Here is a 56884-nt window from a genome sequence, read left to right as displayed (position 1 = left end):
TCGCAACTCCTGCGTGAATCATCGGGTCGATAATTTGAACCCTTGGTCGATTGTGGGCCAGAAGCACGTCCGCGTCAAGTGCAATATGACCGGGTGGGCAATTTATTGACTTTGTAGTCAAACATGGTCATGATGATGGCCATGACTATCAGAGAAGCAGCAATCGTGTCAGTTGCACGAACGCCGATCGGCAAGGCCTATCGGGGCGCGTTCAACAACACCTCCGGGCAAGAACTAGCAGCACACGCGGTCTCGCACGCCATCGAGCGCGCAGGAATCGACGGCGCAGAAGTCGAAGATGTGCTGTTCGGCTGTGCCATGCAGCAGGGCAGCACCGGTTCCAACCTGGCCCGGCAAGCCGCCCTTCGCGCAGGCCTGCCGGTGACGGTGCCCGGGTCGACCATCGACCGACAGTGCGCATCTGGCCTGATGGCCATCGCGACCGCCGGCCGCCAGATCGTTCAGGAGAATATGACGATCGCGATCGGCGGTGGCGCGGAGTCGATCTCGCTGGTTCAGAACGACCACTGGAACGCGTACCGCAACACCGACGCCTGGCTCGAGCAGAATCGCCCTGGCGTCTACTGGCCGATGCTGCGCACGGCTGAGAGGGTCGCAGAGAAGTTCGGCGTCTCCCGTGAACTGCAAGACCTGATGGGCCTGCAGTCGCAACAGCGAGCAAAGGCCGCTCGCGATGCGGGGCGTTTCGACGAAGAAATCGCACCCATCACGGTGACGAAGCTCGTCACAGATCGGCAGACAGGGGAGACGTCAGAGCAGACGGTCACCCTCATCCACGACGAGGGCATCCGCGACACGACGGCCGAAGCGCTGGCCGGTCTCACTCCGGTGATGGCCCCGGGAGATGCCAGTGCCGTGCCTTCGGTGACCGCAGGAAACGCCTCGCAGCTCTCTGACGGTGCCGCGGCGGCTGTACTGATGGAGGCGGGTGAGGCGAACCGCCGCGGGATCATGCCCCTCGGCTTCTACCGGGGAATGGCGGTAACCGGATGCGCGCCCGAAGAAATGGGCATCGGACCAATCACCGCGATCCCGAAGCTGCTCGCCAACCATGGGCTCACGATCGATGACATCGGACTCTGGGAGCTCAACGAAGCCTTCGCCTCACAGGCCGCATACTCGCGCGACTTTCTCGGCATCGACCCCGAGAAGATGAACGTCGACGGTGGGGCGATCGCGGTCGGCCATCCCTACGGAATGACCGGTGCTCGGCTGACCGGCCACGCTCTGATCGAAGGGCGCCGACGGGGCGTGCGCTGGGTCGTGGTCTCGATGTGCGTCGGAGGCGGCATGGGAGCCGCCGGCCTGTTCGAGGTCGCTTTATGAGGAACGGTGCCGTATGCACCGTCTACGGCGGATCGGTTATGTGAGATGAGAATGTTCAGCAGCGTCGCTGAGCTCGAAGGGGCTATCGGTACTCATCTGGGGTTCTCGCCGTGGCGAGTCATCACTCAGCAGCAGATCGACACTTTCGCCGACGCTACCGATGACCATCAGTGGATTCATGTCGAACCTATTAAGGCTGCCGAAGGTCCCTATGGCTCGACAATCGCCCACGGCTACCTGACTCTCAGTCTCGTGTCAGCGATGCTCTGGGAGGTCTACGGCGTCGAAGGGATTCGAACGGCCATCAACTATGGCGCAGACACCGTTCGATTCCCTGCACCTGTGCCTGTCGGTTCTCGCCTGCGGGCCGGCGCCGAACTTCGCTCGGTCACGCGTGCACGATCCGGATTTCGCGTGGTCGTTCACGTCACCGTCGAGATCGAGGGCGCAAGCAAGCCCGCCTGCGTCGTCGACTCCATCGGCCTGCTCTCGCCCTGAGCGTTTCACCGCTGCACAGTCTCACTACTGCACAGTTTCACCACCGCACCAAGGAGTTCAACAATGAGAATCGTCGTGTTGGTCAAAGAGGTTCCCGACACCTACGGTGATCGCACACTCGACCGCGAAACCGGCCTTGCCGATCGGTCGGCGAGCGAACGCGTGCTCGACGAGATCGGCGAACGGGCGACAGAGGTAGCAGTCTCGTACGCAGAGAAGAACCCAGGCACGGAGGTCGTAGTCATGTCGATGGGGCCCGAAACGGTGACGACGACTTTGCGTAAGGGTCTGGCCATGGGCGCGACCAGCGCCGTGCACATTTTCGACGATCGGCTGAAGGGTGCAGATCTCACTCTCACAGCCGAAGTGCTGGCGCGGGCGATCGACACCACAGGCTTCGACCTGGTCATTTCGGGAAACCTGTCGACCGACGGAACCGCCGGCATGTTGCCGGCGATGGTGGCAGAACTGTTGGGTGTTGGGCACGCAACCAACCTGGAACGCGTCGAGATCTCAGAGCACGGCGTGTCGGGCGATCGCGTGAGCGACACGGGAACGATGCACGTGTCGGGTGCGCTTCCCGCGGTGATTTCTATCACCGAACAACTGCCCGACGCGCGATTCCCCAACTTCAAAGGCATCATGGCGGCGAAGAAGAAGCCATTCTCGACCCTGTCTCTGGCTGAACTCGGAGTCGACGCAGAGGCCGACCTTCCGCGCTCCATTGTGGTCGCCGTAGCAGAGAAGACTCCGCGACTCGCCGGAGTGAAGATCGTCGACGAAGGAGACGGCGGTCAGCAGATCGCCGACTTCCTGCGTCAAAGAAACCTGGCGTGAGATGACCGAAGTGCCCACTGAAAACGTCACCGCAAGCCGAAGGCATGCCGCTGACGAGCGTGTGCAGATCACCAATCTGTCGAAGTCTTTTCCCGGAACAAGAGCGCTCGACTCAGTCAATCTGACCATCGGAGCGGGGGAGATCCATGCTCTCGTAGGAGGCAACGGTTCCGGCAAATCGACACTCATCAAGATTCTGTGCGGCGTCTATCAAGGCGATCCTGACGGATCGATCAGGATTGATGCACATGTCACTGCGTCTGATGAGACCAGCCCGGCGGGCGCTCGGGAGTCGGGTGTGCACGCCGTTCATCAAGACCTCGGCGTATTCCTTGACATGTCTGTCGCGGAGAATCTTGCTCTCGGTTCCGGCTACGAACGCACCTGGCTCGGCGGCATCGATTGGCGGTCGCTCAACAAGAGGACGCGGAGCCTCATCGAGCGTTTCGAGATTGCTGCCGACCCGAACACACAATTGAGAGCTGTGGGCCCCTCCGTTCGTACGCAGGTGGCTATCGCCAGGGCCCTGCAGGGGCAGTCGGATTCCTCGAGCGGCCTTCTGATTCTGGATGAGCCTACCGCTTCGTTGCCCGCCCACGAGGTAGCCCTTCTGCTGAGCCAGCTCAAGAAATACGCCGCTGCAGGCCAGGCGATTCTCTACGTCAGTCATCGCCTTGATGAGATCCTGGCAATCGCCGATCGCGTCACGGCTCTGCGAGACGGACGAGTGGTCGGAACCTACACTGCCGCAGAGATCAGTGAAGATTTTCTGATCGAACTGATCGTTGGATCTGTTGTCGAGAAAGCGCCTCGCGTCAGCGCGACGTCTCGCGTTGACGTGCCGCTCTTTTCGGCCACTGATATCGCCGCCGCGCCGCTGCGCAACGTCACTCTCGACGTGCGGCCGGGTGAGGTGGTCGGACTGGCCGGCCTGCTCGGTTCAGGCCGATCGGAGCTTCTGCGTACGATCTTCGGCGATCTCCGACCATCGGCCGGTCACATGCGGCTGAATGGGCGACCGTTCGCTCCCCGATCGACGGCGGAGGCGATCAAATCGGGCGTTGCCTATGTGCCCGAGAATCGCCTTCACGACGGGGTATTTCTCGACGAGACCATTGCCAGCAACATCGCCATGCCCGCCCTCGCGTCGTACTTCAGGCGCGGCCGGCTCTCGAACCGCGCGATTCGCGCGGACGCCACCAGCGACATCCAGAAGTTCCTGGTCAAAGCCACGGGCGCCGATGCTCTTCTCTCTACTCTGTCTGGCGGCAACCAACAGAAGGTCGTGGTCGCTCGTTGGCTGCGCCTGCGACCGACCCTGCTGCTGTTGGACGAGCCCACTCAGGGTGTCGATGTCGGTGCCAGAGCCGAGATCTACGACCTCGTCAGAGCGGCTACCGACAATGGCGCCGCTGCACTCGTGGCCGCCTCTGACTTCGAAGAGCTGATCTCGTTCTGCGATCGCATACTCGTCATTCGAGAAGGTCGCATAGTCGCCCAACTCACCGGCGACGAGATGACTCCGCAACGGCTGACCCACATCGTCCTCGAAACAAGCGAGACCTCAAAATGACTCCCTCACGCACCACCTCTGCGGCTGCTGCAGACAATCCGAGCACGACGACACGTCGCACGAGCACATCGGTGCCAGGCGCAGTTCGGCGTCTCGAGCAATTCGGGCTGCCTCTCTTGCTGGTCATCCTTTTTATTGTGTTCACCGCCAACCCGGTGAGCGGGCCGACCTTTCGAAGCTCGGCGAACATCAACCTGCTCTTAGGCAATCAGGCCGTGACAGCGCTCGTTGCGCTCGCCATGGTCGTGCCACTCATCTGTGGATACTTCGACCTCTCCGTGAGCGCGATCGCGGGAGTCTCCAACATCACCGTCGCTGCCGCCATGAGCACCTACCATCTACCGGTCTGGGCAGCCCTGTTGGCAGGACTGATCGTCGGTGCGCTCATCGGATTCATCAATGGTCTTCTGGTCGCCAAGGTGAGACTGAACGGCTTCGTCGTGACCCTCGGCACCTACACCGCCCTGATCGGCGCCATTACGTGGTACACGAAGGGGCAATTGATCACGTCAGGTATCCCGCCGTCATTCGGGCACTGGAGCGCCCAGTCTCTTCTCGGAGTGCCGCGACCGTTTCTGATTCTCATCGCGATCGCCGTGATCGTCTGGTACATCGTCACCCAGACACCATTCGGCAGAAGACTGGAAGCCATCGGCTCGAACGAGAGCGCCGCCCGCCTTGTGGGCATCGGCACCACTCGCGCCGTCTGGACAAGCTTCGTCATCTCAGGTGTCTTGGCCGGCGCGGCCGGCGCACTGCAGACGTCTAGGGGTGGAGCAGGCGACCCTTCCGTTGCAACGGCGTACCTCTTTCCGGCATTCACTGCCGTCTTTCTGGGCGCAACGATGCTCAAACCCGGCAAATACAACGTCTGGGGCACGGTGATCGGCGTGTTCTTCGTCGCAATCAGCGTCAGCGGGCTCACCTTGCTCGGGGCAGATGTCTGGGTGCAGCCCGTCTTCAACGGTCTCGCCCTCATCGCCGCCGTGGCCCTCTCGACCCTGATAGCGCGAAGTCGTCAGGCGGGCGCGGCCAAGAAGCAACACGCCCGTGTAGATGCCGAACGGTCATCGCCACAGACCTCGCGGTCGGCACAGACCTAGCTCTCACCCCCTGACCAAACCACGAACCTCCCGTTCACAAACGGGACACCAGGCCGGGACCAACCGGCGCAATCACATCAACTGCACGGAGGAAACAATGACGTTTTTCAGCAGAAGCAAACACAAACCGCTGATGGCAATGGGGGTGATGCTCGCCACTGGATTGCTTCTCGTCGGCTGCTCCGACGACACGGGCAGCGGCACGAGCTCAACCGCAGCGAGCGCGGCCGACCCGAACCACGTGTATGCCCAAGGCATTCCGACATTGACAGAGCTGTACAACTCGAACGAGACCGCGCCGCCCGCCACGGGCCCGAAACTCCCGGCCAATAAGAACGTGATCTTCTTGTCGTGCGGGCAGGCCGCTCCTGGCTGCTCCGGCATCCCCAATGCGATGGCAACGGTCGCTCAGAAAGTGGGCTGGAAATTTCAGATCATCGACGGCGCCTTCAACGCGAACGGCGCATACGGTACCGGAATGCGACAGGCGATCGCAGCGAAGCCCGACGCAATCGTCGTCAGCGGCATCGGGTGCGCCGAGATCGCTCAGCCCCTGGCCGAGGCCAAAGCGGCAGGCATCCCGGTTTTCAACATTCAGGGCGCAGACTGCGATGACCCGAAGAACGATGGGGGAGCATCCGCGCCGCTCTTCGTAGACATGCAGTTCAACAGCGCGTTTGCGACATCGGGACAGTATTTCTACGAGTGGGGATTCTTGCAGGCCTCTTATGCGATCGACGCCACCGAGGGCAACGCCAAGATTCTGCGCACCGGATACACGGGAAGCATATACGGCGAGTACCAGAAAGAAGGACAGGATGCCGCACTTGCCAAATGCTCCGGCTGCAACGTTCTTTCGACCGTCGACTGGGTCGCCACCGATCTGGGCGCAGGTGGCCCGCTTCAGCAGAAGTTCACCACAGTGCTGAACCAATACCCCGACGCGAACGCTGCGCTGCTCAACTTCGACAGCGTCGCCACGACGGGCGGAGTCGCCAAAGCCATCAGCGACGCCGACCGGCAAGGCGGCATGACCGTTGTCGCCGGCGAGGGCTTTGCGCCTGCGTTGCAACTGATTCGAGATGGAGGCGGCCTGAACGCCGACCCCGCCCAGAGCGCCTCGTGGACAGCCTGGGGCGGAATCGACGCGATGAACCGCTACTTCAATAACGTGCCCCAGGTGCCGGAGGGAATCGGATTCCGCTTCGTCGATGTCGACCACAACATGATGCCCGATGGTCAAGACTTCGAGTCGCCCATCGACTATCAGACGACCTATCTGACCAGCTGGGGACTCCAGTAGGTCATCGATCGGCGTACGCGACAACCAGCAGCATCCAGATCATCTGCGAAAGAAGATAACGTGTCAGACTCATTTTCAGCCGACTCCATCCTCGTCGTGGCCGAGGTGACTCCGCTTGGCGTGCTCGCGAATACAGTGCCCGCGCTGCTCGGCGCTGCGGCGAGCATCGGTACTCCCATCGCGTTGATCGTCGCGTCGCCAGAACATGCGGCCGATGCGGCACGTGCCGCTGCGAGCTTCGGAGCCGCGCAGGTTCTGGTCGTCGAGACCACGGCGGTTTCGACGATGCTCAGTGCGCCGATCGTCGATGCCCTGGTCTCTGCTGCGCAGCTGGTGAAACCCGAAGCGATTCTCATCGCGAAGTCGATCGAGGGCCGCGATGTAGCCGCACGATTCGCAGTGCGAGTGCATGCCGCGGTCTCGGTCGATGCGGTGGGAGTCAGCCGAGACGACGACGGAATCGTCACCCATCATTCGGTTTACGGCGGCGCGTACACCGTAGAGGCTGCAGCCACCTTCGGGGCGCTGGTCGTCACCATTCGACAGGGCGCAATCGACGCTCGCGCGGACGCGCAGCCACCGCAGAGCATCCCGCTGCCCGTTGCCGATTCTGCGACGCCGGCGTTCGAAGTGAGCGCCTTCACCCCCGCGTCGCAATCATCGACCCGCCCCGAGCTGAGCGGTGCCGCGAAAGTGGTTTCGGGTGGTCGCGGGCTCGGTTCGCAGCAAGGATTCGTTCTGGTCGAACAGCTCGCAGACGCATTGGGTGCGGGCGTCGGCGCATCGCGGGCGGCGGTCGACGCAGGATACATTCCGCACAGCCACCAGGTGGGGCAAACCGGTGTCTCGGTCTCACCGCAGCTCTACGTCGCGCTCGGAATCTCAGGAGCAATACAACACCGAGCCGGGATGCAGACCGCAAAGACCATCGTCGCAATCAACCAAGACGCGGACGCCCCGATATTCGAGATAGCCGACTTCGGTGTCGTCGGCGACATCTTCACCGTGGTGCCGCAACTGATTGCAGCGCTCAACGACAGTCAGAGTCAGCCATGACAGACGAGCAACGCCCACGGGTGGTGCGCCGCGGCCTGCCGCGCGAATCGGAAGAAGGGCAACGGCCCGCCGCTGCGCCCGCCCTGCCCGGTGCTGCCGCGCCAGTGATGTCGGTCGAACCGAGCGGAAAGCCACGCGAAGTTCGATTCGGCGTGGCAGCGATGCCGCGAGTCGTGCTCGGCATCCTCGGCGCCGTCGTCGCGGCCGGCATTCTGGTGCTCGCAGCACGGGGGCTGGCCGGTCTCGACGTCATGCGCGACTTCATGACGACGTATCCGGGCGAAACGCCGCTGCCCGATTCGGCACCCGTGGGAATACCGGCCTGGTTGGGGTGGCAACACTTCTTGACAGTCTTCTTCATGGTGCTGATCATCCGCAGCGGCTGGCAGGTTCGCACCCAGAAGCGACCCGATGTGTTCTTCACCTCGCGGCGACCGATCAGCCGAAAAATCAGTTTGAGCCTATGGTTTCACCAATCTGTCGACCTTCTGTGGCTGATCAACGGCGTGATCTTCATCGTGCTGCTCTTCGCCACAGGTCAATGGATGCGCGTGATACCCACCAGCTGGGCTGTCATTCCCAACGCCCTCTCTGCCGCCCTGCAATATGCATCGCTGATGTGGCCGACAGAAGACGGCTGGGTCAACTACAACAGCCTGCAGGTGCTCGCCTATTTCGTCACGATTTTCGTGGCTGCGCCCCTGGCGATCGTCACGGGTTTTCGCATGTCGGCGCTGTGGCCTGCGCGTGCGGCGCGCCTCGTCCGACTCTATCCGGTGGAGTGGGCGCGGGCCCTGCATTTTCCGGTGATGCTGTACTTCGTGTTCTTCATCATCGTTCACGTCACACTTGTCCTCGCGACGGGCGCGCTTCGTAATCTCAACCATATGTACGGCGGGCAGGACGCCGTCAATTGGGTCGGCTTCACGATCTTCAGTGCCTCGATCGCCATCATCGGAGGCGTGTGGTTCGCCGCGCGGCCCATCGTTCTCGCACCTCTTGCGGGTCTTTTCGGCAAGGTCGGTCGGTGAACCTAGTCTGAGCAATCATCGGAACTGTTTCACCATTTCACATACGCTTCACCACATCAAATAAGGAGAAAATTCATGTCAACGGAACGAATTGCAATCGTGACGGGCGCGGCGCGGGGGATAGGTGCCGCCGTTGCCCAACGCCTTGCCGACGATGGTCACGCGGTCGCGGTACTCGACCTCACGGCAGAGAGCTGCGACGCAACGGTCGATTCGATCAGGGCGGCGGGCGGCCGAGCGATCGCTGTGGGCGCAGATGTGAGCAACGAAGAGGCGGTCAGCGCGGCGTTCTCGTCAATCGAGGCCGAGCTGGGGCATCCGACCATCCTCATCAACAATGCCGGAATTATTCGAGACAATTTCTTGTTCAAGATGACGACCAACGACTGGGATGCGGTCATCGGCGTGCACCTTCGAGGAGCGTTCTTGATGAGCAAGGCCGCCCAGAAATATATGACCAAGCAAGGTTTCGGGCGCATCGTCAACATGTCGAGCAGCTCTGCGCTGGGAAACAGAGGCCAAGCCAACTATGCCGCAGCGAAAGCAGGCATTCAGGGCTTCACGAAAACGCTCGCGCTCGAGCTCGGAAAGTTCGGCATCACCGTCAACTCGATCGCGCCCGGCTACATCCAGACCGACATGACGGCGGCTACCGCCGAACGACTCGGCACGCCCTTCGAGCAATTGCTCGACCAATGGGCCAGCCAGATTCCAGTCGCTCGAGTAGGCCAGCCCGACGACATCTCGAACGCAGTGTCGTTCTTCGTCGATGATCGCTCGGGATTCGTCTCCGGTCAGATTCTGTATGTGGCTGGCGGTCCGCTGGACTAGTCGGCGTCAGGAATAGTTGAGAGCGGCAGCGATGCCCGTCCAAACGTGATCGCAAGATCGAGGCCAGTGCGTACGGATCTGTTAGTCCGATGGACGATGTTCAGCTGGCATTGCGCGCCATGCAGATCCACAGTCGTGTCATGCGCCAAAACCGTTATCGGGGCGGGAGACTTCCGCCACAGTTCGGTCGCTCGGCGTATTAGCGGTTATGGCGCATGGCATTCGAGCTTTAGATATCTGGCTACATGCGCGGCTGTCGATCACGTGGTCAGGATTCTGCTTTCTGTATGTGTGCGGGAGTTCCTGTTCGAGTCAAATTCCCTCGATAATTGCGCCGATAATGGACGTTCTGTCAAGTAGTCACGGGACGCGAGTGACCGCGCTTCACGCTCGCCGCTCCTAGTACCGCTCCGACATGTTGCCCTTGCGCTCTTCCCGAGAGTTTCTGCATCTGCTTGACCAAACGAGGGTCGCTGACGGTCGACGCCGAGCTCGCCATGAGATGCCTGAACCTCTACCGGCCTGGCCTTCTACCCTCCGCGAGTGACCCGCTAGCCCAAGAATCGCTGCTACTTCGCCATGCGGGACTGACCGAGTTCTGCGCGAAGGATTTCAGCTCCTGCAGCGAGGGCGACCATCTTGTCTCGTGCAACCTGTCGAGGCAACGGTGCCATGCCGCAGTTCGTACTCGGGTACAGCTTGTCGGCATCGACGAACTCGAGCGCGCCCCGGAGCGTGGCAGCCACTTCTTCGGGGGTCTCGATCTCATTGCTGGCGACGTCGATGGCGCCGAGCATGACCTTCTTGCCCCGGATGATCTCAACCAACTCGAGCGGAACGTGCGAGTTCTGGCACTCCAACGAGACGATGTCAATGGTCGACTTCTGCAGTAGCGGGAACGATTCCTCGTACTGGCGCCACTCAGACCCGAGTGTCGCCTTCCAGTCCGTGTTGGCCTTGATGCCGTAGCCGTAGCAGATGTGCACGGCTGTTTCACTGCTGAGGCCCTCTGCCGCCCGCTCCAGGGCCGCCACACCCCAATCCTTCATCTCGTCGAAGAAGACGTTGAACGAGGGCTCGTCGAACTGGATGATGTCCACCCCCGCCGCTACGAGTTCTTTGGCTTCTTCGTTGAGGATCTTCGCGAACTCCCAGGCAAGTTTCTCGCGACTCTTGTAGTGACTGTCGTAGAGCGTGTCGATCATTGTCATGGGCCCGGGGAGAGCCCATTTGATGGGTTGAGCCGTCTGTTGGCGCAAGAACTTCGCGTCTTCCACGAAAACGGACCGTTCGCGGCTCACCGCACCGACGACGGTCGGCACGCTCGCGTCGTAGCGATCGCGGATGCGCACCGTTTCTCGTTTTTCGAAGTCGACACCGCTGAGGTGTTCGATGAACGTGGTGACGAAATGTTGACGGGTCTGTTCGCCGTCACTGATGATGTCGATGCCGCTGAGACGCTGTTCATGGGCCGATAGGCCCAGCGCATCCTTCTTGGCCTCGATCAATTCTTGGCCGTGCAATTTCCAGGGCGACCAGAGTTTCTCCGGCTGAGCGAGCCACGAGGGTTTGGGCAGACTGCCGACGATCGAGGTCGGTAACAGAGGGTTCATGCTGCCTGAGTCTCCGCGTGTCGTCGGGCTCGTGGAGGGTAGCTCGCGGCCCATCGCTCGAGCACAGTGTGGAACGGCTTCATGAAAAGCTCTTCGGCGAGCTTGCCTTGCCTGATCGCCAGCTGGCTGCGCTCTTCGCGATCGTAGGCAACGGGAACCGGCGAATAGTCTGGATTCTCCAGTCTCGGCCGATAGACCTGTCGGGCTGGTGAATGGGCGTTGTAGATCTCTGGGCGATAGATCTTCTGGAACGCTTCCATGGTGCTGATGGTGCTGATGAGTTCCAGATCTGAGTAGTCGCTGGTCAGATCACCGACGAAGTAGAACGCGAAGGGCGCGACGCTGCCGGGCGGCATGAAATACCGCACCTGCAGCCCCATCTGTGCAAAGTAGTGGTCGGTCAACGAGAACGCATCCTGGTGATACTCGATGCCCAGTACCGGATGGCGATTGCCAGTGCGACGATAGGTTTCTTTGCTCGACACGCTGATGCAGATCACGGGCGGCTTGTCGAAGCGCTCGGCATAGACATCGGAGACGAGGAAATGCCTGAACAGCTTGCCGTGCAGGTCTCCGAAGTCCCGTGGAACAGGGAGCACCGTTTCACGTGCACGGTGCTTCGGCAACACCACGCTGAAATCGTAATCACGAACATACGACGAGAAGTTGTTTCCGACTATGCCGTGAATACGCTCGCCGGTGTGATGGTCGACGATGTGGGCATCCAGAATCTCGATCAGCGGGAAGGCTTCATGAGCGCCGTCTGACGGGAGGTGCAGGTCGATAGACACGATCTCGAGCTCGACCGAATAGCGATCCCGGTTCGGGTTGTCACAGTTCGCGAGTTCGTTGAAGCGTTTGTCGATCATCCTCAAGGTGTAGCGAAGATTCTGTTGACGATCGTCGCCTCGCGCGAGGTTCGCGAAGTTCGTCGTGCTTCGGGAGCTGTTCGACGGGGAGTATTCGTCGTCGAAGCGCGTGGTGCTGATACCAAACGTGAGTTCGTTCGTCATGTGATCCGATGCCTTCTCTGAGGAAACCAAGGTTAGGCAACGTCGGTGCCCATAGCACCATCGAGACGAAGGATGGGTTGGCATAGGCGTTGCCTATACCAACAGCTCCACGCCGAAATCGGTGACGACGTCGCGCAGCTGGGCGACGAAACCCTGTGCTTGGTCGGTGAGCGGCACGGAGGTGTGGCCGATCCATCCGATCTCGATGCGCTCGTCGACGTCGAGCGGCACAGCGGTGATCGACGGATCGAGGTCGTCGGAGATGATGCCGGTGGAGATGGTGTAACCGCCGAGCCCGATCATGAGGTTGAAGATGGTGGCCCGGTCGCTCACCCGGATGTTCTGTTTCGACGAAAGGGTCGAGAGTATTTCTTCGGCGAAGTAGAACGAGTTGTTGGCCCCTTGGTCGAACGTGAGCCGGGGCAGGTTTTCAAGGTCGGCGAGGGTGGCCCGCTCGCGGTTGGCGAGGGGGTTCGTGCGGGCGACGAAGATGTGCGGGGCGGCGAGGAAGAGCGGATTGAAGGTGAGGCCCGACTCCCGGAGCAGCTTGTTGATGACTTTTCGGTTGAAGTCGTTGCGGTAGAGAACCCCGAGCTCGCTTCGGAGCGTGCGCACATCTTCGATGATGTCCCAGGTGCGCGTCTCGCGAAGCGTGAATTCGTACTCCGCCGCGTCAGAGGCGTTCACCATCCGCACGAAAGCATCGACGACGAAGGAGTAGTGCTGCGCCGAGACGGCGAGGAGCCGGCGTGAACGCGGGCGCCCCAGGTAGCGCTGCTCGAGGAGCTCTGCCTGCTCGACGACCTGGCGGGCGTAGCCGAGGAACTCTGCGCCGTCTTCGGTGAGGGTGACCCCGCGGGCGGAGCGGGTGAAGAGTGCGCGACCGACGCGTGTCTCGAGGTCTTTCATTGCGGCGGACATGGTCGGCTGCGCCACAAAACTCAGGTCGGCGGCCGCGCTGATGGAGCCTTCTACGGCAACCTCGACGAAGTACTTGAGCTGCAGCAGGGTGATGCCATTCGTCGCTCCGACGCCGCCACGTACCATGGCCACAGGCTATCGCAGTGGATGCCAAAGGCGAGTCGCTCGAGGGCGCTACACTTCGGGAGCATATGTACGGCCAGGGGGATGCCCGGCCTCTGCCCGAGCATCCGGACACCGTTTCGGGCATACTCCACGCCCGCGTGACCGAACAGGTTCACGCAGCCCAACTCGCTGATCGACCACAGAAAGAAGTGCGTTCCATGAATCACGTCGTCTCCTTCGCCGAAACCACCGAAATCCCGTACCCCGAGCTCACGGTTTTCGCCTACTCGAGCGACGACGACTTCGCCGGAGCCTCGATGATCACTGTCGAGGGCTCCCACCCGCGCATTCTCTCGACGCACTCAGGCCGGGTTTACCTTGTCGTCGAGGGAACGGGGTGGTTCGAGGTCGACGGAACCACGAAGGCGGTCAGCGCGAAGGATGTCGTGTTCTTGCCCAAGAACACGCCGTACTCGTATGGCGGCCAGATGGAACTCTTTCTGGTGCACGCTCCCGGCTACCTGGCTGAGGGCGACGTTCACCTCTAGGCGGCAGCGTGGCCCTGATGGCCGAGTCGGGACTCAAGGGCGGCCAGAGCTTTGTTTGTCGCGCTTCTCGGAAGTCGACCCCACGATGGGCACCTTGCCCGACAGTGCAGTGACTAGCCCCAGTCGGGCGGCGGAACGCACGCATAAGCTCGCCCGGAGAACGATGGGATCGGTGAATGCATTCACAAAGTTGATGGGGTCCAAGTGAGCGAACGCAGATTGCCTTCCGAGCACGTGTCCAAGTTGAGTTCTCAGCGAGACCTCGATTCTTTCGATACCGTCCAGAACTAGCATGCGTAGTTGACGATCGAAATTGATCAGGGCCTCGGCGTATTCGAGAGTTGTGCCGACCTGATAGTTGTTGTGAATCAAGGTCTTCTGGCGACCGGGCTCGTCGACATAGGGTTCCGATTCTCGGAACGGGAACAAGTAGCCGGTCACGCGGTAATAGCCGACAGTGCTCAGCAGTCTGGCTCCTGTCTGGCGGCCCGAATCGTCGACACTGCGAGATTCGAGCTTGTCGAGTTGCTCGCTGATCGAAAGCCAGGGTTTTGTGTATTCGGCCACGAAGATCCTCGTTAAAGAAAATCAGCCCCAGCTGTGAAGCGAGCGGGCTGATCGTGATGAGTCAAGATTAGCATGCGCTGCCGGTTGTCGACCAAATCTCATGGAAATTGCGCCCGTTGCTCGGCCCGACCGAGTCCAATTTGGTCAGCCCTCGACATCCAGCAAAGTGTCGCAACGAGTACTCTAAGACAACAATGACGAAAATTCAACACTTGCAGACGGCACGCGTGGCGACCGTGGCTTACCCCGCGCCGACCCACTCGAACGTGCCGTCGGTGAACCACTGTTCCTTCCAGATGGGTACCCGGTCCTTCACGGCGTCGACCAGTTCACTGCACGCGGCGAAGGCCTCCGAGCGGTGCGCCGCAGAGACCGCGCAGGCGAGCGCGATGTCGCCGATCGCGAGGTTGCCGACGCGGTGAGCGACGGCGATGCGCGTTCCGGGGTGCGCAGAGGCGACATCGTTCGCGACCTCGCGCATGACTTCGCCGGCGCTCGGGTGGGCAGAATAACTCAGGCGCGTCACGGGTTTGCCGTGGTCGTGGTTGCGCACCACGCCGCTGAACGTCACGACGGCCCCCGCTTCGTCGCTCGCGACGTTCTCGGCGCACCATTCGACGGTGATGCCGACATCGCTGACGTATGCGAACGCGACCTGGCCCGTGGCGCTGCGGTCGTCGAGGTCATAACCGCCGACACTCTCGGCCGATGCGCCAGACCCGGCCTCGGCACCGGTCTTCTCCGAACCGGTGGCACCCGCAATCGACTCACTCGGCACCGCTCCGGTTGGCCCCACGTCGTCGGGCCCGAAGACGTACGAATCAGAATCACTTGCGGGCATGGTCCCCACCTCTCAGCTGGTCGATCATGTGGTCGAGAACCTCGTCGAGCAGTGCCAGACCGTCAGCGACGCCGCCCCGCGAGCCCGGCAGGTTCACCACGATCGTTGACCCGGCGACCCCGGCGACCCCACGCGACAACAGAGCGCTCGCCACCTTCAGTGAGCCGCGACGGCGCAGCTCCTCGCTGAAACCAGGTATCTCGTAGTCCAGCAGTGCGCGGGTCTGGTCTGGCGTGCGATCGCCTGGGTGGATGCCCGTTCCGCCGCTCGTGACGAGCAGTGTCGGTGTGGCGGCGAGCAGCCGCTGCAGGGCCGGGGTCACCCCGGGGCCGTCGGCGACGACGAGCGGTGGTGCTGCCGAGCATCCACGAGCCGTCGCCCACTCGGCGATGACTGGACCGGTGAGGTCGTCGTAGACCCCCGACGCCGCCCGGGTCGACACGATGAGGATGGCGACGGTGTCAGTCATTGCGGGACCGGATTGTGCGTATCCGCCGGTTCTGTCTCACTCGCCGGTTCGCTGGGGGCAGCCGAGGGGTCACTGAACCCGTCTTCGCGCACCCAGTCGCCGCTCTTGCCGCCGCTCTTCGCGAGCACGGCGATGTCGGTGATGCTGGCGTGCTTGTCGACCGCCTTGATCATGTCGTAGAGCGTGAGGGCGGCGATCGAGGCGGCCGTCAGCGCCTCCATCTCGACGCCGGTCACGCCTGTTGTCTTGACCATCGACCGGATGATGACCCGATCGTGCTCGGGAGTGAAATCGATCGTCGCGCCAGACAGGGGCAGGGGGTGACAGAGGGGAATGAGGTTCGAGGTCTGCTTTGCGCCGAGGATGCCGGCCACGCGAGCGGTGGCCAGTGCCTCGCCCTTGGGGAGGTCGCCGGCGAGCAGGAGGGCGATCACGTCGGGACGGGTGATGAGCGTCGCCGTCGCGTGGGCGACGCGCTTGGTGACCGCCTTGTCGGTGACGTCGACCATGAGCACGGCGCCGTCGGGCCGCACATGCGTGAGCTGATCGGCGTCTGCTTCGGGCGCGATTTTGTCAGTCATCGATTCTCCAGACCATCACCGGGTCGCCGGCGTCGAGGTGGGCGACATCGGCGGGAATGTGCACGAGTACATTCGACGAGGCATACGAGTGCAGCAGGTGCGAGCTGGTGCCGCCCACGAGCGTCACGGTGCCCTCGTCGTCGACGAAGCCGCGCCGAATCTGGTGAACGCCGAGGGGTGAGTCGACGGCTTCGACGGTCATGGCGACCTCTCTGAGGCGCTCGGCCGGGTTCTGCCCGGCGAGGCGGCGAAGCGGCGCTCGCAGGAACATCTCGAACGTGACCAGCGCACTGACCGGGTTGCCCGGCATGCAGATGACCGGGCGCACGAAGGCCACGTCGGTCGCCGCGGCAGGAATCGCCGCGAGCCCGAAACCCTGGGGGCCGCCCGGCTGCATGGCGACCTTGCCGAACACCACGCCGAGGGGCGTCAGCGCGTCACGCACGACCTCGCGGGCGCCGGCGCTCACGCCTCCGACAGTCACAACAATGTCGGCCCAGGGCGCGTTCGCCGAGAGAATCGCCAGCAGCACCTCGGCGTCGTCAGACCGGCACGGTATGGCCCGCACTTCGCACCCGGTCTCGATGATCGCCAGGCTCAGGGCCACACTGTTCGAATCGAAGATCTGCCCAGGCTCCAGCGTGGTTCCCGCGTCGCGGATCTCGTGCCCCGTCGAGACGAGGAGCACCCGGATGCGCGGCAGCACCTGCACTTCACGAAGCCCCGTGCCGGCGATGACCCCGAGTTGCGCCGGCCCGAGTGAGGACCCGGCCCGCAGCAGCACGTCGCCCGCCGAAACGTCGCTTCCGGCCTTACGAATGAAAGCGCCTGGCGTCACGGGTTCGATGAATTCCACGTTCACGCTGGGCGGGGTTTCATCAGTCGCGTGTTTGCCGCCCTGAGGCAGGTGCTCGGGGAATCGTGGCGGCACGGCCTGCTCGATCGGCACAACCGCGTCTGCGCCCGGGGGCACGGGGGCGCCGGTCATGATGGGGGCCGCGGTGCCGGGGGTGAGCACGCCCGCCGGGTCGCCCGCGGCGATCTGCCCCGCGACCTCGAGCTTCACCGGGTTCTCGCCCGACGCGGTCACCAGGTCGAACCACGACACGGCGTAGCCGTCCATCTGCGAGTTGTCGAACCCGGGCAGGTCGGTGGGGGAGAGCACATCGGCGGCCAGGATGCGCCCCTGGTAGTCTCCCGGCCGGGCAGCGAGGGCGTCAGCAGAGACACGAAGCGGTTCGGATGCCCGGGCGGAGCGACCCGCGCCAAGGGGCCCGAGCAGCGCGTCGATGGCGTCACGGTGTTCATCAATCGTGCGGCGGATCACAGCACCATCCTGCCTCACTCTGCCGGGAGCTGTCTGCCCACTTGAGGCCCCGATGCATTCGGCGAGCTGCACTCGCCCCGGCCCGCCACAGTCCGAAGCGGCACGTCGGTCGAAATACCACTTAGGCTTGGTCAATGACCGTGATGCTGGGAGTACCGCAGGTTCGCGCTCGCGCGGGCGAGCCGCCAAGCGCCCGGCAGATCGCGCAATTCGGCGAGCGGCCGTCGTCGGTTGCGGTTCCCGGGCTGCTCGACAGCTACGGCCGGGTCGCCACCGACCTCCGCATCTCCCTCACAGACAAGTGCAACCTCCGCTGCACCTACTGCATGCCGGCTGAGGGCCTCCCCTTTCTCCCCACGCCCAAGCTCATGCAGCGCGACGAGATCGTGAGGCTAGCGCGGCTCGCGACAGAACGACTCGGCGTTCGGCAGGTGCGCTTCACGGGCGGTGAACCACTTCTGCGCGGCGACCTGGTCGACATCATCCGTGACGTTTCAGCACTGGATGCCCGCCCGGAGGTCTCGCTCACCACCAACGCGATCGGGCTGGCCGGGCGGGCGACCGCGCTCGCCGACGCGGGCCTCGACCGGGTGAACGTGTCACTCGACTCGATCTGCGCCGAGACCTTCGCCACGATCACCCGGCGCCCCTTCCTCACCAAGGTGCTCGCGGGCATCGACGCGCTGGGTGCGGCGGGCATCCATCACACCAAGATCAACGCGGTGCTCATCCCCGGCATCAACGACACCGAGGGCCCTGAGCTGCTCGAGTGGGCGCTCGCCGGCGGGCACCAGTTGCGGTTCATCGAGCAGATGCCGCTCGACGCCGACCACATCTGGGATCGCGACGTGATGATCACGGCCGAGGAGATGCGCCGCCGCCTGTCGGAGCGTTACGACCTGACGCCAGATGAAGCGCCGCGCGATGGTGCGCCGGCCGAGCTCTACCAGGTGCGGCTCCGCGGCGCGGCAGCCGATTCGCCCTCGCTCGGAACCGTGGGCATCATCGCCTCTGTCACCGAGGCGTTCTGCGAAGACTGCCGCCGCACCCGGCTCACCGCCGAGGGAGCCGTGCGCAGCTGCCTTTTCTCGCACGTCGAGACCGACCTTCTCGGCCCGATGCGCGCCGGCGCCGACGACGACACGGTCGCCGACCTCTGGCGTGCGGCGATGTGGGCGAAACCTTCCGGCCACGGAATGAACCAGGCTGGCTTCCAGCAGCCCGACCGACCGATGAGTGCGATCGGTGGCTGAGGTCGCGCAGGTCGCTGAGGCTTCGATGGTGCCGGTAGTCGCGCCGAGCGCTGGGCTGACGCCGGGCGCTGGGCTGACGCAGGGCGCTGAGGTCACACTGGGCGCTGAGGTCCCGGTGGACACGCGTGGAGGTGTTCCGGTCGTGACCGTTCGCTATTTCGCGGCGGCCAAAGCGGCGGCCGGTGCCGGCGAAGAGGTGCGCCCATTGCCCGGCTTGGGCTCCGGATGCTCGATCCAGGCCCTGCTCGACAGCACCCCGTTCGGCTCGGCTCCCGTCTTCGCGCGCAGCACCTTTCTGCTGAACGGCGTCACGACCACCGATCGCGCGGCCCTCGTCCACCCCGGCGACACCCTCGACGTTCTGCCCCCCTTCGCCGGCGGCTGAGCCCGGGCAGCTGTGCCCCAGCTGCGCGAGTTGCGTGGGTAGACCGGTTGTCGGACTGCGTCGCCTTCGATGAGATCATTGGCAGCATGATTCGACGAATGGGTTCTCGTGCGGGAGCCATCAGAATGGCCCTGTTGGCAGTGGTCGCCTCGGTGACGCTTGCGACACCCGCAATGGCAGCGCACCGGCCCGCTACAGTCGAGGCGAGCATCACAGGGAGTGTGACGGGTTCGTTCTACGACGGAATCGGGAACCTCTTGCCCGGCACAGTGAGCCTGTACCAGCTCGACGGAACGCTTGTCCAATCGGAGTACACCGACACTGGCTACTGGGCTTTCCAGAATGTGGAACAGGGTAGTTACACGCTTCGCGCATATCGGAATCTGCCGAGCGCAGACCCTGACGTGCCGAATTCGGTCTGGTTCGAACGGGAGAACACGATCCAGTCCGCGACTCCGATCGTCGTTTCGGCCGGCAGAAGTCCCTACCTGTTCATCAACTTGTCCAGCGCCGAGCGCAGTCACAATCAGGGGTATGTGACATCGCTTTATCAGGACTATCTCGGCAGATTTCCCTCGGCGGACGAGACCAACGGTTGGGTCGACAGGCTTACGCAGGGTGCGCCTCGGGGCGCGATCTCGGCCGGCTTCGTGAACAGCGATGAGTATCGACTCATCCGAATCGACAATGCCTACCAGAGCATCCTCGGGCGTGGGGCAGACGGTTCTGGCCGAGCCGACTGGCTGCATTGGATGCAGCAGGGTCGCTTGACACCAGACGATATCGAGACGTCCTTCTACGCATCACAGGAGTACTTCCTTCAGCACGGCGGCACCAATCCGTCGTTCACTAGGTCGCTCTACAGACACTGTTGCATCGTGAGGCAAACCAGGCCGATCAGGACTTCTGGTCGAAGCTCGCCGCGCAGAACGGTCGAGACTGGGTCATTTCGCGATTCTGGGATTCAACGGAGACCATCAGTGAGCGGGTGAGTCTGATGTACGAAAGTTACCTGGGGCGGACCCCAGACAGTGGTGGTCTGGCGAGCTGGGTTGGAGTGGCGCTTCAGATCGGTGGCTCGGGCCTGCGCGCTGGTCTCACCGGAAGCGAAGAATACTGGCTGCGAGCGTTCCACCGATACGGAGGGTGACGGCAGGCTCACCGGCGGCCGAGCAACCGTCATTCTCTTCAGTAGCGCGGCAGCTCGGGGTCGATAGTCGCTGCCCATGCGTCGATGCCGCCCTCGACGAAGGTCACATCGGTGTAGCCCGACTGCAGCATGACTTCGCGGGCGTAGCGAGACCGGGTGTCGTGGTGGCAGTGAACGAGAACCTGCTCGCCCATGAGGAGGTCACGCGCCTGGTCGGAGAGCAGGTTCGCCAGGGGGAGGAGCACTGCACCCTCGATGGAGACGAATTCGTACTCCCAGGGCTCCCGCACGTCGACGAGCACGAAGTCGTCTGTTCCCAGGTTGCGGGCCGCGAGGCGGTCGGCGAGCTGGGCGACGGTGATCGAGGGGGCGGCAGGAGCCGGGCTCGGCGCGGCAGCGCGATGCGGGCGCGTCGTCGGGGCCGGGCTCGACGCAGCCGCGGGTGCCGGGCCCAGGCCTGAGTTCGAGGCAGGGCGAGAGTCTGAAGCCGAGCCCGAGCCCGACGTGGCCTCAGGCGCCGAACCCGAGCCCGAGCCGGCCGGAGGTGCCGAACCCGAGGTCGCAGCAGGCGCCAAAGCCGACACAGAGTCCGAGTCCGGGTCTGCGTCTGGGGCTGAGGTGCCGGCCGTCGCTGACGCCGCGGCAGGGGCGGTGGCGTGGGGCTCGGCCGCACGGAACGGTACCTGCGTTTGCGAGCCGTCGAGGGCATCCACCACCAGAACGCGCCCGATCATCGGCTCCCCGAAACCGGCGATCAGCTTCAGGGCCTCGGTAGCCATGGCGGCCCCGATCGTGGCGCAGAGCGGCCCGAGCACGCCCGCGACCGAACACGACTCGAGTTCGTCGTCGGCCGGCGGCGAGGGGTAGAGGTCGCGAAGGGTGACTCCGCGGCCAGCGCCAACATCTCCTGCCCGCTGCCAGAACACCGACATCTGCCCGTCGAACCGCAACACCGACCCCCAGATGTACGGCATCCCCAGCAGGGCCGCCGTGTCATTCGCCAGGTATCGCGTGCTGAAATTGTCGGTCCCGTCGATCACCAGGTCGTATCCCGACAGAATGCGGGCCGCGTTCCCCCCGTCGAGCCGAACCTCATGCACCTCCACAACGACAAGCGGGTTGAGTCGCTGGATCGCCGCGCGCGCCGAGCGGGCCTTCGACGTGCCGACCGCCGAGGCCGAATGGATGATCTGCCGCTGCAGGTTCGAAACATCGACGGCATCATCATCCACAATGCCGATCGTGCCGACCCCTGCGCCGGCGAGATACAGCAGAACCGGCGACCCCAGGCCACCCGCGCCGAGCACGAGCACCCGCGCACCCTTGAGCCGGCGCTGGCCTTCGAGCCCGATCTGTGGCAGCCGGATCTGGCGGGAGTACCGCTCGAGTTCGTCGGGGGTGAGCTCGGGGCCGGGGGCGACGAGGGGTGTGCGTGCCATAACCCCCAACCCTAAACCCGCGGCGCGTGCCCGAGCCGGCTCGTGCCCGCGACCGAACCTGCTCGTGCCCGCGACCGAACCTGCTCGCGCGCGCCACCGAGCCTGCTCGCGCGCGCCACCGACTCGGCTCGTGTGCGCGACCGGACCGGCTCGGGTGCGCCACGGATTCGTCCACGGGCGACATCGCGTGCAGTCTGCACGTGGCACCGCGTGTGGACGAATCCGTGGTGGCACGGCGGCGGCTGGGCCCGGGCAGACGGCTCGACCCGCCGCGCCGCCGCGTCACAGGGCTGAAGAACCGGCAGGGTTGGGTACCGTAGACCCAGCAACTAGACGCGAGAATCACGAGAGCCACACGAGAGGGTCGCCGGTGTACCTGAAGAGCCTGACCCTCAAGGGGTTCAAGTCCTTCGCTCAGCCGACCACATTCGCGTTCGAAACCGGCGTCACCTGCGTCATCGGGCCGAACGGCTCTGGCAAGAGCAACGTAGTGGATGCCCTGGCCTGGGTCATGGGCGAACAGGGTGTCAAGACCCTCCGCGGCGGCAAGATGGAAGACGTCATCTTCGCCGGCACCTCCACCCGGGGCCCGCTCGGCCGCGCCGAGGTCATCCTCACCATCGACAACGCCGACGGCGCGCTGCCGATCGACTACTCCGAGGTGACGATCAGTCGCACCCTGTTCCGCAACGGCGGCAGCGAGTACGCCATCAACGGCGACTCCTGCCGGCTGCTCGACGTGCAGGAACTGCTGAGCGATTCCGGTCTGGGCAGAGAGATGCACGTCATCGTCGGGCAGGGGCAGCTCGACGCCGTGCTGCACGCCACGCCCGAGGGGCGGCGTGGTTTCATCGAGGAGGCCGCGGGCATCCTGAAGCATCGCCGCCGCAAGGAGAAGACGCAGCGCAAGCTCGAGGCCATGCAGGCGAACCTCACCCGGCTGAGCGACCTCGCTGGCGAGATCCGCAGGCAGCTCAAGCCGCTGGGGCGGCAAGCCGAGGTCGCCAAAGAGGCACAGGGCATCGCAGCGATCGTTCGGGATGCCCGCGCCCGCCTCCTGGCAGACGAAGTGGTCACGCTGCGAGCCGCCCTCGACGACCACTCCCGCAGCGAGAACGAACGGCGAACCGAACGGATTGTGCTGCAGGAGCGCCTCGAACAGAACCAGTTGCGCATCAACCGCATCGAGCAGGCGCAGGTGGGCGATGCGGTCGACTTCGCCCGGCGAACGGCCTTCGGGCTCGAGTCTGTGCAGGAGCGGCTGCGCGGCCTCTACACGCTGGCGAACCAGCGGCTCGCGCTGCTCGGCTCCGAGGCGGAGACGGCGTCGAACGGGCCCGGGGTGACCGCAAGCATGGTCGCCGACGCGCAGGAGGAGGCCAAGCGCCTCGCCGAACGGGTGGCTGCGGCCGAACAGGGCTGGCGCGATGCCGGTGCCGCGACGCTGGCCGTGCGGCAGTCGCTCGACGCCGTGGACGAGCAGATCGCCGTGCAGAGCGCGCTCGTGTCGAAACACGATCTCGAGATCTCGAAACTCACCGGCCAGCTCGAGTCGGCCAATTCGCGGCTCGCGGCCGTTCGTGGCGAAGACCTGCGCCAGCAGAACGCCCTCGATGCGGCCTTCGAGCGCCGCGGCCGGCTGCAGATGGAGTTCGCCGCCCTCGACGCCGAGGCCACGACGACCGACGCGGGCGCTACCGATCTCGACGAGGCGTACGAGTTCGCGCAGGCCGCCGTGTTCGAGGCCGAGGCCGAGATCGAACAGCTCCGGGATGCCCTGCACACGCTCGAACGTGAACGAGACGCTTTGGCGGGTAAGACGAGTGCACTGTCGATGGCGCTCGGGCAGAAAGACGGCTCGAGTGAGCTCGCCGGGTCGGGATTGCCGGGCATCCGGGGCCTCGTGGCGGAGCACGTGCAGGTGACGCCGGGGTTCGAGGCCGCGATCGCTGCTGCGCTGGGGTCGCTGGCCGACGGGGTGCTCGCCGACACGGCGGAGGCGGCGTTCGCTGCGCTCACCTCGGCCCGCGATGCCGACATGGGCCGCGTGGAGGTCATCATCGCCTCGGCAGCTGCTGCTGCCCCCTCCGGTGGCGAAAGTGAGGCCACTGCGCCGAAGAGCGACGCGCCGGCCGGACTCAACTCGGCGCAGCGGCCTCACGTGCCAGAGGCCGGCGCGCTGCAGGGCGCGCGGCCGGGCTCGGGGCTCGTGTGGGCGGTCGATGTGGTGCGTGCGCCCGATGGTGTGCGGGCGATCCTGGCGCAGACGCTCATCGCCGACGACCTCGAGTCTGCGCGGGCCGCGTGGCGTGGCGCCGTTGCCGCAGCCAACGCGTCCCTGCGTGGCGGCGACGGTAGGGATGCCGATGGTGAGGCCGCTGCGCCGGAAAGCGGCGCCTCCGCCGGACTCACTTCGGCGCAGACGACTCACGCGGGCGCGGGCCAGCGCGGGCACGGCGGCGACGGCTTCGGCCCGCTCACGATCATCACGAAGAGCGGAGACGTGCTCACCGAGTACGTGCTCCGCGGCGGATCCGGCGCGAAACGATCGCGACTCGAACTCGTGGCCGAGCGCGACTCGGCGGCGACCCGGCTCGAGACTGTGAAGACCGAGATCGACCGTGCCCGCGAAACGCTGGCCGAGCAGCGATCCATTCTCCAGAATGCCAAGCAGCAGTCAACGGATGCGCTCTCAGCACTGCGCGAGTTCGATTCGCGCCTCGCCGCCCAAGCGGAACGGCTCTCTCGCCTGAAGGCACAGGTCGACGCGAGCCACAGCGAGTTCGAGCGGCTCGAGCGTTCGCGTGCCGCCGCCAAGGAGACTGTGGCAACCGCGCTGGCCGCGGCCGAGAAGGCGCGCGCCGAACTCGAGGCGATGCGCTCGCGGCCTCGGCCCATTCTTGACGTGAGTTCGCGTGACGACCTGTTCGGCGCACTCGAGGCCGCCCGCGAAGGCGAGATCGAGGCGCGACTTTCGCTTGAAACGGCGCGCGAACGCGTGCGAGCCGAACTCGCCAGAGTGGCCGAGCTCGAACGCCAGAGGGTGGCTGAGCGCGTCGCGGCAGAGGAGGCCGCGCGGCGGGCCGTGATTCGTCGCCGGCAGGTCGAATCGGCGACGGCCGTGGTCACCGCGTTGCCCGAGGTGCTCGACTCCGTCGACCGCTCGGTCACCGTGGCGCGGCTCGAACTCGCCCAGCGCGAGGCCGAGCGCGCTGAACAGAACGCCGAACTCACCGAGTTGCGCCGCGAGGAATCGGGGCTTCGCGAGCGGCTCCAGGGCATCACCGAGAACGTGCACGGTCTCGAACTGCAGATCTACGAGAAGAAACTGCACCTGTCGAGCGTGCTCGAGCGCGTGGGCTCGGAGCTTGGCCTCGTCGAGGCAGACCTCGTGGCGGAGTACGGGCCTGACGAACCCATTCCGGTCGATGGTGTGGGGGTCGACCGGCGCCCCGCCGCTGCGTCCAACGCCAGCTCGCCCTCCCATGCCAGTGGTTCAACCGACAGCGCCACCGACGGGGCGCCGGCCGGGCAGGGAGAGAACAGCAGTGGTTCGGGCGATGAAGCGTCTGCCGGGCATCCGACCGTGCCGTTCAATCGCGACGAGCAGAAGCGCCGCCTCGCGAGGGCCGAACGGATGCTCGGCGAGCTCGGCCGCGTGAACCCCCTTGCCCTCGAGGAGTTCGACGCGTTGGAGCAGCGCCACAAGTTCCTCACCGAACAGCTCACCGACCTCACGAACACGCGCAAAGACCTGCTGACGATCATCGACGAGATCGACGACAAGATGAAGTACATCTTCGAGGCAGCCTTCAATGACACGAAGGCGGCGTTCGCCGAGGTGTTCCCCGTGCTGTTTCCCGGCGGCACCGGCAGCATCTCCCTCACAGACCCCGGCGACCTCCTGACCACGGGCGTCGAGGTCTCGGTGAAGCCCGCTGGCAAGAAGATCGAACGCCTGTCGCTGCTCTCTGGAGGGGAGCGGTCGCTCGCGGCGGTTGCACTGCTCATCGCCATCTTCAAGGCGCGCCCCAGTCCGTTCTACATCATGGACGAGGTCGAAGCAGCCCTCGACGATGCCAACCTCGGCCGCCTGCTGACCATCTTCCAGGACCTCCGCGAGACCTCCCAGCTCATCGTCATCACCCACCAGAAGCGCACGATGGAGATCGCCGACGCGCTCTACGGTGTCTCGATGCGGCATGACGGGGTGTCGGCCGTGATCGGCCAGCGGGTGAAAGACAGCGCCTGACGCCCGCTCACAGCCGGGGCAGCGTCGACCCCGCCCGCACCATAGGCTGGTCGCATGGCTGAACGCACTCCCTGGTCGCTTTCCGGAGCCCTTCGCGGCATGTTCGCGAAGCGCACGATCGACGCCGAGACCTGGGACGACCTCGAAACCGCGCTCATCACAGCCGACTTCGGCATCGACGTCACCGACCAGATCGTCGACGATCTGCGGGCCAAGGTCGCACGTTTCAGCACCACAGACCCCAAAGACCTGCAGCGGATGCTCCGCGAAACCCTCGAGGAACGCTTCTCCAAGCTCGACTCGACCCTGAATCTCACCGAACGCCCGGCGGTCGTGCTCGTCGTCGGCGTGAACGGGGTCGGCAAGACAACGACCATCGGCAAATTCGCAAAGTTCCTAGCGAACTACAACCGCAGCGTGGTCGTCGGTGCAGCCGACACCTTCCGCGCCGCGGCGGTCGAGCAGGTCGCGACCTGGGCCGAGCGGGCGGGCGCGCAGATCGTGAGGCCGCAGCAGGAGGGGCAGGACCCTGCGTCGGTCGCCTTTCAGACGGTCGATTTCGCGAAGCGCAACAACATCGAGATCGCCATCATCGACACTGCTGGCCGCCTGCAGACCAAGGGTGGCCTGATGGATGAGCTCACCAAGATCCGCCGGGTCATCGAGAAGCAGGCGCCGGTGTCTGAAGTGCTGCTCGTGCTCGATGCGACGACCGGCCAGAACGGCCTGCTGCAGGCCGAGGCATTCATCGAGCACGCCGGAGTGACCGGTCTCGTGCTGACCAAGCTTGACGGCTCGGCCAAGGCCGGCTTCGTGCTCGCGGTGCAGGAGCGCACGGGCATCCCGATCAAGCTCATCGGCCAGGGCGAAGGCATCAATGACCTCACCGGCTTCACGCCGCACGTCTTCGTACAGAACCTGATCGGCTGAAGCAAACTCAGCGGGCGCCCTGTACGGGAGTTGGGCTCTGTTCTCGCCGGTTGAGTAGCAGCGAAGCTGCGTATCGAAACCACGTCGTTGAGGCTGCGGGTTTCGATACGCTCCTGGCGGAGCTATTCAACCATCGGCTTCAGTTAACATTGAGGGATCATGGCAACTTTCGGAACCCTTTCTGACCGCTTAGCGGACACCTTTCGCAACCTCCGCACGAAGGGCAAGCTGAGCCCGGCCGATGTCGACGGTACCGTTCGTGAGATCCGCCGCGCCCTGCTCGATGCTGACGTGGCGCTCGACGTGGTCAAGGACTTCACCGGCAAGGTGCGCGAGCGCGCCCTCGGCGACGAGGTCAACAAGGCACTGAACCCGGCGCAGCAGGTCGTTCAGATCGTCAACGAGGAGCTCATCGCGATTCTGGGCGGTGAGGCCCGGCGCATCAACTTCGCCAAGAAGCCGCCGACCATCATCATGCTCGCCGGGCTTCAGGGTGCCGGTAAGACGACCCTCGCCGGCAAGCTGGCGAAGTGGCTCGCGAAAGACAACCACACGCCGCTGCTCGTCGCGGCCGACCTCCAGCGCCCCAACGCCGTGCAGCAGCTGCAGGTCGTTGCAGGGCAGGCCGGTGTTGCGGTCTACGCTCCCGAGCCCGGCAACGGCGTGGGCAACCCGGTCAAGGTCGCCAAAGACTCGATCAAGTGGGCCATCGACAAGCAGTACGACGTGGTCATCGTCGACACGGCCGGCCGCCTCGGCGTCGATGCCGACATGATGAAGCAGGCCGCAGACATCCGCAAGGCCGTCGACCCCGACGAGGTGCTCTTCGTCATCGACGCGATGATCGGGCAGGATGCTGTGGCCACCGCCAAGGCGTTCCAGGCTGGTGTCGACTTCACCGGTGTCGTGCTCACCAAACTCGACGGTGACGCCCGCGGTGGCGCGGCCCTGTCGGTCGCGTCGGTGACCGGTCGCCCGATCATCTTCGCCTCGACGGGCGAGTCGCTCGACGACTTCGAGCCGTTCTATCCCGACCGCATGGCGAGCCGTATTCTCGACCTCGGTGACATCCTGACGCTCATCGAGCAGGCCCAGGGCGCCTTCGACGAAGAAGAGGCGATGAAGGTTGCGGAGAAGTTCCGCACCGACACGTTCACCCTCGAGGACTTCCTCGGCCAGATGCAGCAGCTGCGCGGGGCAGGGTCGCTCAAGAAGATGATCGGCATGCTGCCCGGCGCCGGGGCGATGAAGGAGCAGCTCGCCAATTTCGATGAACGCGAGATCGTGCGCACTGAGGCGATCATCCAGTCGATGACGAAGGCGGAGCGGCAGAACCCGAAGCTGCTCAACGGCTCACGCCGGGTGCGCATCGCCCGCGGTTCAGGTATGACGGTCACCGACGTGAACCAGCTGGTGCAGCGTTTCGAGCAGGCCGCGAAGATGATGAAGACGGTTGCGCGCGGGGGAGTGCCACAGATTCCCGGAATGGGGCCGATCCCTGGAGCCGGCTTCGGTGGTGGTCGCGGCAAGGTGCAGCAGAAGAAGAAGGGCTCGAAGTCGGGCAACCCGGCCAAGCGCGCCGTGGAGAATGCCGCCTTGGCGTCGGGCGAGAAGCTGCCCAGCGCCGGTACGGCTGGTGCGCCGGCCGGCTCAGGTTTCGGACTGGGCAGCGGCGGTGCCGGCGCGGCCGCGGGCGGGCCGAGCGAGAAGGAGCTCGAGTCCCTGCAGAAGTTCCTGCGCCGCTGAGCCTGCCCGGGGCGCGTCGAGCGCGGCGTGCGCAAGTCCGCCGGTTGAGTAGGCCGAAGGCCGTATCGAAACCCCAACGCTGACCTCTCGCCCCCTGTCTCGATACGCAGCTCCGCTGCTACTCAACCAGCGTCAGAGCTGGTTCGTCGGGCAGTGGCGAGGCGGGCATCCATCACCTGTTCACACGGAGTGTCTGTGGAGAGGCTTAGGCTTTCTGTATGACCAACACGACGACGCGGCCGATTCGAATCGGCGTCCAGATCGCTCCCCAGCACTCCACCTACACGCAGATCCGCGACACCCTCACTTCCCTCGAAGAGCTCGGCGTCGACATCGCGTTCAACTGGGACCACTTCTACCCGCTCTCGGGTGACCCGGCCGGCCTGCACTTCGAAGGCTGGAGCATGCTCGCCGCCTGGGCAGAGCAGACCTCGACCATCGAGTTCGGCCCGCTCGTCACGTGCAACACCTATCGCAACCCCGACCTGCTCGCCGACATGGCACGCACGGTCGACCACATCTCGGCGAAGACCCCGGGTGCCGAGGGTCGTCTGATCTTCGGAATCGGCTCCGGCTGGTTCGAGCGCGACTACGACGAGTACGGCTACGAGTTCGGTACTGTCGGCCAGCGACTGGATGCCCTTGCCGAAAGCCTGCCGCGCATCGAAGCCCGCTGGGCCAAACTGACGCCGCCGCCCACGCGCGACATCCCGGTGCTCATCGGCGGTGGCGGAGAGAAGAAGACACTGCGCATCGTCGCCAAGCACGCCGACATCTGGCACAGCTTCGCCGACACCGAGACGCTCGAACGCAAGCTGGGCATCCTGCGTTCGCACTGCGACGAGATCGGCCGCGATTTCAGCGAGATCGAGATCTCGACCGGAACCCGCCCGCACACGCCGGGCAACTTCGATACGACCGACCTCGAAGCGCAGGTCGAGCTGGGTGCGAGCCTCTTCACGCTCGGCATCACGGGCCCCGACATCGACTTGTCGCCGATCGCCGATCTGCTCGCCTGGCGCGACGCGAAGAACGCGTAACCGGCCTCGCGCACGCGCCGGGACTGGCCGTCACCCAGACGCGGATGTGCGGCGGGTGAGTCACGTTCGCCGTGGTGAGTCACGTGTGCCAGTCTCACCAGGGCGCGGGTGGCTCACGAGTGGCGCGAGCGCGCTCGGCGGGAGCATGGTCGCGTCCGCAAGACGGGCGGGCGTCCAGCACTGCGACGCGGGTCGCTCACTTTCCCGTGCGGCCGCAGCGCCGTGATGAGGCACGTGTGCCAGACTCACGACGGCGTGCGTGGCGCACGCGAGAGTGAAACGGCTGGGCAGGCGCGCCCGACCGAGGCGCTCCCGCCGGCCAGGCGATCAGCCGCCGAGGCCGTGCCGCAGCTCGTGAGTCAGCGACGAGACCACCGCGTGCAGGCTGCCGCCGTTCTCGGCGGCGACCCGCAGCTGACGCTGGTAGCTGGCGCCGTGCTCGAGAATGAGGTTCACCTGGGCGAGCTCTGCCGAGCATCCGAGTCTCTCAGCCGTCGGGGCGAGAGTCACCAGCAGATCGCGGATCTCGTCTGTGACCAGTCGCTCGTCGCCGGCCGGGTTCAGGATGATCTCCGCATCGAGCCCGTACCTCGCCGCCCGCCACTTGTTCTCCCGCGTGAACCACGGCTGCAGCGTGACGAGTTCGCGCCCCGCGTCGAGTTCGCTCGACATGTGGTCCACGAGGCACTGGATCAGCGCCGCGACGGCCCCGATCTCCTGCGGGCTCGACAGCCCGTCGCAGGCGCGCATCTCGACCGTGCCCCACTTCGGCGAGGGGCGGATGTCCCAGCGCACCTCGGTGTAGTCGTCGATGATGCCGGTCACGGTCATGTCGGCGACATACTTCTCGTACTCTGCCCAGGTCGCGAACTGGTACGGCAGGCCCGCAGTGGGCAACTGCTGGAACATCAGCGCCCGGTTCGACGCGTACCCCATATTGACTCCACCCCAGAACGGGCTTGATGCGCTGAGCGCCTGCAGATGCGGGTAGTAGGTCAGAAGCCCGTCGAGCAGCGGCAGAACCTTGTCACGCGACTCGACCCCCACGTGCACGTGGATGCCCCAGATCATCATGTTGCGCCCCCACCACTGGGTGCGGTCGATGAGCCGGTGGTAGCGCTCCTTGTCGGTGACGGTCTGGTCGAACCACTGCGCGAAGGGGTGGGAGCCCGCGCACATGAGCTCGACGTCGAGGGGGTCGGTGATGGCGCGTACTTCGTCGAGCTGGCTGAGCAGATCATCCACTGCGTCGCCGATCGTGTGGTGCACCCGCGTCACGAGCTCGACCGTGTTGAGCAGCAGTTCGCCGGTGATCTGCGGATGCTCGGAGCCGTCGTTCTGCCGGAGCGCCTCGAGTACCTCGCTGGCGACAGACACCAGATCGCCCGAACTCTGGTCGACGAGCGCGATCTCCCACTCGATGCCGACCGTGGAGCGCTCGGACTCTGCGAAGCTGATCTCCATTGCTTAGCGCCCGCCCAACCTCTGGAGCCCCGCAGGTGCGCGACTCTGATGCAAATATCCTGACATGGATGCCCGATACCCGTGGTATTTCGCAATATCGCCGGTTAATTACTCGTCGGGGCAAATATCTGACAGAATGGTCAGTCGAGTCTGCCCCTGCCCGACCCTCTAATCAGGCGGTGCGCAGAACCTTAGAACTTATTCTTGGCCGAGTGTGCATCCCCACGCTCACGGCCGGCAGTTCGCCCCATAAAAATTACTCAGGAGAATTGTGGCTGTAAAAATCCGTTTGAAGCGCATGGGCAAGATCCGCGCTCCTTACTACCGTATTGTCGTTGCCGACTCGCGCACCAAGCGCGATGGCCGTGTCATCGAAGAGATCGGCAAGTACCACCCGACCGAGGAGCCCTCGTTCATCGAGGTCAAGAGCGATCGTGCCCAGTACTGGCTCGGCGTCGGCGCGCAGCCGACCGAGCAGGTCGAGGCCATCCTCAAGCTCACCGGTGACTGGGGCAAGTTCAAGGGTGACCCCAACGCGGTTTCGACCGTTCGCGTGAAAGAGCCGAAGGCTGTTTTCGTCGCAGACGAGAAGAAGAAACCCGTTCTTCGCCCCAAGGCCGAGGCGCCCGTCGCCGTCGCGCCCGTTGCCGCTGAGGTTTCGGCTGACGCCGACGCCGCCGCGACCGACGAGGCGTAAGTCTTGCTCGCACCAGCTCTGCAGCACCTCGTCAAGGGCATCGTCGACAATCCCGACGACGTCCATGTCGTAGCGAAGAGTTCTCCGCGAGGTGAGGTGCTGGAGGTTCGAGTGAACCCCAGTGACCTCGGCCGCGTGATCGGTCGATCGGGTCGCACGGCGAAAGCACTGCGCACCCTCGTTGCAGCGCTCGCCGATGGCAAGCGCGTACGCGTTGACGTGGTTGATACCGATTTCTAAGAACGAGACACAACTGAGAGTCGGTCGCCTCACCAAAGCCCACGGGCTGAAGGGCGCGATCAAACTCGAGCTGTTCACCGACGACCCGGAACGACGTTTCGTTCCGGGCTCGGTGTTCACGCTGCAAGTCCCCACCACCTCTCCCTGGCACGGGAAGACCCTCGAACTGGCCGAACTGCGCTGGTACAACGGGCATCCGGTCGGCTTCTTCGTCGGTGTACCCGACCGCACGGCGGCCGAGTCGCTGGCGAAGGCCATCCTGTGGATCGACCACGACCTCGACGAGAAGACCGACGAGGAAGATGCGTGGTTCGACCACCAGCTCGTCGGCCTCGCCGTGATGCGTGACGGCGTGCGTATCGGCACGATGACGCAGATCGATCACCTCGCCGCCCAGGACCTGCTGCATGTGGAGACGGAGACGGGCGAAGTGCTCGTGCCGTTCGTCAAGGCGATCGTGTCGGCAGTCGACATCGATGCGGGCACGCTGACGGTCACCCCGCCGCCGGGCCTGTTCGAGGAGCTCCCGGCTACAGCCGAAGAGCCCGAGCCAGCTCCCGAAGCTGCGGCTACCACTTCGGAATCTGCTGAAGCTCCGGCCTCGGGTCCAGATGCCGTGGACGATCGTCCCGCCGCGGCCCCCGCGTCCGCGTAATCTTCCAATCGTCGGCCCTCGTTCGAACCTCCGCCCTATGTGCGTCGGATTGAACGAGGGCCGACGATTGCGTTTTCCACAGATGTGCCGGATGCCGTCTGGGCGGCACTTTTCGCAGCGACACTGGTTCGCATGGACATCGATCAGCTGCTCGCCTCCCGCGGCGGCATCCTCAACAAAGCGCAGTGGACTGAAGCCGGTATCTCTCCGCACTATCTGCGGGAGGCAGTTCGGCAGGGTCGGGTGTCGCGCATCCGGCACGGGTGGATCGCAGCGCCTACGGCCCCGGCCGCACTGGTGCAGGCGATTCGTGTGGGCGGGTTTCTGACGTGCATTCCTGCTCTCCGACTGCAGGGAGTCTGGTGCATCGACGACGAACGGCTCCACGTCAGGGTCGACAGGCACGCAAACAACCTCGCGTCGCCGACGTGTCGTGGTGTGCCACTCGGAGATCCGACGGCGCGTGGGGTGATCATCCATCGCTCGTATTCATCAGACTGGGTTCGGGCCGATTTCGCCATCGATTCTGTGGAGTCAGCGCTGATGCATGCTGCGGTCTGCCAATCTCGAGACAATGCTGTCGTGGTATTCGACTCCGCGCTGAATCTGAAACTCGTCAGCCGCAGGCGTCTGGAGCAGGTGGCCTCACAGTTGACCGACAAGCATCGGCAGGTTATTTCTCTCGCGGATGCGGCGGCTCAATCCGGTCTCGAGACGAAGGCACGCCTGCGGTTGCGCGCGCTGGGCATTCGGTATCGAACACAGGTGCACTTTGATGGTGTCGGTCGGGTCGACCTGGTCGTGGGGGACCGCCTCGTTCTGGAGCTCGATGGTAGGGAGTGGCATTCGACCGAAGAAGCCTTCGCCGAGGACCGGAGACGCGACCTGATCTTGAACGAGCAGGGCTGCCACGTCATCCGCCTGACATACGCGCAGGTCATGTTCGAGTGGCAGCGGGTCGAAACGTTGATACGCGAACTCGTGAGTCGCCATGAGCATCGCTGGACGCCGCGGCATCGACGGGCGGGGCTCGCGCTGATCATCGATCAATCGTCGGCCCTCGTTCGATCCTCCGAACTATTTGCGTTGGATTGAACGAGGGCCGACGATTGCGTTTTGACCGGAGCGCTGCGGTCGCAGGGATAGGGTTTTGGGATGCGCATCGACATCGTCACCATCTTTCCCACCTTCTTCGACGCGCTCGACATCTCGCTGCTCGGGCGGGCCCGCGAGGACGGCATTCTCGACGTGATGGTGCACGACCTGCGCACGTTCACGCACGACCGGCACCGCACCGTCGACGACAAGCCTTATGGCGGCGGAGCAGGCATGGTCATGAAGCCCGAGCCGTGGGGCGAGGCACTCGACGCGATCCTGGGCGAATTGTCGGAGCCCGATGGGTCACGTGGCGGAGCGGGTGCTGAAGTTGACGGAGGTGCCCCGGTCGGCGAAGTCCGGCCAGTGGATGATCGGCACGAGTGCGTCGCAGGCACGATCGTCATCTTTCCTTCGCCGGCGGGCGAGGTGTTCACGCAGGCGATGGCGCGCGAGCTCAGCACGGCCGAACACATCGTCTTCGGGTGCGGGAGGTATGAGGGGATCGACCAGAGGGTGTTCGAGTATGCCGGGAGCCGGGAATCCGTGAGGCTTGTGAGCCTGGGCGACTACGTGCTAAATGGGGGAGAGGTCGCCGTGATGGCGATGATCGAGGCGATCGGCCGGTTGATTCCCGGGGTGATCGGCAACCCCGAGAGTCTCGTCGAGGAGTCGCACGAGGATGGGCTACTCGAGTACCCGAGCTACACCAAACCCGCCGAATGGCGCGGGTACGCGGTGCCGCCGGTGCTCACGAACGGCAACCACGGGGCAATCGCGACGTGGCGGCGCGAGCAGCAGCTCGAGCGTACGCGGCGGGTACGGCCCGACCTACTGCCTCCGGAGTGACACTGTGGGATTTCGATACGCGGGCTCGGCCCGCTACTCAATCGGCGGGCCCAACGCTGGTTGAGTAGCAGCGCGTAGGGTGGCGTATCGAAACTTGTGCGTCAGGAGCGAGCGCTCAAGACCAGGGGGCCGTCGGCCGTGATCGCGACCGTGTGCTCCATGTGCGCGCCGCGGGAGCCGTCGGCGCTGCGGAGTGTCCAGCCGTCTTTGTCGGTAACGATCTTGTCAGTCGTTTCGAGGAACCACGGTTCGATCGCGATGACGATGCCGGGTTTGAGGTGCACGCCTCGGCCGGGGCGACCGTTGTTGGGAAGGTGAAGGTCTCCGTGCATCGTGCGTCCGACGCTGTGGCCGCCGAAATCGGTGTTGATCGTGTATCCGTCGGCCAGGGCGACCGCAGCGATGGCGGCCGAGATGTCGCCCAGTCTTCCGCCGGGCTGGGCCGCAGCAATGCCCGCGTCGAGGGCCCTGGTCGTGGTGTCGATGAGCCGGGCATCCTCTGGCCTTGGAGTACCGACGATGACGGTGATGGCACTGTCGGAGACCCAGCCGTCGACGGAGGCGGCGAAGTCGAGGGAGATCATGTCGCCGTCTGCCAGGCGGTAGTCGTGGGGGAGCCCGTGCAGCACTGCATCGTTGACCGAGGTGCAGAGCACTTTGCCGAAGGGGCTGGCGCCGAACGAGGGGTGGTAGTCGATGTAGCACGACTCGGCTCCGCGGGCCCGGATCATGTCGTGGGCGATCTGGTCGAGCTTGAGAAGGTTCATGCCGACCGTGGCCCGGGCGGCGAGTTCGGTGAGCACCTCGCCGACGAAGATACCTGCGACTTGCATCTTCTCGATTTCGGCGGGTGTTCTGAGCTCGATCATGGCGGTTCCCTTTGATTTGCCTGTGTACCAAACGCGATTGGACCGAACCCACGTTACCCGCCGTACGATTGACGCATGTTCGTTCGCCGGGCTTTCTACTACTGGCAGGTTGCCGCTGTTGTCGTGTTGCCCTTGTGGGTGCTGATCGGTTGGTCGGTCTTCGGCGGGTCAGGCTGGCAGTTCCTGCTCGTGCTGCTTTCGTGCGGGGTTCTCGCTCTCGGGCTCGCCGGTGTCGGCGTGCTGAACTATCTCCGCAGGTCGGTGCGTCAGGCCCGCGCACTGTCGTGGCTAGACACGGGACTCCTGGCCGCCTGGCACGCTGCGATCATCGCCGTCGGGTTCCTGACGCCAGTCGGCACACTTCTGTCGGTTGCCGTCGTCGTGTTCGGTCTTGCCGCGTTCTGGGCGTCAATCTTCCAGCTGGGCGCTGAGACAAAACGGCGGGTCAGTGGTGTCTTCGACTCCTTCCAGTACGCGGCGCAGATGGCTGAGGCGCAGGCTGCTGCTGCCGGCGTCTCGTCTGCACCGCGAGCTCCGATCGTCGCCGATGGCGAGTACATCGTGATCGACACTGGGCGCAGCCACCAGAAGTGACCGCTGGCCGCGCCAGTGCTGACGCGGTGATCTTCTGCGCTTTGCTTAAAGCCGCGCTGTCATGGCACAATTGACGATTGTGCCACCGCCAGACTCTGCCACAGGGGAGTTCTGCAGTTACGAGTGCACACTCTTTCCTCTAACTATGAACACGTAGTCGACCTGTGGCGGTTACAGAGAGCGACACATCATGCATATTCTCGACAGCGTAGACGCAGCTTCACTGCGCAGCGATGTTCCTGACTTCCGCGCGGGCGACACCGTTCGCGTTCACGTCAACATCATCGAAGGTACTCGCTCGCGAGTGCAGGTGTTCCAGGGCGTCGTCATCGGCAAGTCGGGCGAGGGTGTTCGCGAGACATTCTGCGTACGCAAGGTCAGCTTCCAGGTCGGCGTCGAGCGTACCTTCCCGGTTCACTCGCCCATCATCGACCACATCGAGGTCGTCACCCGCGGTGACGTCCGTCGCGCGAAGCTGTACTACCTCCGCGCACTTCGCGGCAAGAAGGCGAAGATCAAAGAGAAGCGCGACTAGTCGCACCTGTTCGGCTCCAAACGAACGGCCAGCTGTACGGTGGCCTAACGTTTGGGTAACGCGGCTGGGAATATGCCGCTCGAGCCGAGCGTCTTGACATCTCCACTGAGCTCCCGCCCCATAAAATGGGTCGGGAGCTCAGGCGGTTAAATGACAGAAACAACGTTGCCGACACGACACGATCGTGCCGGCAGACGCCGGGGGCGGCGCACACGCAGCACCGCCCTCTTCATTCGTGACATCCTGATCATCTTTCTCGTCGCGCTTCTGGCCTCAGTGCTCATCAAGACCTTCCTGGTTCGTTCGTTCTACATTCCTTCGGGTTCGATGGAGAACACGCTCCAGGTGAACGACCGCATCCTCGTCAATGAACTCGAGCCCCGCATCATGCCCGTCGAGCGCGGCGATGTCGTCGTCTTCAAAGACCCGGGCGGATGGCTTCAGCCGCACGTCGATGCGCCGACCACGCCGCTGGTATCGGCTGTCAACTGGGTGCTCGATGCCGTCGGGCTCGCGGCGACCGACAGCAACGACCACCTCATCAAGCGGGTCATCGGCCTGCCCGGTGACCACATCACGTGCTGCAACGCCCTCGGCCAGATGATGGTGAACGATGTTCCCCTGAGCGAGCCCTACCTGAAGCTGCCCGAAGGGGTGACCAAGGTCTCCGACCTCGCGTTCGATGTGACCGTTCCGGCCGGCTCCCTCTGGGTCATGGGTGACAACCGCTACAACTCGGCAGACTCCCGGTACAACCAGGGAAAGCCGGGCGGTGGCTTCGTGCCCATCGGCGATGTCGTGGGGCGCGCGCTGTGGATCACCTGGCCCGCTGACCGCTGGACGTTCCTCGACAACTATTCCTCTGTCTTCCGGGCTGCCAAAGAGGCCGCACCCACCGCAGCGCCCGGAGTCTCTGGGTGAGTCCGGTCGCAGATCCGACTCTCCGGCATGAACGCGCGCTCGGCCGCGCGGGCGCAGAGCTGGTCATCGGTGTCGACGAGGTCGGCCGCGGTGCGCTCGCCGGCCCGGTCGCGGTGGGGATGTGCGTCATCGATCCTCGGCGTCCGGGAGTGTTTCCCGTGGGGCTCCGGGATTCGAAACTGCTGTCGGAGGCCCGCCGCGAGGTCCTGGCGCCGCTCGCATCGGCTTGGGTCCGGGCATCCGCTGTCGGGCTTGCGAGTGCCGAAGAAGTTGACCGCCTCGGCATCATCGCCTGCCTCGGCCTCGCGGGCAAGCGTGCGCTCGGCCAGTTGCACGCCGCTGGAACAGATGTTCTCCGCTCCGTGGTGCTGCTCGACGGCTCGCACGATTGGCTCTCACCGTCGCTGACGACGCCACTCAGCATCACGACGCGGGTCAAGGCCGACCGGGACTGCGCCTCGGTGGCCGCCGCGTCGGTTGTAGCCAAAGTGCACCGCGACAGGCTCATGATCGAGCTAGACAACGTGACGCCCGGCTATGGCTGGGCCAGCAACAAGGGGTACGGCAGCAGCGCGCACTTCGACGCGATCGAACTGCTGGGTGCCACGGATCACCACCGGCGCACCTGGTTGAAGAGCGAGCGGATGATCGCCCAGCCTTCCTGAGCTCCCGACTCCGCTCATCGTGCCCGTGGGTGGCCGGGTGGCTGGCTGTAGACTTGCCCCACCATGGAAGAAGATGAGTTCGAGGATTACGACCGCGAGGTCGAGTTGGCCCTCTACCGCGAATATCGTGACGTTGTCTCGCAGTTCAAGTACGTCATCGAGACTGAGCGCCGGTTCTACCTGGCGAACGATGTCGATCTGGTGCGCCGCGACACCGAGCACGACTTCTATTTCGAGCTCACGATGAGCGATGTCTGGGTCTGGGACGTGTATCGCTCCGACCGCTTCGTGAAGTCGGTGCGGGTACTCACCTTCAAAGACGTGAACATCGAAGAGCTGTCGTCGAAGGACTTCGAGCTGCCGAAGGAGCTTGCGCTCGACGAGTAGGGATTCCTGGATGCTCGGTCAGGGGTGATCGCGGCCCTGAGTCGTCTTTGTGCTCGGCCTCCGCCCGCACTGTCCCCTCACAACCGCACCGCTTTCGTAGTTCTGCACAGTTTGAGTTGTCGGGCCTACTAGTCGAGCGCTGCTTCGCCACAGTTGGTGGCGGAGGTAGTGATGAAGGCGAAAGACGTACTCGGCCGGCGTGGTGAAGCGCTCGCGGCCGCTTATCTCGAGCAGCAGGGGTATTCGATCCTCGACCGCAACTGGCGGTGCGAGATCGGCGAACTCGACCTGGTCGCCGAGAAACACGGCGTGACGGTCTTCGTCGAAGTGAAGACGCGCTCGGGGCTCCGGTACGGGCATCCATTCGAGGCGATCACCCTCGGAAAGCTTGCCCGACTGCGCCGCCTGAGTCGCGCGTGGTGCGAGGCGGCCCCGCAGGCCAGACGGCAGATCCGTATCGACGCCATCGGTGTCGTCGCGCCGCTCAACGGGGCAGCGACGATCGAGCACATCGAGGGGATCTTCTGATGGTCGCTCGAACACATTCCGTGGCCCTGATGGGCATGACCGGATCGATGGTCGAGGTCGAGGCCGATATCGGCAATGGACTGCCGACGCTGATGATCATCGGTCTGCCAGACACAGCGCTTGCCGATTCTCGAGACCGTGTGCGGTCGGCTGCAGCGAACTCCGGGTGCCCGTTGCCCACGGCCAAGATCACCGTGAACCTGTCGCCTGCGGCCCTGCCCAAACACGGCTCCACCTTCGATCTCGGCATCGCGATGAGCATCCTCGCGGCGGCGGGTTCGATCTCTGCTTCGTCGATCGAGGGCGTCGTGCACCTGGGCGAGCTGAGCCTGGACGGGCGATTGCGACCGATGAACGGTGTGCTGCCGGCCATCGCCGCCGCTGCGCGCGCGGGATTCACGAAATTTGTGGTGCCGGCAGGCAATCGCCGGGAGGCAGAGTTGGTGCCGGGGGTCGTCATTGTCCCCGTCATTTCGATGCGCGATGCGGCGATCTTCCACGGTGGTGCTTTCGAGCACATCGATCGTGATGCCATCGAATCCAGTGGCGCGGCCGACGACCTGGAGCCGGTCCACGAACTCGCCGACGTCATCGGCAATCCAGACGCGGTACTGGCAATGGTCGCGGCGGCCGCCGGGGGTCATCACGTATTTCTGCTCGGACCCCCCGGGGCCGGCAAGACGATGCTGGCATCCCGGTTGCCCGGGTTGCTCCCCGACCTCGGCACTGAAGCCGCCCTCGAGGTCACCGCCGTGCGCTCGCTCTCCCGTGCGAGTGTGCCCCAGGCGCTCGTCACCAGGCCCCCATTTGAGAGCCCCCACCATACGGCGACCGCTGCCGCTCTGATCGGGGGTGGGTCCCGGCAGATCCGGCCGGGCGCGGCCGCCCGCGCGTCGAACGGAGTGCTCTTTCTCGACGAAGCACCCGAATTTGCGACGAATGTTCTGGACTGCCTCCGCCAGCCGCTCGAATCAGGGGTGATCAGCATCCACCGTGCGAACGCCGTGGCACGTTTTCCTGGAAGGTTCCAATTGGTGCTCGCGGCCAACCCTTGCCCGTGTGGCCAGTACGGTGCGATCGACTCCACCTGCACCTGCACGCCCAACACCCGAAGGCGCTACCTTGCGAGGTTGTCGGGGCCGCTTCTCGACCGGATCGACATCCAGGTGCAGGTTCGCCGGGTGACCGCCGCGGAACTTCGGCTGAGCGCTGACAAGCAGCGTCTGACAACTGAGCTCGCGCGCGGCCAGGTGAATCAAGCACGGGTGGCAGCAGCAGACAGGCTCACATCGACCCCCTGGCGGCTCAACAGCGAAGTCTCAGGGGCGTGGCTCAGGGCAGGGCCGAGGAAACTGTCTCCCGCGGCCCTGACCTCGTTGGATCGTGCATTGGAGAGGGGCGGGATCACCATGCGCGGATACGACCGCATCCTGCGTGTCGCGTGGACGCTGGCCGATCTTGATGGCTTCGACCACCCAGGCTCCGACCACATCGGACGGGCCCTCTACCTCCGGAGGTCGGTCTCATGACGCTCTTCTCGCTCGACGAGGCGACGATCATTGCGGCGGTGCGCGCAATCAGCGACCAGACGGAAGGATTCGAGGCCGAAGCCTGTCAATCCGTCGGCCTCGGTATCGAGAGCCCCGATGCCATCAGCTCCACAGCCAGCTCCAGTACTAGCGGCCCGGCTGCGAAGATCTCTGGTGTGAACACCTCTGGCGCGAACAGACCGGGCGCAAACAGCTCTGGTACAGACAGCCATAGTGCACGTCACTCCGGCGACACGGAGAGCGTCAGTGAGTGGGCCGCCGAACGATTCGCCCGCGCTACCTGGAGCGGAATCGCCGAACCCGGTGACGTCGCGGCGGGAATCCTTGTGCGGGCGCTTGGCGCTGCGGGTGCCCTCCGAGCGTTGGTCGAGCGCCACTCCCCAGGGCGGATTCGTGCGGACGCCCTCGCCGCTGGTGCCGAAATCGCGTCTGATCGTGAGGTTGGGCTCGCGATCGAACGATGGATGCCACGCCTCGCGGCGAACTCGGCTCTCACGTCGATGCGTCTTGCTGCCCGCTGCGGCGCCCGGCTGCTCACACCGGCCGATGACGACTGGCCCGCAAGGCTGAGTGACCTCGATGCACACGAACCGCTTGCGCTCTGGGTGCGCGGTGCGCCGGGGTCACTCGCAGCGGTGGGTCATTCCCTGGCGCTTGTCGGGGCGAGAGCCGCCACCGGATACGGCGAGCACGTCGCCATGGAACTGTCGGCGGGTCTCTGTGATCGCGGGTTCGGGATCGTCTCGGGTGCGGCGTACGGCATCGATGGAATGTCTCACCGGGCAGCACTGGCAAGCTCCGGGCTCACCATCGCCTTTCTCGCTGGTGGTGTGGACCGCTCGTATCCCTCGGGGCACGACTCTCTTCTCTCCCGCATTGCGAGCGAGGGCGTGATCGTCTCGGAGCTGCCGTGCGGGGCGCCTCCGACGAAATGGAGGTTCTTGCAGAGAAACCGGTTGATAGCGGCCGTTTCGCAGGCGACGATCGTCATCGAAGCGGGGGCTCGAAGCGGGTCGCTGAATACCGCAGCTCATGCGGCCTCGATGGGTCGCCCGCTGGGGGCCGTCCCCGGGCCTGTGACCTCGGCGGCGTCGGCAGGGTGTCACCGCCTGCTTCGTGAGTTCGATGCTGTGTGTGTGACGAGCGCGGACGAGGCCGCTGAGCTTGTCACGGGTGATCCTGCAGGTAGTGCAGGCAGTCCAGGCAGTCCAGGCAGTGAGAGTGCGGCCCCATCGGCCGAACGCCGGCATCCCCAGCAGCTCCGAGTTCTTGACGCGCTCGCCGTGCGCACGTCCCGTAGCGTCGAAGACATCGCATCGAGAACCGGCATGAGTCTTCGCGACACCCAGTCGGTACTCGGAACCCTGAGCCTCACGCGGGAGGTGATTCACGGGGAGGAGGGCTGGAAGAAGACCCCCGCATCCAGGACAGGCCCTCGGTAGCACTGAGGGAGATCTGTGGGTGCTGTGACAATGGAAGCATGGTCTCAGAACATCCGGCCCGGCCCATCACAGCACTTCCGACCCACACGATCGCCCACATCAGTGACACGCACTTTCTGGCCGGTGGAGCGCGCCTCTATGGCGCGATCGATACCGATACGACCCTTGCCCGTGCCGTGCAGAGACTCGAAGACTCCGGCATCTCGTTCGACGCCCTCGTCTTCACGGGGGACATAGCCGACTTGGGTGAATCGGATGCCTATGAGCGAGTTCGGGCTCTCGTTGAGCCTGCGGCCCAGCGGCTGGGTGCGCAACTTGTCTGGGTGATGGGCAACCACGACCATCGTTCGCGGATGCGGGTCGAGTTGCTCGACGAACCCGCGTCGGAATCCCCGGTGGACCGGGTCGTCTGGCTCAACGGTCTCAGGTTGATCGCCCTCGACACGTCTGTGCCGGGATACCATCACGGCGAGTTGACGCGGGAACAGCTCGACTGGCTGGCGTCAGAGCTCCAGACACCCGCGACCGCCGGCACGATTCTGGCGCTGCACCACCCTCCCATCCCCACGACTCTGCCGCTCATGCCCATCCTCGAACTGCAGGAACAGCATCAGCTCGCCGAAGTGATCAGGGGCACCGACGTGATCTCGATCCTCGGGGGGCACCTGCACTATTCCACCCACTCACTCTTCGCGGGAGTCCCGATCTCGGTTGCTGCGGCAACGTGCTACACGATGGATCTTGTCTCGGCCCGCCAGTCTTTGGTCGGCAGGGACGGGGGCCAGTCGCTCAACCTCGTGCAGGTCTACCCTGGCCAGGTGGTGCACTCGGTGGTGCCGCTCGGCATCAGTGAGGTCGTGAACACCTTTCCGCCGGAATTCGTCGACCGGATCGAAGCGCTCCCCGCGGCAGAGCGGAGAGAAGCGTTCTCGCGACAGCCCCCCGCGACTGACTGATCCAGCAGGATGCGTCATTGCTGAACAGCGACGCGCCACAGAGGGCGACCGGTCGAGGTGACGCGATCAGGCATGCTGGAGCGGTGAGCCTGGACCAGCCGATCGGCGACTACCTGTCGTATCTGGAGTTCGAGCGTGCCTACTCGCCAAACACCGTCAGGGCCTACGCCTCCGACCTCGCAAACCTGACAGCGTTTGCGCGCAAACAGGACACTGATGAGCTGAGCCTCGAGATGCTGCGGGACTGGCTCTGGGAAGCGTCGAACGCTGGCTTGTCGAAATCGACTCTTGCGAGGCGTTCAGCAACCGCGAAGAGCTTCTCTGCCTGGTTGGTGAGCACGAAGAGAGAGCCTTCTGATGCCGCGGCGCGACTACGGGCGCCTCGGGCCGAGCGCTCCCTGCCGAGAGTCCTCACCTCGCAGTCGATGAACGATCTGTTCGCACTCCTAGTGGACAGGGCGGCCGAGGGCGACCCGGTCGCACTCCGCGACCGCGCCATCGTCGAACTGCTCTATGCGTCAGCTCTGCGGGTCTCTGAGCTGGTCGGGATCGACCCGGCAGACGTCGATCATGACAGGCGCACTGTGCTGGTCACCGGGAAGGGATCGAAACAGCGGGTCGTGCCGTTTGGAACGCCGGCACAGGATGCGATCATCGCCTATCACCAGCTCGGCCGCCCGAAGCTCGCACTCAGGGCGGCGGAGCCCGCGACGGCAACGGCTTTGTTCCTGAACACCAGGGGCACGCGTCTCGGTACGCGCTCGGTGTACGCGCTGGTTTCCGGTCTGCTGCAGCGCTTCCCTGGGTCGGGGCCTGAGGGCCCACACGCGTTCCGGCACACCGCGGCGACGCACCTGCTCGACGGGGGTGCAGATCTGCGGGCGGTGCAGGAGATGCTCGGCCACGCGAGCCTGGGCACGACGCAGATCTACACCCACGTGACCACAGAACGCCTTCGCCAGACCTATCTCTCGGCTCACCCGCGAGCGTGACAGCCGAATATATCGGCTCACCACCGAGCGTGAGCGACGACGCAACCGGCCCACCCGCGAGCGTGCGGCGACCGAACAGCTCGCCCACAGGTCCGATCTGCGGCCAGGAGTCTTCACCGGCCGCCGCGGACGAACTGGGCAGGAGCACGGCGCGCGGCAACCCCCCTATCAGAACCCGCGGCGACACGTAGGAGCCGTGCAGTCGCACTCCGAGGTGAAGGCACGACGGGGCGCAGTGCGACGCCGCGCTTGAGAGCGTGCCGATCGGCGTACCGACGGTGACCGCCTGGCCGAGCACCACCGACGCAGTCACGGGCTCCACCGTCGAGATGAACCCTCCGTCATGGGTGATCGACACCACAGGCCGGTCGACAACGACACCGACGAACGACACCCGCCCGTCGGCAACCGCCGTGACCGCAGAGTCCGGCTCTGCGGCCAGATCGATACCCCGGTGCCCCGCCGAATAACGGTCGAGGGGTGCGAGGAACTCCCGGATGATCAGCGGAGCGCCCGCGACGGGCCACCGTGCGCCCGCCGACCCGGTGCCGACCGATTCAGCCCCAAGCGGTGGCCAGACCATCGGACCCAGAGCCGTCAGGCACACAACCACCGGCACGAGCGCGGTGGAGCGCGCAAGCCCCCGCACGATCATCCAGATTTCCATGGAGACAGCATCGGCCGTCGCACGCAACCCCCTGACGCAATCCGTTCGAACTGTGCAACATCGTGCGAAGATCGAAGCTGTGAGGGAGACAACTTGCAGCTGTGATCCTTCACGGGTAGTTCGATCGCGCAGTGAACGACGCGCGAGTCACACGTTCGAAGGGGCACGACATGTCTGGGTCAGCTGGTACAACGGCGTCTGGTGAAACCGACAAGAACCTCCAGAAGAAACTCAATCGAAAAGTGATCGCGCTGTCGGTTGCAGCAGCTCTCGGCGGGTTCCTGTTCGGATTCGATTCCTCCGTCATCAACGGGGCGGTCGACGCCATCAAAGCGGACTTCGGCCTCGAGGCGGTTCCGCTTCTCAGCGGATTCGTCGTCGCTTCGGCGCTGCTCGGCTGCGCGGTCGGTGCCTATTTCGCAGGCCGCCTGGCCGACCGCATGGGCCGCATCCCGGTCATGCTGATCGGCGCCTCGCTCTTTCTCATCAGCTCCATCGGCTCGGCGGCCGCCTTCGCGGTCTGGGACCTGGTTCTCTGGCGCGTCCTCGGCGGCCTCGGCATCGGCATCGCGTCGGTGATCGCCCCGGCCTACATCGCCGAGATCGCGCCGAAGGCCGTTCGGGGCGGCCTGGCCTCACTGCAGCAGCTGGCGATCACCCTCGGTATCTTCGCCGCACTCCTCTCCGACGCGATTCTCGCGAATGCGGCCGGCGACGCGAACGAACCGCTCTGGTTCGGCGTCGATGCCTGGCGATGGATGTTCGTGGTCTGCGCCGTTCCCGCGATCGTGTACGGCCTGCTCGCCCTGCGCCTGCCTGAGTCTCCGCGCTTCATTGCCGGCAAGGGCAAGAAGGAGGAGGCGAGAACCGTTCTCGCGAGCGTGATGCCCACGACCCAGGTCGACGATGCCCTGCAGGAGATCGAGACCTCGCTTCGCGAAGACAAGGAGAACGCGCGCACGGCCTCGCTGAGGGGCAAGATGTTCGGCCTTCTGCCGGTCGTCTGGGTGGGCATCCTCCTCTCGATGTTCCAGCAGCTTGTGGGCATCAACGTGATCTTCTACTACTCCACCTCCCTCTGGGCGTCTGTCGGGTTCGACACCGGCAACCCGGGTACCTCGCTCACCATTTCGGTGATCACCTCGGTCGTCAACGTGGCGGTGACGTTCGTCGCCATCTTCTTCGTCGACAAGATCGGCAGGCGGCCGCTGCTGCTGGGCGGTTCGATCGGCATGTTCGTCTCGCTCGGAGTCATGGCACTCTCGTTCGGCCAATCCCAGCTCGTCGACGGAACACCGCAACTGCCGGGTGCGTGGGGCCCGATCGCCCTGGTCGCCGCCAATCTGTTCGTCATCTCGTTCGGCGCCACCTGGGGCCCTCTCGTCTGGGTGCTGCTCGGCGAGATCTTCCCCAACCGCATCCGCGGCAGGGCCCTCGGTATTGCAGCAGCCGCACAGTGGCTCACGAACTTCGCGATCACCGAGACATTCCCGGCCCTGTCGGCCTTCTCCCTCACCTTCACCTACGGCATGTATGCGTTCTTCGCCCTGGTGTCGTTCTTCTTCGTGTTCTTCGCAGTGCCAGAGACGAAGGGGCGTTCGCTCGAGAGCATGGATGGCCTGAAGGTCGATCGCGGAGGGCGAGCTGCCAAGGCGGCGGCACTCCGCGCCGAAGCCTCTCCCTCCTGATCAGTCTCAGAGAGGCCTCCTGACACGGGCCGCGCAGCCTGCCCGTGGGCGATGCTACTATGGACGGAGCACCGCGCTTTGTCGTGGTGACTACGCGTGCCATTCGGCCGCCAGATCCACTCGGTCTCTGACCCTCTGCACTGATCCAGGCACGTTCTGCTGGGTTCGACGGGGAGTCGGGGCGGGTCTGCGCCGGGCACCAGGAGCGCCGATCATCCGATCGTTGCTGAAAACCGATTTGGCCTGACGAGTTCTGCGTGCCCTCTGGGCGCGCAGGGCAGCGGGCCTTGGAACAGGAGAACGGCTCATGGCCGTCGTAACCATTCGCCAGCTGCTTGACAGCGGCGTGCACTTCGGGCACCAGACCCGCCGTTGGAACCCGAAGATGAAGCGCTTCATCTTCACCGAGCGTTCCGGCATCTACATCATCGACCTGCAGCAGTCGCTGGGCTTCATCGACAAGGCCTACGACTTCGTCAAGGAGACGGTCGCCCACGGCGGCACCATTCTCTTCGTCGGTACCAAGAAGCAGGCCCAGGAAGCAATCGCCGAGCAGGCGACCCGCGTCGGCCAGCCCTACGTCAACCAGCGCTGGCTCGGTGGGCTGCTCACCAACTTCCAGACGGTGTCGAAGCGTCTTGCCCGCATGAAGGAGCTCGAAGAGCTCGACTTCGAAGACACCGCGAAGAGCGGTTTCACGAAGAAAGAGCTGCTCATCAAGAAGCGCGAGCTCGACAAGCTGCACAAGAGCCTCGGTGGTATCCGCAACCTGACGAAGACGCCTTCGGCGCTCTGGGTTGTCGACACCAAGAAGGAGCACCTCGCGATCGACGAGGCCAAGAAGCTCGGCATCCCCGTGATCGGTATTCTCGACACGAACTGCGACCCCGACGAAGTCACCTACCCGATCCCGGGTAACGACGACGCGATCCGTTCGGTCGGCCTGCTGACTCGCATCATCGCCGACGCTGCCGCTGAGGGCCTCATCCAGCGTCACCAGAAGCCCGAAGAAGCCGGCAATGTCTCGGCCGTCGAGCCGCTGGCCGAGTGGGAGCGCGAGCTTCTCGAAACGTCGTCTGTCGAGCTGGCCGTTGACGAGACCCTCGTCGCCGAGACCCTCGTCGAAGAAGCACTGACGTCAGATGACGTTTCGCCCGAGGTCGCTGCTGAAGCTGTCGTCGAGGCAGTCGTTGCCGCGGTCGAAGCCGAAGAGATCATCGAAGAAGCCGAGTAACTCGTAACCCGTTTGAACCATGCTGTGCCCGGGGAGACTCGGGCACAGCACTTTAGCTAGGAGTAATGAAGCACTATGGCAAATTTCAACGTTGCCGACGTTAAGATCCTGCGCGACCGTCTGGGCGCCGGAATGGTGGACAGCAAGAACGCTCTGGTTGAGGCCGATGGAGACATCGACAAGGCCATCGAGATCCTGCGCCTCAAGGGCCAGAAGGGCGTCGCCAAGCGCGAGGGCCGTGCCACCAGTGAGGGCCTCGTCGCCGCGCAGGAGTCGGGCACGACCGCCACTCTCATCGAGCTCGCCTGCGAGACTGACTTCGTCGCGAAGAACCAGAAGTTCATCGACCTGAGCGAGAAGGTCCTGGCGGCCGTTGTTGCCGCCGGCGCCTCGAGTGTCGAAGAGGCACTTGCCGCTCCCGCCGGGTCGCAGACCGTCGCAGAGGCGATCTCCGACGAGGCTGCGATCCTCGGCGAGAAGATCGAACTGCGTCGCGTGGCCCAGGTCACCGGTGAGCACTTCGCCATCTACCTGCATCGCACAAGCAAGGACCTCCCCCCGCAGGTCGGCGTCATCGTCGGCTACAGCGGTTCAGACGCCGAGACCGCGCGCAGCATCGCGCAGCACATCTCGTTCGCCAACCCCGAGTACCTGACCCGCGACGACGTTCCGTCTGACGCTGTCGAGGCCGAGCGCAAGATCGTGACAGAGATCGCCGAGAACGAGGGCAAGCCCGCCGCGGCCCTGCCCAAGATCATCGAAGGTCGCCTGACCGGCTTCTTCAAGCAGGTCGCCCTGCTCGACCAGGACTACGCCAAAGACAACAAGCAGTCCGTTGCGAAGGTGCTGTCGGAATCCGGCCTCACCGTCTCGGGTTTCGCCCGCTTCAAGGTCGGCGCGTAACCCTCCTGTATCTGGCAAACGAAAAGGGGCAGCTCCGGCTGCCCCCTTTTTGTGCCCGAAAGAGGGGCAAGGAATTACCGGTAGCCTGAACAACGGAAGTGACGAAGGGAAATCCACACGATGAACGAATCGACCGGAAAACGACGGGTTCTGCTGAAGCTTTCGGGGGAGGCCTTCGGGGGCGGTTCGCTCGGAGTCAATCCTGATGTGGTCAGCGCACTCGCGAGGGAGATCGCTGAGGCGGCAAAATCCGTCGAGATCGCCATCGTCGTCGGTGGCGGCAACTTCTTTCGGGGTGCAGAGCTCAGCCAGCGGGGCATGGACAGGGGCCGTGCCGACTACATGGGCATGTTGGGCACCGTGATGAACGCCCTCGCGCTGCAGGACTTCCTCGAACAGGCCGGGGCCGCCACTCGTGTGCAGTCCGCAATCTCGATGACCCAGGTCGCCGAGCCCTATATTCCGAGGCGTGCCGAGCGTCACCTCGAGAAGGGCCGTGTCGTCATCTTCGGTGCCGGCGCCGGCTTGCCCTACTTCTCGACCGACACCGTTGCTGCCCAGCGTGCCCTGGAGATCGGCGCCGATGTCGTGCTGGTGGCCAAGAACGGTGTAGACGGCGTCTATGATTCCGACCCCCGCACCAACCCCGACGCCAAGAAGATCGACCGGCTCACCTACCTCGACGCGCTGCAGCGCGAACTGAAGGTCGTCGACTCGACAGCCTTCAGCCTCTGCATGGACAACCGGATGCCGATGGTCGTCTTCGGAATGGAGCCGCACGGCAACGTGACGCGCGCGATCCTCGGAGAAGAGATCGGCACCCTGGTGCATACCTCGCACGCGTAGGGATGTCACCGGGCGTCTGCCGAGCCATCCACTGCGATTGACAGTAAACTGAGCCAAGAAATAAGGAGTTGCCGTGATTGCCGATGTACTGTCTGACGCCGCCGAACGAATGAGAAAAGCCTTCGAGGCCACCAAAGAGGACTTCTCGACGGTTCGCACCGGCCGGGCCAACCCCGCGCTGTTCCAGAAGGTGCTGGTCGACTACTACGGTTCGCCAACCCCGCTCTCGCAGCTGGCATCGATGCAGAACCCCGAGGCCCGCACGATCATCGTGACCCCGTACGACAAGGGCGCGCTCCGCGACATCGAGCAGGCGCTGCGCGACATGCCGAACCTCGGCGCCAATCCCACCAACGATGGCAATATCATCCGGGTCACGCTGCCCGACCTCACCGAAGAGCGCCGCAAGGAGTTCGTCAAGGTGGTCAAGGTCAAGGCCGAAGACGGCAAGATCTCTGTGCGCAACATCCGTCGCAAGGCCAAAGACGAGTTGGATGCCCTGAAGAGCGAAGTCGGCGACGACGAGGTTGCCCGGGCAGAGAAGGAGCTCGAGGCGAACACGAAGTCCACCGTCGATGCCATCGACGATGCGCTGAAGCGCAAAGAGACCGAGCTTCTGGAAATCTAGGCGTACCCGACGTGACAGACGATTCGGGTGAGGGCAGGCCCGGCAGGCCGAACAGGCCCAGGCGATCGCCCCAGGGAATCACCCGGGCCGAACTCGAAGAGCGGGTTCGTGCCCGGCGCGAGCAGTTCGAGGAGGCCAACGAGAAGATCACGGCGCGAACGGGCCGCAACCTCATCCCGGCCATCGCCATCGGCCTCGGCCTCGGCGGAACCATGCTGGTCAGCCTGCTGTTCTTCAACCTGATCTTCTTCATCTTCGTCGGTGTTCTCGTGTGCGTCACCGCGGCCGAACTGGTGCAGGCGCTGCGCCGATCCGGGCGCACGGTGCCTCTGATTCCGTCTGTCGTCTCCGGAGCGGCGGTTTCGGCGGCCGCCTACTTCTCCGGCGCCTCAGCACAGTGGCTCGTGCTTCTTGCGGGCGCTGCCGTGGTCTGCGTCTGGCGTCTCGCCATGCTCGTACGCCCCCGCTATCGCGGTTCACTGCTCATGATCGTTCGCGACCTCGCAGCTGGTCTGCTTGTGCAGGGTTATGTCGTCTTCCTCGGCAGCATCTCGCTCCTTCTCGTGGTGCAACCCGACGGCCGCTGGTGGGTGCTCAGCTTCATGCTCATTGTCGTCGGCGTCGACACAGGCGCGTATGTGGCCGGCCTGAACTTCGGCAAGCACCCGATGGCGCCCCGCATCAGCCCGAAGAAGACCTGGGAGGGTCTCGCGGGCGCTGCGATAACGGCACTGGTGGCCGGTGTGCTGCTCTCGGTCTTCCTCCTGCAGGAACCGGTGTGGTTCGGGCTCCTTCTGGGAGCGGTGATCACCGTCACCGCAACGTTCGGGGACCTGGCAGAGTCTCTGCTCAAACGGGACATGGGAATCAAAGACATGAGCACCTGGTTGCCGGGGCACGGAGGTTTTCTCGACCGCCTCGACTCGATGCTGCCCTCGGCTGCAGCGGCATACGTGCTCTTCATCGTCTTCGCCTGACAGGCACCCCTGTGCCTCCACTCGGCTGGCTGTCAGCGTAACGGGCCAAGTATTGGCACAATGGTCGAGTGAGCCAATCCTTTCCCCTCAGCCGCAAGTCGGCTCTGGGCTACAACATCGATGAAGTCGAGGGATTTCTCGCCCGTGCCCGTGAGGCGTACGAGGCCCAGGCCGAGCTGAACCCTGCTGGGTCTGCCGAGACGGATTCGACGAGCATCCGGCGGGCAAGCTTCGGCCTGCAGAAGGGCGGCTATTCGCCGGCCCACGTCGATGCGGCGCTCGAGCGGCTCGAAGATGCCTTCGTCGCCCGGGAGCGTGCGAGGGCGAAGCACGAGATCGGTGATGAGGCATGGTTCACGCGCAGCCGGGAGCGGGCACGGGAGATCGTCGCGCGTCTCGAGCGTGAAGACGGCCACAAGTTCGCCCGTGCGAACGTGCTCACCGGCGGGTACAACCGCGACGATGTCGACGCCTTCTGTGACACCCTGATCGCGTACTTCCGAAAGGGAGCGAACGTGACGGTGGCGGATGTCCGGGGTGTCGTGTTCCGCCCGAAACTGGGCGGCTACAGCGAGGTTCAGGTCGACCTGGTGCTCGACGCCGTCGTCGACGTGATGCTCTCCGTCCGTTAGAACGTCGTTCGTCAACGACCTGAGCGTTCCCCGCCACTCGCTAAGCTGACGGCATGCGAAACGAGATCGTCGCGATCATTGGCGTGATCGTCATCGTCGGGGTCTCACTTCTGGCGCCGAAGCTCCGCATCGCTGCCCCGATCATTCTCGTGCTGATCGGGGTGGGCATCTCGATCATCCCCGGCGTACAACCCGTGCACGTGCCGTCGGCTCTCATCCTGACGGTGGTGCTTCCGCCGCTGCTCTACGCGTCAGCAATCAACCTGCCCCTCATCGACTTCCGCCGCAACATCGGGAGCATCACGGGGCTCTCTGTGGCCCTCGTTTTTGTGAGCGCGTTCGGTACCGGGCTGCTGCTCTTCTCGCTCTTCCCCGAGCTCAGCCTCGCATCGGCGATCGCACTGGGCGCCGTGATCAGCCCGACGGACGCTGTGGCGGCGACGTCGATCGGCAAGCGGCTCGGGCTGCCGCACCGTCTAAGCGCAGTGATCGAAGGCGAGAGTCTTGTGAACGACGCCTCAGCGCTGGTGCTGTTGAGGTCGGCGGTTGCTGCGACAGCGGGAGCCGTGAGTCTCTGGCAGATCGCCGGCAGCTTCGTGTATTCGGTCGTCGTAGCGGCGGTCGTCGGCGCGATTGTGGGCGCGGTGACGATTCTGGTCCGTTCGAAACTCTCCGACCCGGTACTGACCACCGCGGTCTCGTTCGCTGTACCGTTCCTCGCCTACGTGCCCGCGGAATCGGTCGGCGCTTCCGGTGTGCTCAGCGTCGTTGCGGCAGGGCTCATGACCGGGCACTTCGGCGCCAAGTACTTCACCGCTCCCTCGCGCATCAGTGAGCGCCTCACCTGGCGCACACTGCAGTTCCTGCTCGAGAACGCGGTGTTCCTCATCATGGGGTTGCAGCTGAAGGACCTCGTCGTCCAGGTGGTCGACAAGAACCTCAGCGTTTCGCAAGCCATCTACTTCGGGCTGTTGGCCACGGGGCTCCTGATCATCGTGCGGTTCGTGTTCGTGATGCCCCCGACTATGATCAGTGCCTGGCGGCGCAAACGTCACCCGCCTCCCGTGCGCCCGGGTGCCGTCGTCGGTGACGTGCCGACCGGCATGGCGGGGGGAGTGGTGCTGTCGTGGAGCGGAATGCGCGGCGTCGTGACGCTCGCGGCGGCCCAGTCCCTGCCAGAGGAGACGCCGTACCGCCCCCAGCTCATCCTCATCGCCTTCACAGTGGCGATCGTGACCCTGATCGTGCAGGGATCGACGTTGCCGTTCGTGATCAGGCTCACGGGCATCCAGAGGGCTGACGCAGCCGACGAGAAGGTGGAGTTCGCCTCGCTGGTGGATCGCCTGCAGGAGGCGGGGCGCGGGCTTCTCGAGAACCCGGAACTCGTTCTTCCGGGAGGAGCCGTGCCTGAAGAGGCGGTGGTCGAGCGCGTGAGGCGCGACGCCCAGCTGCGCAGCCAGTCGGCCTGGGAGGTCACCAGCCTGGCCGAAGCCGACGAGACCAACCCCGCGCCGCACGAACAGTACCGGGAATTGAGGCTCGAGGTGCTCCGGGTCGAGCGGGAGACTCTTCTGGATGAGCGCGATCGGGGAGAATTCAGCTCACACACCCTGACTCGGGCCCACGAGATGCTCGACCTCGAGGAGTCACGCCTGGTGCAGAGCGAGGGGCTCGGCGGGTAGTTCGAGCGCATCGCCACGTCGTGCGGGAGAGGCTCGTACACTTGAAGCCATGCCCCGCAGCAATCGCCCCCGCCGAAATTCGGGGGCCGGCGACACGGGTGACGACGGTTTCGAGCGCATGATGACGGGGTGGCGAACCGTCGAACACCGCCGGAATGGCGACTGGAACGTGCAGCCCATCTCTGGCCTGCAGGCCACCAAGCCCTACACCTGCCCTGGATGCTCGCTCACGGTCACCCCCGGAATGGCGCACCTCGTTGCGTGGCGGGCCGACGGCGTGCTCGGCGATTCGAGTGATCTTGCTGCCCGTAGGCACTGGCACACCCACTGTTGGAGGATTGGTTCGTAGATGGCACCCGTGATCGATGTTCGAAGCAGCGTCGTGCTCCCCGCCGTGCGGGAAGACATCGAACTGGAGACCGAAGACGGCCTCACCCTGGTCGGTGAGTTGTCACTGCCCCCGACGGGGGCCCCGGTTGCGACTCTGGTGATGCTCCACCCCCTGCCCACTGCCGGTGGCTTCATGGATTCGCACATCATCCGGAAGGCCGCGGGCAGGCTTCCCGCGCTGGCCCAGCTCGCCGTGCTGCGCTTCAACACCAGGGGGACCTCGTCTCCGCGCGGCACCAGTGACGGTGCGTTCGGCCATGGGGTCGACGAGCGGCTTGACGTCGACGCGGCGATGAGGTTTGTGCACGAGCGTGGGCTGCCGCATCCTTGGCTCGTCGGATGGTCGTTCGGCACCGAACTCGCCCTGAAGTACGGCTTGGACCACGAAATCGAGGGCGCAATCCTGCTGTCGCCGCCGCTGCACCGCGCGTCCCCGGCGGAAGTCGCCGCGTGGGCCGGAACGGGCATCCCTCTCGTCGCCCTCATCCCGGAATTCGATGACTACCTGAAGGCTCCCGAGGCGCGGGAACGTTTTGCTTCTGTTCCCGAAGCCGACGTCGTCGAGGTCGAAGGCGGCAAGCACCTGTGGGTGGGGGCGTCGCAGACCAAGAGGGTGCTCAACGAGATCGTCCAGCGTGTGAACCCTGCCGCGGCCCCTCTGCCGGAGACCTACGAGACGATCTGAGCCAGCGAAGGCGGGCAGAATCCGAGGAGACGGCCCGGTGTCGATGAGTCGGCCTGACGCCGAAGCTACTGCTGCGCGCCTTCGGCACCGTCTGGGTCTGCGGCTCAGCGCTCGTTCTGGATCGGAATCACAACCTGTTTGACGATCAGCATGATTGACGCGGCGATCGGAATCGCGACCAGCGCTCCCAGCACCCCGAGCAACGACCCGCCGGCCAGCGCGGCGATGACCACGACCGATCCGGGCACGGAGACCGCCCGCTTCATGATGTTCGGGCTCAGCAGGTATGCCTCGACCTGCATGTACACCAGGTAGTAGATGGCGGCGACCAGAGCCGTGAGTGGCGAACCCACGCCCGGAATGAGGCACACCGCGACGATGATGACCGAGCCGGAGATGGTGCCGACCAGCGGGATCAAGGAGAGCATCCCGGCGATGAAGGCCAGAACTGCCGCGTAGGGTGCCTGGATGATCGACAGGAACACGAAGCTCAGAACACCGTTGCAGAGCGCCAGAGTCACCTGGCCGATCACGTACCGGCCCACCGCCTCTGTCACTTGCTCACCGAGGTCGGCGAACCGTTCGCGTTTGCTGGCCGGCACGAGGAGGTAGACCGACCTCTTCATCAGGGCGAGATTGGCCGTGAAGAAAAGAGTCAGGATGACCACGATCACCGTGCCGAAGATGCCGTTTGCGATGCCGACGCCAACCGCCAGTGCGCCACCGGCGATCGTGGTGATGTTGCCGGGATCCTGGAGGTACTTCGTCACGGCGTCGACGACCGCCTGAACATCGATGAAGCCGCCCAGGCTGTCAGTCAGGTTAGACGCCCAGCTCGACGACTGGAGCAACGAGGCAAGATGCGGTATCTGGGCGAACAGCTGAGTCAGCTGGTCGATGATGATCGGCAGCACAGCGAAGACGAGGCCGGTGATGATCCCGGCGACGCCGATCACGACCACCAGGATGGCGACCGGTCGGCGGAAATGGTGTCGTTCGAGCCAGGACACGATCGGGTCGAGGCCGAGCGCCAGAAAGACGGCGATGCCGATGTAGGTGAGAACTGTGGCCAGGTTTCCGATGGCCAGAAGGATCACCACGCCGAGGCCGACGCCCAGCGTTCCCACGAGGCCCAGCGTGAAGGCGTTCTTCACTTTCACCTGCATCTGCTCCCTCGGTCTGCTGCAAATCTAGCCCCTGCACATGACAGCGCAGAAGTCTGGGAGCATTCACAAGGAGGATCAGCTATCTTTTAATGTCTTTGTGTCTGGAGAAATCACGTGCGATTCATTCTTGCGATCTTCGCTTTCGTTGTTGCGACAGCGCTCATCGGCATCGGTATCGCCGAGCGAACCGTGCTCCTGCCGCCCTCATCGCTGAAGGTCGAAACCAGCCAGTCGGTGAGCACTCCGTACGTCTACATCGACAGTGACGTTCTCAAGGCACTGGGAGGCGACCAGACGGTCACTCTCTCCGGCAGCCCGAAGGTCTTCGTCGCCTACGGCCGAACCGACGACGTGAAGGCCTGGCTGAATGGTTCGAGCTTCGCGCAGATCGATTTCCAGGGTGGCGACAAGCCCTCCCTGACGTCGACGATCGTTCCCGCAGACACCACAACCGCCGCTGCAGCGAACGTCACGAGTGGTTCCGCGAATCCCGCTGGTTCCGACCTCTGGCTCGAGGAGTATTCCGCTGACACATCGATGTCACGCACGTTCAACCTGCCGGCAGGCTACTCGCTGATCGTTGCCGACGACGGCACGGCCCCCGCGCCCACGACGGTGAGCATCTCGTGGCCTCTCGACAACAGCACGCCTGCGGCCATGCCGCTGATCCTTGCCGGCGCTGTCTTTCTCCTCGCCGGGCTCGTGCTGCTCCTCCTGGGGCTCAACCACATGAAGAAGTCCCGCGGACCGCGCCGCAAACCGCCGGCGCTCCCTCGAGGCACCCGGTTCTCTCCGTCGCGAACGAACGCCATCGAGTCCGGAGTCAGGCGCGGTCGACGATCGATCACCCGCTTCACCGGAACAGTTGCACCGGCCCTGGTGCTCTGTGTGGTCGCCGCAGGTGGAGTGTCGGTGCCGGCACAGGGTGCCCTCGCAGACACGGCTACCCCGGTGCCCGTCTCCACCGACGGAACTCCTGCACCGAGTTCGACTCCGTCGGAGACGACCGGCACACCGACGCCTGTTCCGACTCCAGAATCCGGGCCGCCGCCCGTGGTCAGCGAGACCCAGCTCGACGCGGTTCTCGCCCGGGTCAGTGCCACGACCACAGCGGCGGATGCCGCCTCAGACGCGACTGCGCTGGCCGCGCGGGTCACGGGGCCCGCTCTCGAGCTGCGCACCGCAACG

At 64.6% G+C, this 56884-nt stretch carries 56 protein-coding genes and 1 pseudogene (2 of these 57 only partly in view); 43 read left to right on the top strand and 14 right to left on the bottom strand.

Features of this window, described 5'->3' with window-relative positions; translation table 11 throughout:
* Position 1, bottom strand: partial view of a phenylacetate--CoA ligase family protein gene (locus tag JOE66_RS12600; RefSeq protein WP_205109939.1) — a 1-nt sliver only. Its footprint begins 1412 nt before the window's first position; only 1 of the gene's 1413 nt is visible here; its start codon straddles the left edge of the window (only 1 of its three bases is visible, at position 1); the stop codon falls past the left edge of the window.
* Between the two features lie 140 nt (positions 2 to 141).
* On the opposite strand from JOE66_RS12600, the gene JOE66_RS12595 reads away from it, so the two are divergent.
* The 9 genes from JOE66_RS12595 (at position 142) to fabG (ending at position 9579) form a co-directional block, all read left to right on the top strand.
* Complete coding sequence (locus JOE66_RS12595) at positions 142 to 1347, top strand: acetyl-CoA C-acyltransferase (RefSeq protein ID WP_239518300.1); 1206 nt, start codon at positions 142 to 144, stop codon at positions 1345 to 1347.
* A 45-nt stretch (positions 1348 to 1392) separates the two neighbouring features.
* On the top strand, positions 1393 to 1845 hold the full coding sequence (locus JOE66_RS12590) for a MaoC family dehydratase (RefSeq protein ID WP_205109937.1): 453 nt from the start codon (positions 1393 to 1395) through the stop codon (positions 1843 to 1845).
* 63 nt (positions 1846 to 1908) lie between these two features.
* A complete protein-coding gene (locus tag JOE66_RS12585; RefSeq protein WP_205109935.1) occupies positions 1909 to 2682 on the top strand; it encodes an electron transfer flavoprotein subunit beta/FixA family protein in 774 nt (257 codons plus the stop codon).
* A gap of 1 nt (position 2683) precedes the next feature.
* Positions 2684 to 4255: a sugar ABC transporter ATP-binding protein gene (locus JOE66_RS12580; protein ID WP_205109933.1), complete on the top strand. Its 1572-nt coding sequence runs from the start codon at positions 2684 to 2686 to the stop codon at positions 4253 to 4255.
* Entirely contained in the window at positions 4252 to 5358 is a 1107-nt protein-coding gene (locus JOE66_RS12575) for an ABC transporter permease (RefSeq protein ID WP_205109931.1), read from the top strand. Before JOE66_RS12580 ends, JOE66_RS12575 begins: the two co-directional genes overlap by 4 nt.
* Positions 5359 to 5455: 97 nt before the next feature.
* On the top strand, positions 5456 to 6661 hold the full coding sequence (locus JOE66_RS12570; protein WP_205109929.1) for a sugar ABC transporter substrate-binding protein: 1206 nt from the start codon (positions 5456 to 5458) through the stop codon (positions 6659 to 6661).
* 60 nt (positions 6662 to 6721) lie between these two features.
* The gene (locus JOE66_RS12565) at positions 6722 to 7717 is read left to right on the top strand and encodes an electron transfer flavoprotein subunit alpha/FixB family protein (RefSeq protein ID WP_205109927.1); all 996 of its coding nucleotides are present in this window, start codon (positions 6722 to 6724) and stop codon (positions 7715 to 7717) included.
* Positions 7714 to 8748, top strand: coding sequence for a cytochrome b/b6 domain-containing protein (locus JOE66_RS12560; RefSeq protein WP_205109925.1), 1035 nt, complete (start codon positions 7714 to 7716; stop codon positions 8746 to 8748). The genes JOE66_RS12565 and JOE66_RS12560 overlap by 4 nt, the downstream gene beginning before the upstream one ends.
* Positions 8749 to 8823: 75 nt before the next feature.
* On the top strand, positions 8824 to 9579 hold the full coding sequence (gene fabG / locus JOE66_RS12555; RefSeq protein WP_205109923.1) for a 3-oxoacyl-ACP reductase FabG: 756 nt from the start codon (positions 8824 to 8826) through the stop codon (positions 9577 to 9579).
* Positions 9580 to 10148: 569 nt separating this feature from the next.
* On the opposite strand, the gene JOE66_RS12550 is transcribed toward fabG, so the two are convergent.
* The 3 genes from JOE66_RS12550 to JOE66_RS12540 all read right to left on the bottom strand — a co-directional run bounded on the left by JOE66_RS12550 (position 10149) and on the right by JOE66_RS12540 (position 13252).
* Entirely contained in the window at positions 10149 to 11192 is a 1044-nt protein-coding gene (locus tag JOE66_RS12550) for a methionine synthase (protein WP_205109921.1), read from the bottom strand.
* A complete protein-coding gene (locus JOE66_RS12545; protein WP_205109919.1) occupies positions 11189 to 12205 on the bottom strand; it encodes a putative oxygenase MesX in 1017 nt (338 codons plus the stop codon). Before JOE66_RS12545 ends, JOE66_RS12550 begins: the two co-directional genes overlap by 4 nt.
* A 93-nt stretch (positions 12206 to 12298) precedes the next feature.
* Positions 12299 to 13252 (bottom strand): LysR family transcriptional regulator, encoded by a 954-nt coding sequence (locus JOE66_RS12540; protein ID WP_205109917.1) that lies wholly within the window; start codon positions 13250 to 13252, stop codon positions 12299 to 12301.
* Positions 13253 to 13269: 17 nt separating this feature from the next.
* On the opposite strand from JOE66_RS12540, the gene JOE66_RS12535 reads away from it, so the two are divergent.
* Entirely contained in the window at positions 13270 to 13779 is a 510-nt protein-coding gene (locus JOE66_RS12535) for a cupin domain-containing protein (protein ID WP_205109915.1), read from the top strand.
* 33 nt (positions 13780 to 13812) lie between these two features.
* Here the strand turns inward: JOE66_RS12535 and JOE66_RS12530 are convergent, their stop codons facing one another.
* The 5 genes from JOE66_RS12530 to JOE66_RS12510 form a co-directional block, all read right to left on the bottom strand.
* A complete protein-coding gene (locus tag JOE66_RS12530) occupies positions 13813 to 14346 on the bottom strand; it encodes an Abi family protein (RefSeq protein WP_205109913.1) in 534 nt (177 codons plus the stop codon).
* Between the two features lie 241 nt (positions 14347 to 14587).
* Positions 14588 to 14971: a molybdenum cofactor biosynthesis protein MoaE gene (locus tag JOE66_RS17295; protein WP_307827298.1), complete on the bottom strand. Its 384-nt coding sequence runs from the start codon at positions 14969 to 14971 to the stop codon at positions 14588 to 14590.
* A 202-nt stretch (positions 14972 to 15173) separates the two neighbouring features.
* Positions 15174 to 15656, bottom strand: coding sequence for a MogA/MoaB family molybdenum cofactor biosynthesis protein (locus JOE66_RS12520; RefSeq protein WP_205109909.1), 483 nt, complete (start codon positions 15654 to 15656; stop codon positions 15174 to 15176).
* Entirely contained in the window at positions 15653 to 16237 is a 585-nt protein-coding gene (gene moaC, locus JOE66_RS12515; RefSeq protein ID WP_205109907.1) for a cyclic pyranopterin monophosphate synthase MoaC, read from the bottom strand. The genes JOE66_RS12520 and moaC overlap by 4 nt, the downstream gene beginning before the upstream one ends.
* Positions 16230 to 17564 carry a molybdopterin molybdotransferase MoeA gene (locus tag JOE66_RS12510; protein WP_307827188.1) on the bottom strand — a complete coding sequence of 445 codons (1335 nt, stop codon included), beginning with the start codon at positions 17562 to 17564 and terminating at the stop codon, positions 16230 to 16232. Before JOE66_RS12510 ends, moaC begins: the two co-directional genes overlap by 8 nt.
* A 134-nt stretch (positions 17565 to 17698) precedes the next feature.
* Here JOE66_RS12510 and moaA point away from each other — a divergent pair, with 134 nt between their 5' ends.
* The 3 genes from moaA (at position 17699) to JOE66_RS12495 (ending at position 20194) form a co-directional block, all read left to right on the top strand.
* Positions 17699 to 18817 carry a GTP 3',8-cyclase MoaA gene (gene moaA / locus JOE66_RS12505; protein WP_205109905.1) on the top strand — a complete coding sequence of 373 codons (1119 nt, stop codon included), beginning with the start codon at positions 17699 to 17701 and terminating at the stop codon, positions 18815 to 18817.
* Positions 18810 to 19202 (top strand): hypothetical protein, encoded by a 393-nt coding sequence (locus JOE66_RS12500; protein WP_307827187.1) that lies wholly within the window; start codon positions 18810 to 18812, stop codon positions 19200 to 19202. The genes moaA and JOE66_RS12500 overlap by 8 nt, the downstream gene beginning before the upstream one ends.
* A gap of 125 nt (positions 19203 to 19327) precedes the next feature.
* Complete coding sequence (locus JOE66_RS12495) at positions 19328 to 20194, top strand: DUF4214 domain-containing protein (protein WP_205109903.1); 867 nt, start codon at positions 19328 to 19330, stop codon at positions 20192 to 20194.
* A 196-nt stretch (positions 20195 to 20390) separates the two neighbouring features.
* On the opposite strand, the gene JOE66_RS17490 is transcribed toward JOE66_RS12495, so the two are convergent.
* On the bottom strand, positions 20391 to 21791 hold the full coding sequence (locus JOE66_RS17490) for a ThiF family adenylyltransferase (RefSeq protein WP_205109901.1): 1401 nt from the start codon (positions 21789 to 21791) through the stop codon (positions 20391 to 20393).
* A gap of 370 nt (positions 21792 to 22161) precedes the next feature.
* Between JOE66_RS17490 and JOE66_RS12485 the strand changes: the two genes are divergently transcribed.
* The 4 genes from JOE66_RS12485 (at position 22162) to JOE66_RS12470 (ending at position 29759) form a co-directional block, all read left to right on the top strand.
* Positions 22162 to 26043: an AAA family ATPase gene (locus tag JOE66_RS12485; RefSeq protein ID WP_205109899.1), complete on the top strand. Its 3882-nt coding sequence runs from the start codon at positions 22162 to 22164 to the stop codon at positions 26041 to 26043.
* Between the two features lie 54 nt (positions 26044 to 26097).
* Entirely contained in the window at positions 26098 to 26973 is an 876-nt protein-coding gene (ftsY, locus tag JOE66_RS12480) for a signal recognition particle-docking protein FtsY (RefSeq protein WP_205109898.1), read from the top strand.
* A gap of 159 nt (positions 26974 to 27132) precedes the next feature.
* Entirely contained in the window at positions 27133 to 28719 is a 1587-nt protein-coding gene (ffh, locus tag JOE66_RS12475) for a signal recognition particle protein (protein ID WP_205109896.1), read from the top strand.
* A gap of 218 nt (positions 28720 to 28937) precedes the next feature.
* Complete coding sequence (locus JOE66_RS12470; protein WP_205109894.1) at positions 28938 to 29759, top strand: LLM class F420-dependent oxidoreductase; 822 nt, start codon at positions 28938 to 28940, stop codon at positions 29757 to 29759.
* A gap of 327 nt (positions 29760 to 30086) precedes the next feature.
* Here the strand turns inward: JOE66_RS12470 and JOE66_RS12465 are convergent, their stop codons facing one another.
* On the bottom strand, positions 30087 to 31223 hold the full coding sequence (locus tag JOE66_RS12465) for a glutamate--cysteine ligase (RefSeq protein WP_205109892.1): 1137 nt from the start codon (positions 31221 to 31223) through the stop codon (positions 30087 to 30089).
* 271 nt (positions 31224 to 31494) lie between these two features.
* Between JOE66_RS12465 and rpsP the strand changes: the two genes are divergently transcribed.
* From rpsP to trmD, 5 genes are all read left to right on the top strand, one after another.
* On the top strand, positions 31495 to 31920 hold the full coding sequence (rpsP, locus tag JOE66_RS12460; protein ID WP_205109890.1) for a 30S ribosomal protein S16: 426 nt from the start codon (positions 31495 to 31497) through the stop codon (positions 31918 to 31920).
* Positions 31921 to 31923: 3 nt separating this feature from the next.
* Positions 31924 to 32160, top strand: a complete 237-nt coding sequence (locus JOE66_RS12455) for an RNA-binding protein (protein ID WP_205109888.1) — start codon at positions 31924 to 31926, stop codon at positions 32158 to 32160.
* The gene (gene rimM, locus JOE66_RS12450; RefSeq protein WP_205109886.1) at positions 32117 to 32815 is read left to right on the top strand and encodes a ribosome maturation factor RimM; all 699 of its coding nucleotides are present in this window, start codon (positions 32117 to 32119) and stop codon (positions 32813 to 32815) included. Before JOE66_RS12455 ends, rimM begins: the two co-directional genes overlap by 44 nt.
* A gap of 132 nt (positions 32816 to 32947) precedes the next feature.
* Positions 32948 to 33910: a type IV toxin-antitoxin system AbiEi family antitoxin domain-containing protein gene (locus tag JOE66_RS12445; protein ID WP_205109884.1), complete on the top strand. Its 963-nt coding sequence runs from the start codon at positions 32948 to 32950 to the stop codon at positions 33908 to 33910.
* Between the two features lie 60 nt (positions 33911 to 33970).
* Positions 33971 to 34759, top strand: a complete 789-nt coding sequence (gene trmD / locus JOE66_RS12440; RefSeq protein ID WP_205109882.1) for a tRNA (guanosine(37)-N1)-methyltransferase TrmD — start codon at positions 33971 to 33973, stop codon at positions 34757 to 34759.
* A gap of 101 nt (positions 34760 to 34860) precedes the next feature.
* On the opposite strand, the gene map is transcribed toward trmD, so the two are convergent.
* Positions 34861 to 35628 carry a type I methionyl aminopeptidase gene (map, locus tag JOE66_RS12435; protein WP_205109880.1) on the bottom strand — a complete coding sequence of 256 codons (768 nt, stop codon included), beginning with the start codon at positions 35626 to 35628 and terminating at the stop codon, positions 34861 to 34863.
* Positions 35629 to 35703: 75 nt separating this feature from the next.
* On the opposite strand from map, the gene JOE66_RS12430 reads away from it, so the two are divergent.
* From JOE66_RS12430 to JOE66_RS12385, 10 genes are all read left to right on the top strand, one after another.
* Positions 35704 to 36222 carry a hypothetical protein gene (locus JOE66_RS12430; RefSeq protein ID WP_205109878.1) on the top strand — a complete coding sequence of 173 codons (519 nt, stop codon included), beginning with the start codon at positions 35704 to 35706 and terminating at the stop codon, positions 36220 to 36222.
* Positions 36223 to 36412: 190 nt separating this feature from the next.
* Positions 36413 to 36757 carry a 50S ribosomal protein L19 gene (gene rplS, locus JOE66_RS12425; RefSeq protein WP_205109876.1) on the top strand — a complete coding sequence of 115 codons (345 nt, stop codon included), beginning with the start codon at positions 36413 to 36415 and terminating at the stop codon, positions 36755 to 36757.
* Between the two features lie 150 nt (positions 36758 to 36907).
* Positions 36908 to 37678 (top strand): signal peptidase I, encoded by a 771-nt coding sequence (lepB, locus tag JOE66_RS12420; RefSeq protein WP_205109874.1) that lies wholly within the window; start codon positions 36908 to 36910, stop codon positions 37676 to 37678.
* A complete protein-coding gene (rnhB, locus tag JOE66_RS12415; RefSeq protein WP_205109872.1) occupies positions 37675 to 38343 on the top strand; it encodes a ribonuclease HII in 669 nt (222 codons plus the stop codon). Before lepB ends, rnhB begins: the two co-directional genes overlap by 4 nt.
* A gap of 63 nt (positions 38344 to 38406) precedes the next feature.
* Positions 38407 to 38730, top strand: coding sequence for a DUF2469 domain-containing protein (locus JOE66_RS12410; protein WP_104244363.1), 324 nt, complete (start codon positions 38407 to 38409; stop codon positions 38728 to 38730).
* A gap of 171 nt (positions 38731 to 38901) precedes the next feature.
* A complete protein-coding gene (locus JOE66_RS12405; protein ID WP_205109870.1) occupies positions 38902 to 39258 on the top strand; it encodes a YraN family protein in 357 nt (118 codons plus the stop codon).
* Complete coding sequence (locus tag JOE66_RS12400; RefSeq protein WP_205111966.1) at positions 39255 to 40787, top strand: YifB family Mg chelatase-like AAA ATPase; 1533 nt, start codon at positions 39255 to 39257, stop codon at positions 40785 to 40787. Before JOE66_RS12405 ends, JOE66_RS12400 begins: the two co-directional genes overlap by 4 nt.
* The gene (gene dprA, locus JOE66_RS12395; RefSeq protein WP_205109868.1) at positions 40784 to 42250 is read left to right on the top strand and encodes a DNA-processing protein DprA; all 1467 of its coding nucleotides are present in this window, start codon (positions 40784 to 40786) and stop codon (positions 42248 to 42250) included. Before JOE66_RS12400 ends, dprA begins: the two co-directional genes overlap by 4 nt.
* A 38-nt stretch (positions 42251 to 42288) precedes the next feature.
* Positions 42289 to 43206, top strand: a complete 918-nt coding sequence (locus JOE66_RS12390; protein ID WP_205109866.1) for a metallophosphoesterase — start codon at positions 42289 to 42291, stop codon at positions 43204 to 43206.
* 83 nt (positions 43207 to 43289) lie between these two features.
* A complete protein-coding gene (locus JOE66_RS12385) occupies positions 43290 to 44198 on the top strand; it encodes a tyrosine recombinase XerC (RefSeq protein ID WP_307827186.1) in 909 nt (302 codons plus the stop codon).
* Positions 44199 to 44436: 238 nt separating this feature from the next.
* Here the strand turns inward: JOE66_RS12385 and JOE66_RS17825 are convergent.
* Positions 44437 to 44781: pseudogene (locus tag JOE66_RS17825) on the bottom strand (peptidoglycan DD-metalloendopeptidase family protein); the annotation flags it as partial.
* Positions 44782 to 45035: 254 nt separating this feature from the next.
* Here JOE66_RS17825 and JOE66_RS12375 point away from each other — a divergent pair.
* The 10 genes from JOE66_RS12375 (at position 45036) to JOE66_RS12330 (ending at position 54530) form a co-directional block, all read left to right on the top strand.
* Positions 45036 to 46553, top strand: a complete 1518-nt coding sequence (locus JOE66_RS12375; protein ID WP_205109864.1) for a sugar porter family MFS transporter — start codon at positions 45036 to 45038, stop codon at positions 46551 to 46553.
* A gap of 307 nt (positions 46554 to 46860) precedes the next feature.
* A complete protein-coding gene (gene rpsB, locus JOE66_RS12370) occupies positions 46861 to 47787 on the top strand; it encodes a 30S ribosomal protein S2 (protein ID WP_205109862.1) in 927 nt (308 codons plus the stop codon).
* 75 nt (positions 47788 to 47862) lie between these two features.
* Positions 47863 to 48690, top strand: coding sequence for a translation elongation factor Ts (gene tsf / locus JOE66_RS12365; RefSeq protein ID WP_205109859.1), 828 nt, complete (start codon positions 47863 to 47865; stop codon positions 48688 to 48690).
* Positions 48691 to 48810: 120 nt separating this feature from the next.
* Positions 48811 to 49536: a UMP kinase gene (gene pyrH / locus JOE66_RS12360; protein WP_205109857.1), complete on the top strand. Its 726-nt coding sequence runs from the start codon at positions 48811 to 48813 to the stop codon at positions 49534 to 49536.
* 73 nt (positions 49537 to 49609) lie between these two features.
* The gene (gene frr / locus JOE66_RS12355) at positions 49610 to 50164 is read left to right on the top strand and encodes a ribosome recycling factor (protein ID WP_205109855.1); all 555 of its coding nucleotides are present in this window, start codon (positions 49610 to 49612) and stop codon (positions 50162 to 50164) included.
* Positions 50165 to 50175: 11 nt separating this feature from the next.
* A complete protein-coding gene (locus JOE66_RS12350; RefSeq protein WP_307827185.1) occupies positions 50176 to 51141 on the top strand; it encodes a phosphatidate cytidylyltransferase in 966 nt (321 codons plus the stop codon).
* Between the two features lie 68 nt (positions 51142 to 51209).
* Positions 51210 to 51773, top strand: a complete 564-nt coding sequence (locus tag JOE66_RS12345) for a DivIVA domain-containing protein (protein WP_205109854.1) — start codon at positions 51210 to 51212, stop codon at positions 51771 to 51773.
* Positions 51774 to 51826: 53 nt separating this feature from the next.
* Complete coding sequence (locus JOE66_RS12340; RefSeq protein ID WP_205109853.1) at positions 51827 to 53455, top strand: cation:proton antiporter; 1629 nt, start codon at positions 51827 to 51829, stop codon at positions 53453 to 53455.
* A 49-nt stretch (positions 53456 to 53504) separates the two neighbouring features.
* Complete coding sequence (locus JOE66_RS12335; protein WP_205109852.1) at positions 53505 to 53804, top strand: Rv1322 family protein; 300 nt, start codon at positions 53505 to 53507, stop codon at positions 53802 to 53804.
* A complete protein-coding gene (locus tag JOE66_RS12330; protein ID WP_205109851.1) occupies positions 53805 to 54530 on the top strand; it encodes an alpha/beta hydrolase in 726 nt (241 codons plus the stop codon). It begins immediately after the preceding gene.
* A gap of 104 nt (positions 54531 to 54634) precedes the next feature.
* Here JOE66_RS12330 and JOE66_RS12325 read toward each other — a convergent pair whose 3' ends face one another.
* Entirely contained in the window at positions 54635 to 55690 is a 1056-nt protein-coding gene (locus JOE66_RS12325) for an AI-2E family transporter (protein ID WP_205109849.1), read from the bottom strand.
* 120 nt (positions 55691 to 55810) lie between these two features.
* Here JOE66_RS12325 and JOE66_RS12320 point away from each other — a divergent pair, with 120 nt between their 5' ends.
* Positions 55811 to 56884: the 5' portion of a DUF8094 domain-containing protein gene (locus tag JOE66_RS12320; RefSeq protein ID WP_205109847.1), read on the top strand. It continues 756 nt past the right edge of the window; only the first 1074 of its 1830 coding nucleotides appear in the window; its start codon is at positions 55811 to 55813; its stop codon lies beyond the right edge, outside the window.

It is taken from the genome of Subtercola frigoramans, assembly GCF_016907385.1.
Taxonomy (GTDB): domain Bacteria; phylum Actinomycetota; class Actinomycetes; order Actinomycetales; family Microbacteriaceae; genus Subtercola; species Subtercola frigoramans.
Note: the sequence above shows the minus strand (reverse complement) of the source record. Positions and strands in the feature narration are given on the sequence as shown.

Excerpts from the sequence above, each read along its gene's own strand:
- JOE66_RS12595 (WP_239518300.1), top strand. The coding sequence starts at position 142 with ATGACTATCAGAGAAGCAGCAATCGTGTCAGTTGCACGAACGCCGATC.
- rpsB (WP_205109862.1), top strand. The coding sequence starts at position 46,861 with ATGGCCGTCGTAACCATTCGCCAGCTGCTTGACAGCGGCGTGCACTTC.
- JOE66_RS12340 (WP_205109853.1), top strand. The coding sequence starts at position 51,827 with ATGCGAAACGAGATCGTCGCGATCATTGGCGTGATCGTCATCGTCGGG.
- JOE66_RS12570 (WP_205109929.1), top strand. The coding sequence starts at position 5,456 with ATGACGTTTTTCAGCAGAAGCAAACACAAACCGCTGATGGCAATGGGG.
- JOE66_RS12520 (WP_205109909.1), bottom strand. The coding sequence starts at position 15,656 with ATGACTGACACCGTCGCCATCCTCATCGTGTCGACCCGGGCGGCGTCG.
- JOE66_RS12540 (WP_205109917.1), bottom strand. The coding sequence starts at position 13,252 with ATGGTACGTGGCGGCGTCGGAGCGACGAATGGCATCACCCTGCTGCAG.
- pyrH (WP_205109857.1), top strand. The coding sequence starts at position 48,811 with ATGAACGAATCGACCGGAAAACGACGGGTTCTGCTGAAGCTTTCGGGG.
- JOE66_RS12445 (WP_205109884.1), top strand. The coding sequence starts at position 32,948 with ATGGACATCGATCAGCTGCTCGCCTCCCGCGGCGGCATCCTCAACAAA.
- JOE66_RS12580 (WP_205109933.1), top strand. The coding sequence starts at position 2,684 with ATGACCGAAGTGCCCACTGAAAACGTCACCGCAAGCCGAAGGCATGCC.
- JOE66_RS12410 (WP_104244363.1), top strand. The coding sequence starts at position 38,407 with ATGGAAGAAGATGAGTTCGAGGATTACGACCGCGAGGTCGAGTTGGCC.
- ftsY (WP_205109898.1), top strand. The coding sequence starts at position 26,098 with ATGGCTGAACGCACTCCCTGGTCGCTTTCCGGAGCCCTTCGCGGCATG.
- JOE66_RS12465 (WP_205109892.1), bottom strand. The coding sequence starts at position 31,223 with ATGGAGATCAGCTTCGCAGAGTCCGAGCGCTCCACGGTCGGCATCGAG.
- dprA (WP_205109868.1), top strand. The coding sequence starts at position 40,784 with ATGACGCTCTTCTCGCTCGACGAGGCGACGATCATTGCGGCGGTGCGC.
- JOE66_RS12330 (WP_205109851.1), top strand. The coding sequence starts at position 53,805 with ATGGCACCCGTGATCGATGTTCGAAGCAGCGTCGTGCTCCCCGCCGTG.
- JOE66_RS12405 (WP_205109870.1), top strand. The coding sequence starts at position 38,902 with ATGAAGGCGAAAGACGTACTCGGCCGGCGTGGTGAAGCGCTCGCGGCC.
- JOE66_RS12375 (WP_205109864.1), top strand. The coding sequence starts at position 45,036 with ATGTCTGGGTCAGCTGGTACAACGGCGTCTGGTGAAACCGACAAGAAC.
- JOE66_RS12495 (WP_205109903.1), top strand. The coding sequence starts at position 19,328 with ATGGCCCTGTTGGCAGTGGTCGCCTCGGTGACGCTTGCGACACCCGCA.
- moaA (WP_205109905.1), top strand. The coding sequence starts at position 17,699 with ATGACCGTGATGCTGGGAGTACCGCAGGTTCGCGCTCGCGCGGGCGAG.
- fabG (WP_205109923.1), top strand. The coding sequence starts at position 8,824 with ATGTCAACGGAACGAATTGCAATCGTGACGGGCGCGGCGCGGGGGATA.
- JOE66_RS12550 (WP_205109921.1), bottom strand. The coding sequence starts at position 11,192 with ATGAACCCTCTGTTACCGACCTCGATCGTCGGCAGTCTGCCCAAACCC.
- tsf (WP_205109859.1), top strand. The coding sequence starts at position 47,863 with ATGGCAAATTTCAACGTTGCCGACGTTAAGATCCTGCGCGACCGTCTG.
- ffh (WP_205109896.1), top strand. The coding sequence starts at position 27,133 with ATGGCAACTTTCGGAACCCTTTCTGACCGCTTAGCGGACACCTTTCGC.
- JOE66_RS12430 (WP_205109878.1), top strand. The coding sequence starts at position 35,704 with ATGTTCGTTCGCCGGGCTTTCTACTACTGGCAGGTTGCCGCTGTTGTC.
- JOE66_RS12560 (WP_205109925.1), top strand. The coding sequence starts at position 7,714 with ATGACAGACGAGCAACGCCCACGGGTGGTGCGCCGCGGCCTGCCGCGC.
- JOE66_RS12470 (WP_205109894.1), top strand. The coding sequence starts at position 28,938 with ATGACCAACACGACGACGCGGCCGATTCGAATCGGCGTCCAGATCGCT.
- JOE66_RS12335 (WP_205109852.1), top strand. The coding sequence starts at position 53,505 with ATGCCCCGCAGCAATCGCCCCCGCCGAAATTCGGGGGCCGGCGACACG.
- rimM (WP_205109886.1), top strand. The coding sequence starts at position 32,117 with ATGGCAAGCGCGTACGCGTTGACGTGGTTGATACCGATTTCTAAGAAC.
- trmD (WP_205109882.1), top strand. The coding sequence starts at position 33,971 with ATGCGCATCGACATCGTCACCATCTTTCCCACCTTCTTCGACGCGCTC.
- JOE66_RS12585 (WP_205109935.1), top strand. The coding sequence starts at position 1,909 with ATGAGAATCGTCGTGTTGGTCAAAGAGGTTCCCGACACCTACGGTGAT.
- lepB (WP_205109874.1), top strand. The coding sequence starts at position 36,908 with ATGACAGAAACAACGTTGCCGACACGACACGATCGTGCCGGCAGACGC.
- JOE66_RS12590 (WP_205109937.1), top strand. The coding sequence starts at position 1,393 with ATGAGAATGTTCAGCAGCGTCGCTGAGCTCGAAGGGGCTATCGGTACT.
- JOE66_RS12545 (WP_205109919.1), bottom strand. The coding sequence starts at position 12,205 with ATGACGAACGAACTCACGTTTGGTATCAGCACCACGCGCTTCGACGAC.
- rplS (WP_205109876.1), top strand. The coding sequence starts at position 36,413 with ATGCATATTCTCGACAGCGTAGACGCAGCTTCACTGCGCAGCGATGTT.
- JOE66_RS17490 (WP_205109901.1), bottom strand. The coding sequence starts at position 21,791 with ATGGCACGCACACCCCTCGTCGCCCCCGGCCCCGAGCTCACCCCCGAC.
- map (WP_205109880.1), bottom strand. The coding sequence starts at position 35,628 with ATGATCGAGCTCAGAACACCCGCCGAAATCGAGAAGATGCAAGTCGCA.
- moaC (WP_205109907.1), bottom strand. The coding sequence starts at position 16,237 with ATGACTGACAAAATCGCGCCCGAAGCAGACGCCGATCAGCTCACGCAT.
- JOE66_RS12390 (WP_205109866.1), top strand. The coding sequence starts at position 42,289 with ATGGTCTCAGAACATCCGGCCCGGCCCATCACAGCACTTCCGACCCAC.
- JOE66_RS12575 (WP_205109931.1), top strand. The coding sequence starts at position 4,252 with ATGACTCCCTCACGCACCACCTCTGCGGCTGCTGCAGACAATCCGAGC.